47 protein-coding genes (2 of these 47 cut by a window edge) are annotated in these 57,671 nt (G+C 63.7%); 29 read left to right on the forward strand and 18 right to left on the reverse strand.

Annotated elements, in window-relative coordinates; translation table 11 throughout:
- From D618_RS0105460 to D618_RS0105485, 6 genes are all read right to left on the reverse strand, one after another.
- On the reverse strand, positions 1-472 hold the 5' end (the start) of the coding sequence (locus tag D618_RS0105460; RefSeq protein WP_017670488.1) for a glutamate--cysteine ligase. The gene continues 917 nt to the left of window position 1, outside the view; 472 of the gene's 1,389 nt are visible here — the first part of the coding sequence; the start codon lies at positions 470-472; its stop codon lies beyond the left edge, outside the window.
- 100 nt (positions 473-572) lie between these two features.
- Complete coding sequence (locus D618_RS0105465; RefSeq protein WP_017670489.1) at positions 573-1,334, reverse strand: 16S rRNA (uracil(1498)-N(3))-methyltransferase; 762 nt, start codon at positions 1,332-1,334, stop codon at positions 573-575.
- A 33-nt stretch (positions 1,335-1,367) separates the two neighbouring features.
- Positions 1,368-4,598, reverse strand: a complete 3,231-nt coding sequence (locus tag D618_RS0105470) for a CHAT domain-containing tetratricopeptide repeat protein (protein ID WP_017670490.1) — start codon at positions 4,596-4,598, stop codon at positions 1,368-1,370.
- Between the two features lie 443 nt (positions 4,599-5,041).
- A complete protein-coding gene (locus D618_RS0105475; protein ID WP_017670491.1) occupies positions 5,042-5,263 on the reverse strand; it encodes a hypothetical protein in 222 nt (73 codons plus the stop codon).
- A gap of 242 nt (positions 5,264-5,505) precedes the next feature.
- The gene (locus D618_RS0105480) at positions 5,506-7,176 is read right to left on the reverse strand and encodes an amidohydrolase (protein WP_152414562.1); all 1,671 of its coding nucleotides are present in this window, start codon (positions 7,174-7,176) and stop codon (positions 5,506-5,508) included.
- Complete coding sequence (locus D618_RS0105485) at positions 7,176-8,060, reverse strand: NAD(P)-dependent oxidoreductase (protein ID WP_017670493.1); 885 nt, start codon at positions 8,058-8,060, stop codon at positions 7,176-7,178. The genes D618_RS0105480 and D618_RS0105485 overlap by 1 nt, the downstream gene beginning before the upstream one ends.
- 59 nt (positions 8,061-8,119) lie before the next feature.
- Here D618_RS0105485 and D618_RS0105490 point away from each other — a divergent pair, with 59 nt between their 5' ends.
- From D618_RS0105490 to D618_RS0105525, 8 genes are all read left to right on the forward strand, one after another.
- Positions 8,120-9,346, forward strand: a complete 1,227-nt coding sequence (locus D618_RS0105490; RefSeq protein ID WP_017670494.1) for a threonine ammonia-lyase — start codon at positions 8,120-8,122, stop codon at positions 9,344-9,346.
- A 222-nt stretch (positions 9,347-9,568) separates the two neighbouring features.
- Entirely contained in the window at positions 9,569-10,324 is a 756-nt protein-coding gene (locus tag D618_RS0105495; protein WP_017670495.1) for an arginyltransferase, read from the forward strand.
- A 101-nt stretch (positions 10,325-10,425) separates the two neighbouring features.
- Positions 10,426-12,651, forward strand: a complete 2,226-nt coding sequence (locus D618_RS0105500; RefSeq protein ID WP_051041267.1) for a BamA/TamA family outer membrane protein — start codon at positions 10,426-10,428, stop codon at positions 12,649-12,651.
- Between the two features lie 23 nt (positions 12,652-12,674).
- Positions 12,675-16,874 (forward strand): translocation/assembly module TamB domain-containing protein, encoded by a 4,200-nt coding sequence (locus D618_RS0105505; protein WP_026091335.1) that lies wholly within the window; start codon positions 12,675-12,677, stop codon positions 16,872-16,874.
- 71 nt (positions 16,875-16,945) lie between these two features.
- Positions 16,946-17,863: an alpha/beta hydrolase gene (locus tag D618_RS0105510; RefSeq protein ID WP_017670498.1), complete on the forward strand. Its 918-nt coding sequence runs from the start codon at positions 16,946-16,948 to the stop codon at positions 17,861-17,863.
- Positions 17,860-19,098: an aminotransferase class V-fold PLP-dependent enzyme gene (locus D618_RS0105515; protein WP_026091337.1), complete on the forward strand. Its 1,239-nt coding sequence runs from the start codon at positions 17,860-17,862 to the stop codon at positions 19,096-19,098. The genes D618_RS0105510 and D618_RS0105515 overlap by 4 nt, the downstream gene beginning before the upstream one ends.
- A 110-nt stretch (positions 19,099-19,208) precedes the next feature.
- Positions 19,209-20,060 carry a universal stress protein gene (locus tag D618_RS0105520; RefSeq protein WP_017670500.1) on the forward strand — a complete coding sequence of 284 codons (852 nt, stop codon included), beginning with the start codon at positions 19,209-19,211 and terminating at the stop codon, positions 20,058-20,060.
- A gap of 161 nt (positions 20,061-20,221) precedes the next feature.
- Positions 20,222-20,734: a DUF2239 family protein gene (locus D618_RS0105525; RefSeq protein ID WP_026091338.1), complete on the forward strand. Its 513-nt coding sequence runs from the start codon at positions 20,222-20,224 to the stop codon at positions 20,732-20,734.
- Positions 20,735-20,796: 62 nt separating this feature from the next.
- On the opposite strand, the gene D618_RS0105530 is transcribed toward D618_RS0105525, so the two are convergent.
- The 3 genes from D618_RS0105530 to D618_RS0105540 form a co-directional block, all read right to left on the reverse strand.
- Positions 20,797-21,843, reverse strand: a complete 1,047-nt coding sequence (locus D618_RS0105530; protein WP_152414537.1) for a tyrosine-protein phosphatase — start codon at positions 21,841-21,843, stop codon at positions 20,797-20,799.
- Between the two features lie 13 nt (positions 21,844-21,856).
- Complete coding sequence (locus D618_RS0105535; protein WP_017670503.1) at positions 21,857-24,526, reverse strand: TonB-dependent receptor; 2,670 nt, start codon at positions 24,524-24,526, stop codon at positions 21,857-21,859.
- A gap of 144 nt (positions 24,527-24,670) precedes the next feature.
- Entirely contained in the window at positions 24,671-25,339 is a 669-nt protein-coding gene (locus D618_RS0105540) for an arylesterase (protein ID WP_017670504.1), read from the reverse strand.
- Positions 25,340-25,392: 53 nt separating this feature from the next.
- Between D618_RS0105540 and D618_RS0105545 the strand changes: the two genes are divergently transcribed.
- Positions 25,393-26,103, forward strand: coding sequence for an ATP-binding cassette domain-containing protein (locus D618_RS0105545; RefSeq protein ID WP_017670505.1), 711 nt, complete (start codon positions 25,393-25,395; stop codon positions 26,101-26,103).
- A complete protein-coding gene (locus tag D618_RS0105550) occupies positions 26,100-28,631 on the forward strand; it encodes an FtsX-like permease family protein (protein ID WP_017670506.1) in 2,532 nt (843 codons plus the stop codon). Before D618_RS0105545 ends, D618_RS0105550 begins: the two co-directional genes overlap by 4 nt.
- A gap of 105 nt (positions 28,632-28,736) precedes the next feature.
- On the opposite strand, the gene D618_RS18935 is transcribed toward D618_RS0105550, so the two are convergent.
- Positions 28,737-29,606 carry a sterol desaturase family protein gene (locus D618_RS18935; RefSeq protein ID WP_152414538.1) on the reverse strand — a complete coding sequence of 290 codons (870 nt, stop codon included), beginning with the start codon at positions 29,604-29,606 and terminating at the stop codon, positions 28,737-28,739.
- Between the two features lie 147 nt (positions 29,607-29,753).
- A complete protein-coding gene (locus D618_RS19840) occupies positions 29,754-29,921 on the reverse strand; it encodes a hypothetical protein (protein ID WP_017670508.1) in 168 nt (55 codons plus the stop codon).
- 1 nt (position 29,922) lies between these two features.
- Between D618_RS19840 and D618_RS0105565 the strand changes: the two genes are divergently transcribed.
- The 3 genes from D618_RS0105565 (at position 29,923) to D618_RS19650 (ending at position 32,341) form a co-directional block, all read left to right on the forward strand.
- Complete coding sequence (locus D618_RS0105565; RefSeq protein ID WP_193746678.1) at positions 29,923-30,234, forward strand: hypothetical protein; 312 nt, start codon at positions 29,923-29,925, stop codon at positions 30,232-30,234.
- A 293-nt stretch (positions 30,235-30,527) separates the two neighbouring features.
- Positions 30,528-31,721, forward strand: a complete 1,194-nt coding sequence (locus D618_RS19285) for a DUF262 domain-containing protein (RefSeq protein ID WP_040370308.1) — start codon at positions 30,528-30,530, stop codon at positions 31,719-31,721.
- On the forward strand, positions 31,718-32,341 hold the full coding sequence (locus D618_RS19650) for a HEPN domain-containing protein (protein ID WP_152414539.1): 624 nt from the start codon (positions 31,718-31,720) through the stop codon (positions 32,339-32,341). Before D618_RS19285 ends, D618_RS19650 begins: the two co-directional genes overlap by 4 nt.
- Before the next feature lie 86 nt (positions 32,342-32,427).
- Here the strand turns inward: D618_RS19650 and D618_RS0105575 are convergent, their stop codons facing one another.
- Positions 32,428-33,297: a phasin family protein gene (locus tag D618_RS0105575; RefSeq protein WP_017670511.1), complete on the reverse strand. Its 870-nt coding sequence runs from the start codon at positions 33,295-33,297 to the stop codon at positions 32,428-32,430.
- Positions 33,298-33,472: 175 nt separating this feature from the next.
- Positions 33,473-35,290 (reverse strand): class I poly(R)-hydroxyalkanoic acid synthase, encoded by a 1,818-nt coding sequence (phaC, locus tag D618_RS0105580; RefSeq protein WP_017670512.1) that lies wholly within the window; start codon positions 35,288-35,290, stop codon positions 33,473-33,475.
- A 172-nt stretch (positions 35,291-35,462) separates the two neighbouring features.
- Between phaC and D618_RS0105585 the strand changes: the two genes are divergently transcribed.
- The 5 genes from D618_RS0105585 (at position 35,463) to D618_RS0105605 (ending at position 39,836) form a co-directional block, all read left to right on the forward strand.
- The gene (locus D618_RS0105585; protein WP_026091340.1) at positions 35,463-36,674 is read left to right on the forward strand and encodes an LL-diaminopimelate aminotransferase; all 1,212 of its coding nucleotides are present in this window, start codon (positions 35,463-35,465) and stop codon (positions 36,672-36,674) included.
- Positions 36,675-36,781: 107 nt separating this feature from the next.
- The gene (locus D618_RS17740) at positions 36,782-37,495 is read left to right on the forward strand and encodes a response regulator transcription factor (protein ID WP_017670514.1); all 714 of its coding nucleotides are present in this window, start codon (positions 36,782-36,784) and stop codon (positions 37,493-37,495) included.
- Between the two features lie 85 nt (positions 37,496-37,580).
- Complete coding sequence (locus D618_RS0105595; RefSeq protein ID WP_017670515.1) at positions 37,581-38,273, forward strand: glutathione S-transferase N-terminal domain-containing protein; 693 nt, start codon at positions 37,581-37,583, stop codon at positions 38,271-38,273.
- A gap of 139 nt (positions 38,274-38,412) precedes the next feature.
- Entirely contained in the window at positions 38,413-39,042 is a 630-nt protein-coding gene (locus D618_RS0105600; RefSeq protein WP_017670516.1) for a 2-hydroxychromene-2-carboxylate isomerase, read from the forward strand.
- Complete coding sequence (locus D618_RS0105605) at positions 39,039-39,836, forward strand: crotonase/enoyl-CoA hydratase family protein (RefSeq protein WP_017670517.1); 798 nt, start codon at positions 39,039-39,041, stop codon at positions 39,834-39,836. The genes D618_RS0105600 and D618_RS0105605 overlap by 4 nt, the downstream gene beginning before the upstream one ends.
- A gap of 197 nt (positions 39,837-40,033) precedes the next feature.
- On the opposite strand, the gene D618_RS0105610 is transcribed toward D618_RS0105605, so the two are convergent.
- From D618_RS0105610 to D618_RS0105625, 4 genes are all read right to left on the reverse strand, one after another.
- On the reverse strand, positions 40,034-40,306 hold the full coding sequence (locus tag D618_RS0105610) for a hypothetical protein (RefSeq protein WP_017670518.1): 273 nt from the start codon (positions 40,304-40,306) through the stop codon (positions 40,034-40,036).
- 332 nt (positions 40,307-40,638) lie between these two features.
- Positions 40,639-42,075 carry an amidohydrolase gene (locus tag D618_RS0105615; protein WP_017670519.1) on the reverse strand — a complete coding sequence of 479 codons (1,437 nt, stop codon included), beginning with the start codon at positions 42,073-42,075 and terminating at the stop codon, positions 40,639-40,641.
- A gap of 135 nt (positions 42,076-42,210) precedes the next feature.
- The gene (locus D618_RS18945) at positions 42,211-43,227 is read right to left on the reverse strand and encodes an SDR family oxidoreductase (protein WP_017670520.1); all 1,017 of its coding nucleotides are present in this window, start codon (positions 43,225-43,227) and stop codon (positions 42,211-42,213) included.
- A 254-nt stretch (positions 43,228-43,481) separates the two neighbouring features.
- Positions 43,482-44,534, reverse strand: a complete 1,053-nt coding sequence (locus D618_RS0105625) for a methyltransferase domain-containing protein (protein ID WP_017670521.1) — start codon at positions 44,532-44,534, stop codon at positions 43,482-43,484.
- A gap of 85 nt (positions 44,535-44,619) precedes the next feature.
- Between D618_RS0105625 and D618_RS0105630 the strand changes: the two genes are divergently transcribed.
- Entirely contained in the window at positions 44,620-46,032 is a 1,413-nt protein-coding gene (locus D618_RS0105630; RefSeq protein ID WP_017670522.1) for an FAD-dependent oxidoreductase, read from the forward strand.
- 7 nt (positions 46,033-46,039) lie between these two features.
- Positions 46,040-46,417 carry a DUF6678 family protein gene (locus D618_RS0105635; RefSeq protein WP_238550590.1) on the forward strand — a complete coding sequence of 126 codons (378 nt, stop codon included), beginning with the start codon at positions 46,040-46,042 and terminating at the stop codon, positions 46,415-46,417.
- A gap of 99 nt (positions 46,418-46,516) precedes the next feature.
- On the opposite strand, the gene D618_RS17750 is transcribed toward D618_RS0105635, so the two are convergent.
- A complete protein-coding gene (locus D618_RS17750) occupies positions 46,517-46,792 on the reverse strand; it encodes a hypothetical protein (protein WP_017670524.1) in 276 nt (91 codons plus the stop codon).
- A gap of 503 nt (positions 46,793-47,295) precedes the next feature.
- Here D618_RS17750 and D618_RS0105645 point away from each other — a divergent pair.
- The 9 genes in view from D618_RS0105645 to xrtA are tightly spaced (at most 49 nt apart) and all read left to right on the forward strand, a layout consistent with a single transcriptional unit that may run on beyond the window.
- Complete coding sequence (locus D618_RS0105645; RefSeq protein ID WP_051041237.1) at positions 47,296-47,940, forward strand: XrtA/PEP-CTERM system exopolysaccharide export protein; 645 nt, start codon at positions 47,296-47,298, stop codon at positions 47,938-47,940.
- 49 nt (positions 47,941-47,989) lie between these two features.
- A complete protein-coding gene (locus D618_RS0105650) occupies positions 47,990-49,504 on the forward strand; it encodes an XrtA system polysaccharide chain length determinant (RefSeq protein WP_017670526.1) in 1,515 nt (504 codons plus the stop codon).
- Positions 49,505-49,518: 14 nt separating this feature from the next.
- A complete protein-coding gene (locus D618_RS0105655) occupies positions 49,519-50,529 on the forward strand; it encodes an AAA family ATPase (protein WP_017670527.1) in 1,011 nt (336 codons plus the stop codon).
- Positions 50,526-52,244, forward strand: a complete 1,719-nt coding sequence (locus D618_RS0105660) for a hypothetical protein (RefSeq protein ID WP_017670528.1) — start codon at positions 50,526-50,528, stop codon at positions 52,242-52,244. Before D618_RS0105655 ends, D618_RS0105660 begins: the two co-directional genes overlap by 4 nt.
- A 29-nt stretch (positions 52,245-52,273) precedes the next feature.
- The gene (locus tag D618_RS0105665) at positions 52,274-53,515 is read left to right on the forward strand and encodes an XrtA/PEP-CTERM system-associated ATPase (RefSeq protein ID WP_017670529.1); all 1,242 of its coding nucleotides are present in this window, start codon (positions 52,274-52,276) and stop codon (positions 53,513-53,515) included.
- 44 nt (positions 53,516-53,559) lie between these two features.
- Complete coding sequence (locus tag D618_RS0105670) at positions 53,560-54,450, forward strand: XrtA system polysaccharide deacetylase (protein WP_017670530.1); 891 nt, start codon at positions 53,560-53,562, stop codon at positions 54,448-54,450.
- Positions 54,450-55,544, forward strand: a complete 1,095-nt coding sequence (locus D618_RS0105675) for a FemAB family XrtA/PEP-CTERM system-associated protein (protein ID WP_051041269.1) — start codon at positions 54,450-54,452, stop codon at positions 55,542-55,544. Before D618_RS0105670 ends, D618_RS0105675 begins: the two co-directional genes overlap by 1 nt.
- Complete coding sequence (locus D618_RS0105680) at positions 55,520-56,767, forward strand: TIGR03087 family PEP-CTERM/XrtA system glycosyltransferase (protein ID WP_017670532.1); 1,248 nt, start codon at positions 55,520-55,522, stop codon at positions 56,765-56,767. The genes D618_RS0105675 and D618_RS0105680 overlap by 25 nt, the downstream gene beginning before the upstream one ends.
- On the forward strand, positions 56,767-57,671 hold the 5' portion of the coding sequence (xrtA, locus tag D618_RS17755) for an exosortase A (protein WP_017670533.1). Its footprint extends 643 nt past the window's final position; only the first 905 of its 1,548 coding nucleotides appear in the window; the start codon lies at positions 56,767-56,769; its stop codon lies off the right edge, out of view. The genes D618_RS0105680 and xrtA overlap by 1 nt, the downstream gene beginning before the upstream one ends.

The raw sequence follows: 57,671 nt of genomic DNA on the forward strand, positions 1-57,671 counted from the left end.
GCATGATCGGCAGTTCGGCGCGGGTCTTGTCGGGCCACATGCCCAGCCCCAGAAAGCCGGTGTTGGTCTTGTCGCCCACGGCCTTGACCTGCGCGAGATGGCGGCCGGTTTCGGCGCAGGTCTGGTGCAGGTTCTCGAGCGGCGCACCCGACAGTTCGAGCTGGCCGGCTGGCTCGAGGCTGACGGTACCGTCGGGACCACGCATCGCGATGACGTTGCTGCCGCCCGCAGGCGTCAGCTCCTCGACCGGCTCCCAGCCGAATTCGCGCAGCGACATCAGTAGATCGTAGATGCCACCGGGTTCCTGATAGCTGGGCGCATGGTGATCGGCGCGGCTGAACACGAACTTTTCGTGCTCGGTGCCGATCCGCCAGTCCGCCTTGGGCTTTTCGCCTTCGCGCATCGGCGCGGCCAGTTCGGCGATGGACGTGATGACAGGTTCGTCCTGGCCGGTGGAAGTACGTGTGCTCATGATGCGCCCTGAACCCTGATATGTCTGTTGTCGCTGCCTTTAGTTGCGGCATGCAACCCAAGCCAGCGCTAAATGAGTAATGGGGAGGATAGCCGTGCTTTCAAGCGGCCCAGTCTCCCTGCGCGGCCATCCACACAGCCGTTGCGGCAATCGCGGCGGTCTCGGCGCGCAGGATGCGCGGGCCGAGCGAGACAGGCACGGCGGCGGGATGGGCGCGGATGGCGGCGTTCTCGGCATCGGTGAAACCGCCCTCGGGGCCGATCAGCACCGCGGCCGGGCCGCCATGCGTTGCCAGCGCCTGCGCGAGCGATAGGCCTCCGCTGTCGTGCAGCCGTTCATCGGCAAAGAACAGGTGGCGGCCGGGCTCCCACCCCTTGAGGAGCGAGTCCAGCTTCGTCAGCGGCGCGATTTCGGGAAGCGCGGTGCGTTCGCATTGCTCGGCTGCCTCGATCATCGTGCCGCGCAGCCGATCGTCCTTGACCTTGTCGACCACCGCGCGATCGGTCAGCACCGGGACGAAACGCGCCACGCCCAGTTCGCAGGCCTTTTCGGCGAGGAAATCGAACCGCGCCTTCTTGATCGGGGCGGCGCACAGCCAGAAATCGGGCACGGCCTCGCGCGGGCGCAGCAGGCTTTCGACGGTCAGTGTGAGGTCGCGCTTGCCGCGCGCGGTGACCCTGGCGAGATATTCGCCGCTGACATCGTCGAACAGCTTCACTGCGGCCCCCTCGGCCAACCGCATGACGTTGACCAGATAATGCGCCTGATTGCCTTCGATGCGCAGCGACGCCCCCTCAGCCAGCGGCGTTTCGACGAACAGGCGCGGGGCGGAGCGCGGGGGCCAGGCAGGGGTAGCGGTCATTCTGCGGGGATTAGCTCGCCGCGCCCCCGGCGTCTAGCGCGCGCCGTCGCCGATCAGCGTGAACGGTGCCCAGGCATTGGGGTGGGCAAGGGTATCCCTATCGCTGTCCTGGGCTACATCGTTGCGGATTTCGCGCATCGCCTGCGCAAAGGCTTCGGCGCGCGAGAGCGCAGGATTGTCGCGGGCGATCTCGATGGTGCGCACGGTCATTTTTGCCGCGACATCATCGCGCACCGGCCAGTGCGAGGCGAGCAGGTTGCGCGCGCCTGCATAGAAGAACGCGCGGGCCAACCCGGACAATCCCGGCGCGCCCTGCGATCCATCGCCTGCTGCGGTGTTGCAGGCCGAGAGGATCACCCAGTCCGCATCCAGCTTCAGCGCCGCCACCTCGGACGCGGTGAGCAGGCCATCGTCTGTCTCGCTGGCCTTGGCAGGCGGGGTGAATACCAGGCCGGGCTCTGCCGCGCCCTCGATCTCGCCCGCCATCAGCCCATGCGTCGCCAACGCGATGATCCGCGCGTCAGAGAGCTTCGCCTTGCGGACGTTCGTTTCGGTCGCCTGCGCGCCGGTCATCACGCTCGCCGGGCTCGCCCCCAGGGCGGTGCGCATCGCGGCGAGCTCGACCGCCGTTCCGGGCAGCCGCGCCATCTGCTTCAGCGCACCGACATTGACCACGCCGCCGCCCGAGCGGGTGGTGCCCGCCGCGAACACGTCCGCCGCTGCCAGCCCCTGCGGACGCGCGCGCCGCGGATCGCGACCCTTGCCCTTGACGAACGCACCGCGTCCGCCGCCGCCACGGACCGCAATCTCGCCCTCCAGCACCGGGTCGCCAAATCCCATGAACGGTTGGCGGCTCTGGCTGCCAGCCGCGCCAGGTGCGCTCGCCAGCTTGTCGCGCAGGAACTTGAGCGACTGGAGCGAGGGAATCTGGATCAACGCGTGCGCGTCTGCGAACCAGGGGGTGCTGCGCAAGGCCGCAGGGTCGCCATCTGCGCCTTCGGGCTTCTCGGTCACCAGCATGCCGAAGGGCAGCGAGGAGAGCGATCCTGCCGCCGCGATGAACACATGGCGTTTGCCCTTGATCACATCGGCCACCGGCGCGATCAGCTGGTCGTACAGCACGAACGCGCTGCGCCGGTCGAACGGATACGCACCTTCGCCCTCGTTCGACCATTCGGCGTCCTCGACGGCATCCACCGTGACATTCGCGCCGACATCCCACAGCAGGCGGCGGACGAGCAGGTCCACCTCGCGTTTTTTCAGTGGCGAGCGGTTCCAGTTCACGCCGCTGTCCGAGATCGCGATGACATGCGTGCCGAAGGTCGCCGGCAGAACGAGCAGCAAGGCCTCGTCCGGACCCATCAGGTCGATCACCTGCTTGCCATCGAGCGGGCGCGGCTGGACCAGGTCGTAATATTGCGGAAAGCCGGCCTTGAGCTTGCTGTCGATCGCGGCAACCTGGCTTTCGATCGCGGTGCGTTGCTTGTCGATCGCCGCCAGCTTTGGCATGCTGTCGGCAGCGCCCGATGCGAGCAGCAGATTGCGGTCGCTTCCCAGGCTTGCCCAAAGATCTGCCAGTTCGCGGCGCTGGCGGACGCTGTCGCCCAGTCCGCCTGCCGCATTGGCCGCCGCGCGCGCAGCGGATTCGGCCACGGCTTGGCCTGCCGGGCCATCCATGGCCTCCTGCGCCGCGACGATCGCATGAACGAACATCTCGGCGCGCCGCGCAGGGAATTTTTCGCCCAGCTGCCACGCGGCGTCCATCAGGGTGGTGAAATAGAACGCCTCGCTTTCGGTCGGGGCCTGACCATCGCTGGCCAGCCCGCGTGTCTTGCCGACGATGCTGCGCTGCTCTCGCAGCGAGGCGACGGTCTTTTGTGCCATTGCGAACGCGTCCACCTCGCTGCCTGCCTGTCCCAGCAAGGCGATGTTCGAATTGCTCATCGCGGACAGCGTATAGGGATGGTTGCGGCCCAGCTGTTTCTGGAACGCCGGCACGATCTCGTCATACAGCGGCTTGGCTTCGGCATAGCGGCCCTGGAAGAACAGGCACAGCGCCAGATCGTTGAGGCTGTAGAGCCGCTGTGGGTGATCCTTGCCCAGCAGCTTCGTGCGGGCTGCCAATGTCCGGCGAATCAGCGGTTCGGCTTCGGCAAAGCGCTGCTGGTAGAGCAGGGACGCACCCAGATTGCCCTCGTAGATCAGCGTCTGCTGGTCGTCGGGCCCGCGCACCATACGCCCCAGTTCCAGCGCCTCGCGATAGAGCGGTTCGGCCTTGGCGAACATCTCTTGCGCCTCATAGGTCCGGCCCAGGTCGTTCAGCATGCCGATGCGGATGCGCGAACGTTCACCAAAGCGTTCGGTCGAAACATCGATCACGCGGCGCTGCAGCTTTTCTGCCTCGTCAAAGCGCTGCTGATCCTTCAGCACGATCGCCAGCCGTCCCATGGCATTCAGCGCATCGGAGTCGGCTTCGCCCTGGGTGCGCAGGAAATCGGCCACGGCTTCGGATAGCCAGGGTTCGGCAGCGGCGTTCAGTCCCTGATCGGCGAACAGGCTGCCGAGGGTGACCTTGGCATAGATCGTGTCGGCATCGTCGGGCCCGTCCAGTTCACGGCGCAGCGCCAGAACTTCGCGCAGCAGCGTTTCAGCCTCGGCAAAACGGCCCTGGGTCTTGAGGTTGGCGGCAAGGCCGTTGATCGGCGCAAGGATATACGGAGTCTTGCGTCCGAACAGCTTCTCCCAGCCCGCCACCGCCTGGCGGAACAGCGGCTCGGCCTCGCGCGTGCGGCCCATCGCGTCAAGGTTGACGGCCAGGTTGGTGGTCATCGAGACGCTGTTGCCATTGTCCGGGCCGAACAGTCGGATCATCCCGTCGCGCGCTTCGCGGATGAGTGGGTCGGCATCGGCAAAACGTCCCTGCTGGCGCAGCAGATCTGCCGCCAGATTGATGGCAGCGAAGGTTTCCGGAGCGTCTGGTCCTGACAGCAGGCGGCGCTCCGATACCAAGGTCTGCGTGAGCTTCTGAGCGGCGGCAAGATCGCCCGACCGGCGCAGCGCCATGATCTCGTCCATCATCTGCGATAGTCGGATGTCGTCGCTATTCGCGCCTGAACGGGGAGAGGACGAAGGCGGTTCCGAAACTTGCGCGCGCGCTGGGGTCGATGGCGCGGTGGTCGCCAGCATCAGCGCGGTGATCAGCACAAACGCGGATGGGCGGTGAGGAAGCTTGAATTGAGGTGCAATGACCAGACCGGATCGCATCGATAGCCCCCATGCTATTGGCCCATTGCTCACAGCATGGCCGAAGTTTGGCGCGACCCGAACAGCGACCTTGTGCGCAGTTGCAGATCACGATGCAAGCGCCTTGCATGCGTGACACATCGAGGTGGCTGCGGGGGAGGGGGCAAAACATAAGCCCGGGCGCGATGAGAAGGGGGGAGGATCGCGCGCCCGGGCCCATGTTGATTAGGACGACATTGGAGGGGGGCTTGGTCTGTCGTCCTGAAATGAAAACTTTCACACGTGATTTTGGTTCCGCAAAAAATGCTGCACCGATTTATTTTTTGAAATGACCGCTGTGCAGTCTTCGAACCCGTCCAGACCTTGCATCTGGCAGCGCCGCGACAGGCACAAAAAAACGGGGCCCGAAGACCCCGTTTCCTTGATTCAGTTGGACCGAAACGGTCCGACCTGCCTGATCGAAATCAGGGGCTGGTCGGGGTGTCGCTGTCCTGGTCAGCAGCGATCACGATGCCGCCGATGATTGCTGCAGCAGCGACCACACCGATGATGATTCCGGTGCCGCCAGCAGCTTCGCTGTCTTCTTCAGTGGTCGCCGAAACGCGCTGGTTAACAGCCTGGGCCATTACCGGCGTCGCTACGACGGTGAGTGCGGCCAGAGCGGCCACTGCAAAACGATTCTTCATATTAACCTCCGTCACGTCTTTAGTTCGAAGCCTTAAATCATTGAAATTCAAGACGTTGCAACCCATTGCGAAAAGAGTGTTTTACGAGCTCTTCCCGACGCTCAATGCCCAACTAGGCGGAAAGTTCCCTAGGTGCAAGCCAGATTTACGGGTCAAACCTTCGCAAAAAGGCTTTTGTCGCAAGCTGTTGCATGCGAGCAACGAATGGTTTCCACCTGGTTACTTTGCGGCACGGAACGCCCTCAGCGATCCCCGTTTTGCTGGTACCGGCGGATGCCCCCGACCCAGGTTTCAACCACCTTGGCATTGCGCAATTCACCAGGCGTGCTGAGCAGGGGATCGACATCCAGCAGGATGAAATCGGCGCGCATTCCAGGGGACAGTGTCCCGAAACGCTCTTCGGCGAAACCGGCATAGGCAGCGCCGCGGGTAAACGCATCGATCGCTTCGACCCGGCCCAGCCGCTCCTGCGGCTGCCAACCGCCAAAAGGCTGGCCATCGGCGCCTTCGCGCGTGATCGCGGCAGCCAGTCCGGCAAAAGGATCGGGCGATTCGACCGGCGTGTCGGATCCGAAGGCCAGCGGCACGCCGGCTTGGCTCAGTGTCTTCCAGGCATAGGCTCCGCCGAGCCGCGCGGGACCCAACCGGGCTTCGGCCATCAGCCGGTCGGAGATCTGGTGCACAGGCTGCATCGATGCGATGATACCGCTCTTGGCAAAGCGGGGAATGTCGATCGGATCGATGATCTGCGCATGCTCTATCCGCCAACGGCGGTCGCCCTTGTAGTCCTTGGCCAGTTCCTCGATCGCCGACAGTGCCTGCACGTTGGCACCATCGCCGATGGCATGCGCGGCAACCTGGAAGTCATCCATGGCCGCGCGGCTCATCATGTTGAGCAACTGGGTGTCGTTGACAAAGCCCAGGCCACGCTCGCCCGGCTTGTCGGCATAATCGGCCTTGAGCAACGCACCGCGCGATCCCAGCGCGCCATCGAGGTACAATTTCACCCCGTTCAGCCGCAACCGATCCTCATACAGCCATGGCGTCGGGCGCGGTCCTGCAATCGCGACCATGGCATCGATGCCGCCGGCATAGGCCATGATGCGGACATACAGCCGCTGTTCGTCGCCCGCGCGGCGATAGGCCTGCCAGTCATCGATCGATGTGCCCATGTCGGCAATGCCGGTGATGCCCAGCGCCAGCAGATGCTTCTGCGCCGCGATCAGCGCCGCGTCGCGGTCTACTGCGCGGGGCGGGGGAACGGACTTGCCGACCAGCGCTTCGGCGGCATCGACGAACACGCCCGCAGGCTTGCCGCCGATCCGCTCGATGCGGCCGCCCGGCGGATCCTTGGCGTCGGGTTTCACGCCTGCAACCTGCATCGCGGCGCTGTTGGCCCAGCCAGCATGCCCATCGACCCGTTCCAGCCAAACGGGACGGTCCGGCACGACGGCATCGAGATCAGCTGCGGTCGGGAAGCGGCCGAGGCCCCATTTCTCCTGGTTCCAGCCGCGTCCGATGATCCAGGGGCGCGACGGGTTCTCGTCGGCATACGCCTTGATCAGGCCCAGCGCCTCTTCGAGCGAGCGGGTGCCCGACAGGTCGAGCGTCAGCAGCGAAAAGCCCAGCCCCATCACGTGCCCATGCGCGTCGATGATGCCCGGCATCAGGGTGCGGCCTTCGCCGTCGAGCTTGTAGTCGAGCTTTTCGGGGCGCTTGTCGCGGCGCTCAAGCAGTTCTTTCACCTTGCCATCGTTGTCGATGACCAGCCCGGTGAAGTTGACGACCTTGCCCTTGGCGTCGAGCGTCACGCCGTTGACATTGTCGATCAGGCCATCGGCCAGCGCCGGGACAGAAGCGCTGGCGAGCAGGGCGGCGGTGAGCGCGATGGCGCGCGAAAACTGTGCGGCGATCACTTTCGTGGCAACCTGCGGATCAGGGCGCTGGTATCCTGGCGGCCTGCACCCAGATGCTGGGCTTCGGCAAAGAACTGGTCGAGCAGCGCCGCGACCGGCAGCGATGCGCCGTTGTTGCGCGCCTCGTCGAGCGCCAGGCCCAGATCCTTGCGCATCCAGTCGATCGCAAAGCCGAAGTCGAAGCTGTCTTCGGACATCGTCTTCCAGCGGTTGTCCATCTGCCAGCTTTGCGCCGCACCGCCCGATATCGCGGAAAACACCTTGTCGAGATCAAGACGGCTGGTCTGGGCAAAGCGCATCGCTTCGCTCAGCCCGCCCAAGACGCCGGCGATGCAGATCTGGTTGACCATCTTGGTGGTCTGGCCGTCGCCGGGGCCGCCGACATGCACGATCCGCGAGGAATAGCTCTTGATGATCGGCCGGGCAGCATCGACAGCATCGGTCTTGCCGCCGCACATGATGGCCAGCGTGCCGTTTTCCGCGCCAGCCTGACCGCCGGTGACCGGGGCATCGACGCACAAGATGCCCTTGGCTCGGCCTTCGACCGAAATCTGCCGGGCGATGGTGGCCGAAACCGTGGTGTGATCGATGAATACCGCGCCGCGCGGCAATGTCGTGAACGCGCCCTGACGGCCCATGATGACCTGCGCCAGATCATCATCGTTGCCGACGCAGGTGATCACCGCGTCCATGCCTTCTGCCGCCTCGGCAGGGGTGGCGGCGATCCGCGCCTGATCGGCCAGATTCGGGTTTGCTTCCAGCCAGGTCTGCACCTTGCCGGGGCTGCGGTTGTACAGCGCCAGCGAATGTCCGTTGTTGCCCAGATGGCGTGCCATGGGGCCGCCCATCACGCCGATGCCGATAAATGCTATATTTGCCATGCGCGTGCCTTAACGGATGTTTTCAACGCGCGCCATATCGGTTAGGGGCCGCAGCCAATATGACCAGCCCCACAGACCGCCTCACCCTTGACGACATCCGCGCCGCGCATGCCCGCATCGCTGGCTCGATCGTTCGCACCCCCACGCTTGTCAGCAAGACCCTGTCGGCGATTACCGGGGCGACGGTGTATCTGAAGTTCGAGAATCTGCAGTTCACCGCGGCCTACAAGGAACGTGGTGCGCTCAACTTCCTGTCGCAGATGAGCGAGGAGGCGAGGAACAAGGGCGTCATCGCAGCATCGGCAGGCAATCACGCGCAAGGCCTCGCCTGGCACGGTACCCGGCTGGGTGTTCCTGTCACCATCGTGATGCCCAAGACGACGCCCACCATCAAGGTCCAGCAGACCGAGGCCAATGGCGGCAAGGTCATCCTGTTCGGCGAGAAATATGACGATGCCTATGCCCATGCGCGCGAGCTCGAGGTCACCGAAGGGCTGACCTTCGTGCATCCGTTCGACGATCCGGTGATTGCAGCGGGGCAGGGGACGGTCGCGATCGAGATGCTCGAGGACGCGCCCGACATCGACCATTTCGTCATTCCCATCGGCGGTGGCGGCCTGTTTTCCGGAATGGGCACTGCAGCGCGCGCGCTGAAGCCCGGCATCAAGCTGACCGGCGTGCAGGCACAGCTCTACCCCAGCATGTACAACACGTTGAAGGGTACGGATCACCCCTGCGAGGGCGACACGCTGGCCGAAGGCATCGCGGTCAAGCAGCCCGGCGATTTCACGCGCGAGATCGTCCGCGCGCTCGCCGATGACATCGTGCTGGTGAGTGAATCGCAGCTGGAAACTGCGGTCAGCCTGCTGCTCCAGATCGAAAAGACCGTGGCCGAAGGCGCAGGTGCGGCCGGGCTGGCCGCGCTGCTGGCCGAACCCGCCCGCTTTGCAGGACAAACGGTGGGCGTGGTGCTGTGCGGCGGCAATATCGACACGCGGCTGCTCGCCAATGTGCTGCTGCGCGATCTGGCGCGTTCGGGCCGGCTTGCGCGCCTGCGGATCGCGCTGCAGGATCGTCCCGGTGCGCTGTTCAAGGTCATGCGGCAGTTCGACGCGCACCAGGTCAACATCATCGAGATCTATCACCAGCGCGTGTTCACCAACCTGCCCGCCAAGGGCTTGATCACCGACATCGAATGCGAAGCGCGCGACCGGGGGCAGCTCGAAGCGCTGATCACCTCGCTCAAGGCGAGCGGCTATGATGTCGGCCTCGTCGAGGTGGCCTGATCGAAGGCGCTTGGCGGTCAAGAGGGACGGATCGCGAAGATTCAGCATGAATCCTTCGTTTATCCACAAGCCCTCGCGCTTTACCGCCGAATTGACTCGCCTTGGCGTGGCTTAACCACGAAAAGTGGTTAACCGGCTTGGCGGTGGCGGGGTTTGTCGATCATACCGGCGACAGGGCAACCACCCGCACTTCAAGTCATTTGAGCAAGGATTGTTCCGCACGTGAGCGCACCGGCACGCTTCCCTCGGTTTTTTGTCACCAACCCTGGCCCGTGTCCGTACCTTCCGGGCAAGAGCGAGCGCAAGGTGTTCACGGAGCTGAACGGCCCGCATGCCGATGAGCTCAACGACGCGCTGAGCCGTATCGGATTTCGCCGCAGCCAGAACGTGGCGTACCGGCCCAGCTGCCTCGATTGCCGCGCCTGCATTTCTGTGCGTGTGGTGGCAGACCAGTTCGTGCCCTCGGTCAACCAGCGCAAGCTGCTCAAGCGCAACAGGGATCTGATCGTCTCGGCCTGCCGCCCGTGGTCGACGCAGGAGCAATACGACCTGTTGCGCCGCTACCTCAAGACGCGCCACCCCGGCGGCGGCATGTCTGACATGGACGACATGGATTATGCCGACATGGTCGAGCACACCCCTGTGCGCAGCTATGTCATCGAATATCGCGAGCCAAACCCGGATGGCAGCGCGGGCAAGCTTGTGGGCGCCTGCCTGACCGACCAGCAGGGCGACGGGCTTTCGATGATCTACAGCTTTTACGAGCCAGACCATCCCACGCGCCGGGGCCTGGGCAACTACATCATCATGGACCACATCCAGCGCGCGGCCCGCGCCCGGTTGCCCTATGTCTACCTTGGCTATTGGGTAAAATCTTCGCCGCGCATGCAGTACAAGGTAAAATACCAGCCGCTTGAACTGCTTGGCCCCGATGGCTGGTACCCTTTCGACCTTGAACGCGATGGTAGCCCAGCCTAGAGATTTGTGATCTTTGCGCGGGAACCCGCCTGCGCGACAAGCATATGGGTTTGATGAGGCTGGCATATCGCGCGCGCCTGGCAACAGCGGGGACAGTGGCCATGCTGGTTGCAGGGTCGGCTGCGCCGTGCCACGCGTCCGCCCAGCAGGTACCCGTTGCAGAGCCGCTGGCGCCGTCAACCGCCACCCAGGATCCCGCCGCCACGCCGGACGCGCCGCTGGACGATCCGTTGGGTATCGATCCGCTCGAGCCGCTCGATCCGTTGCCCGGCATGGAGGTGGCATGGCCTGAGGGCGGTGATATCCCCGAATGGCCAGGCGAATTCGCGGGCGAGGACAGGTTGCCGGCAGAGACCCGGGCCGCCGATATGTCGGACAGCACTGCGTCCAACGGACTTGCCGGGACTGCGGATGACGTGCGCGATGGCGTTGTCAACGCGATGGCTGACACGGCAAGCGAGACTCAGGACGCGGACGCCGCAAGCGGGGATCGTCCAGGCAGGGCCGAACGCCAGGCCGACCGCGCGGAGCGCCGCGCCGAACGGCAGGCGCTGCGCGAGCTGGACGATGGCGATGTCGATTATCGGGTGACCGTCAATTTCCTGCCGTCGCAGGACCTGGCAGAACTGAACCAGAGCGATTTTCGTACCCGTTTCGACGCGCTGTCGACGCTCGAACGACTGTCGAGCGAAGACGCCAATCTGGCGCAGGTCAATCGCCGTGCCCGCGACGACAACGAACTGCTGGGCACGATGCTGCGCGTGTACGGATTTTACGACGGCGAGGTGCAGAACTCGGTGGCGCGGATCGAGGGGCAGCAGCGCGTCGGGCTCAACTTCGATGTCAACACCGGGCCGGTCTACCGCATCAGCGCGATCGATCTGGTCGGGCTTGAAGCACAAGGGGTGAACGTGGCTGCGGCCCGCGACGCTTTCGCGATGAAGGTCGGCGACCCGGCCAATTCCGACAGAATTGTTGCTGGCAGGTTGGGCATCCTGACCGAGCTTCTCGAAACCGGGTTTCCCTTCGCTCAGACCGGCGAGCCTGATCTGCTGATCGACCACGATCTGCGCAGCGGCGCGCTGACGGTTCCGGTCACGCCGGGTGGGCAATACCGGTTTGGCGGGATCGTCGCCAATGACGACGGCCTGTTCGGACCACGGCACCTGCAGCGCATAGCCCGGTTCCAGCCCGGCGAAATCTATCAGGCCTCCGACGTCGACGACCTGCGCCGCGCGATTCTGGCCACCGGTCTGGTGTCGACTGTCACGCTGACCCCGGTCGCGGCCACCGACCCGCAAGGCACTGAGCCGGGCACGGTGGATGTGACTGTCGAAACAACCGCTGCGCCGTTGCGCACGATCGCGGGCGCAGTCGGCTATGGCACCGGTGAAGGCTATCGCGCCGAGGTCAGCTGGGAGCATCGCAACCTGTTGCCGCCGGAAGGCCTGGTGCGCGCCCGCGCGGTGGGCGGAACGCAGGAACAGCTGATCAATCTGGTCTATCGTCGCAACAATTTCATCAAGCGCGACCGCGTGCTCACCGCGCAGATCCTGGCCAGCAACATCAACCGCGATGCTTTCGAGGCACGCACCTTTCTGGTGGCGGGGTCGCTGGAGCGACAGACGAACCTGATTTTCCAGAAGAAATGGACATGGTCGGTCGGCGGAGAGCTGGTGCTGTCCGACGAGCTCGACGGCACCTCGCGCATCGTGGGCGAGGGGCGTCGCACGTATTTCATTGCGGCACTGCCCACGTCGCTGACCTATGACGGCAGTGATGATCTGCTCAACCCGTCGAGCGGGTTTCGGCTGGGCGGGCGGGTTTCGCCCGAATACTCGCTGCAGTCGGGCAGCCGTGGCTATGCCCGCATCCAGATCGACGGCAGCTATTATCAGCCGATGTCCGACACGATCGTGCTGGCGGGGCGGCTTCGGCTGGGCAGCACGATCGGCGCGAACCGTCTGTCGATCGCCCCTTCGCGCAGATTCTATGCCGGTGGTGGCGGATCGGTGCGCGGCTATGGCTTTCAGCGGATCGGCCCGCGCGATGCCAATGACGATCCCATCGGCGGCAATGGTCTGGCGGAGTTCTCGCTGGAGGCGCGCGTGCGCTTCGGCGATTTCGGCGTGGTGCCGTTCTTCGATGCCGGAAACGTCTATTCCGGAAGCACGCCCAACCTCAGCAGCCTGCGCTATGGCGCGGGCATCGGGGTTCGCTATTACAGCAATTTCGGGCCGTTGCGGCTTGATGTCGGCACGCCGCTGAACCCGCAGACGGGCGACAGCCGTATCGGCATCTATATCTCGCTGGGGCAGGCTTTCTGATGGCCGAGGAGCCGATTTCATCCATGGATGATTCCGCGCCATCGCCGGACATTCGCGCAGATGCGCCGCGCACCAGGACGTCGGGCCGCTGGTTGCGCGGGATTGGCGTGGCTGTGCTCGCGTTGGCGGCGCTGATCGCAGCGGTGCTGTTCGGGCTGGACACCGGCCCAGGCCGCCGTTTCGTGGCCGATCAGATCGCCGGCTACCCGCTCAAATCCGGCCTCACCCTGCGGGTCGCCAGAATCGAGGGGTCGATTTACGGCAAGGCCGTGCTGCGCGGCGTGGAGCTGCGCGATACCAAACGGGTGTTCTTCACGGCATCGGCCGTCGACCTGGACTGGCGACCTTTTCGCTTCCTCAGCAACCAGCTGGATATTCGCGATCTGGTGATCCGGCGCGGTGAACTGCGCAGCCTTCCTGAACTGAACCCCGGCGATCCCGACGATCCGTTGCTGCCTGCGTTCGACATCCGCATCGACCGGCTGCGCGCCGCCGGGCTGGTGATCCGGGAAGGCGTGGCCGGCGCACGCCGCGTTGCGGATATCGCTGGCAAGGTGAATATCCGATCGGGCCGGGTGCTGGTCGATGCGCGCGCGGTGCTGCCGGACGGCAGCGACCGTCTGGCGGTGAAGATCGACGCCATGCCCGATCAGAACCGGCTGACGATCGATGGCGATGTCGTGGCTCGGGCTGGTGGAGCGATCGCAGCGCTATCCGGCTTGCGCCAGGATTTCGCCGCATCGATCAAGGGCCGAGGCGACTGGGATTTCTGGCAGGGCAGGCTGAGCGCGCGGCTGGGGCAGGCGGAGCTGACTTCGCTCGGCATCGATCAGCGCGAGGGGCAGGTCCGCATCCGGGGCTATGTTCGTCCGCAGCCGTTGATCGGCAACAGCCTTGGGCGGGCGCTCGGCCCCGCGATCGGCGTGGTCGCGCGCGGAACGCTCGATGCGCGGGTCTTGTCGGGCGTCGCGGCGCTGGGCGGCCAGGCTGGCACGGTGAGCGCGCAAGGCGCAGTCGATCTGGGCGCAAACCGGTTTGATGATGTGCAGATCCTCACAGCGCTCACCCGGCCAGAGCTGCTGGCACCCGGGCTGGAGGCACGAAACCTGCGCGGCTCGGTGGCACTCGACGGAACCTTCGCGGACCTGACCGCCCCCTATCGCCTGTCTGCAGACAGGCTGGCCATGGCCGGGGTCAGCGCCGATGCGCTTCTGGCCGAGGGAACAGTCACCCGCTCGGGCAAGGATTTCGCAATCCCGGTCAAGGTCAGCGCGGCGCGCATCGTCACCGGCAACGCCTATGGCGACCGTCTGGCCAGCGGCCTGCGCGGCGAAGGCCTGGTGCGCATGCGCGATGGCGTATTGAGCAGCGAACCCATCCGGCTGGTGAGCAACAGCCTGGTCGCGCTGGTGCAATTGTCGGGCAGTGCCGCGCGCGGCCGCTATCTGGCGGTGGCGGATGTGCGGCTGCCTGCCTTTGGGGTCGACAATGTCGGTGAGGCGGATGTCGACGCCAATGTTCGGTTGGCATTCGGCGGCGGCACAGGCTGGGACTTGCTGGGCGATGTGCGGGTGCTGATGCGGCGCGTGGTCAATCAGACCGTGGTCACGCTGATCGGACCATCCCCCCGGTTTTCCAGCCAGTTCAGCTTTGGCGCGGGGCAGCCGCTCGTATTGCGCGATGCCAGCCTGGCGGCGCAGAAGCTGGCGCTGATCGGTGGCGGCCGGGTCGAGCCTGATGGGCGCATCGTGCTGCGCGCCAGCGGGCGGCATCGCGATTACGGCCCGCTTGACGTCAGCGCGGACTCGATCCGCGGCGATACGCGCGCGGTGCTGACGCTCGATGACCCACTGCCCGCACTGGGCGTTCGCGATCTGCAGCTGGCATTGGGCACCGTGCCCGATGGCTTTTCGGTCGATGTCAGCGGTCAGTCAGCACTGGGGCCGATCGAAGGCGCAACGCAGATCTTCGCGCGTGAGGCCGGGCGGACGCTGATCCAGATCGAACGGTTCACGGTGTCACGCGCTCTGTTTGCAGGCGACATCTATGCGACCAGCGGCGGAATAGAGGGCGCGCTCAACGTCTCGGGCGGTGGCATCACCGGCGATGTCACGCTGGACCCGCGCCCAGGCGGGCAGGGCGTCAAGGCGCTGCTCAACCTTGCCAATGCGCGCTTCGATGGCCAGGTGCCGATCAGCATCAACCGGGGTTCGGCAGAGATTGATGCGCTGATGGCCGAGGGGCGCAACACGATTACCGGCAGCGTTCGGGCGCAGGGCATCGGGCGCGGGCCGCTGTTCATCGGTCAGCTTGCCGCCAATGCCAGTCTGGTCAACGGCGAGGGACGGGTGACCGCATCGATTGCCGGACGACGCGGCAGCAATTTCGACCTGCAGACCAGTGCGCAGATCAGCAGTTCAGCAGTAACGCTTGCGGGCAATGGCCAATATGGCAACCGGCGGCTGCGGCTCGTCCGCCCGGCCAAGCTGACGAAGCTGGACGATGGCGGCTGGCGGCTGGCCCCCGCCGTGCTGCGCGTCGGGCGCGGGCGCATCGGCGCGCAGGGGCGGATGGGCGGCGGGCTGACCGACATCAGCGCGCAGTTCAACACCGTGCCGCTGGCCTTGTTCGATATCGCGGTGCGCGAACTGGGCTTTGGCGGCAATGCCTCTGGCACGCTCAGCTATCGTCAGGCCGATGGTGGGGTGCCGACGGGCAAGGCCAGCGTGAAGCTCGACAACCTGACCCGGACCGGCCTTATCGTCAGCTCGCGGCCCGTGGATATTGCGGCCAATCTCGCGCTGACCAGCGATGCGCTGGCGGTACGCGCGGTGATTGCGGAGGCGGACAAGACCGTCGGCCGCGCGCAGGCACGCATCAGCGGATTACCGCAAGGGTTCAATCTGTTCGGACGGTTGCAGCGCGGCGCGCTGGCAGGGCAGCTGCGCTTCAATGGCCCGGCAGATTCGCTTTGGCGCCTGCTGGGTGTCGAGGCGTTCGACGTGACCGGACAGGTCGGTCTGGCAGCGAACCTGACCGGCAGCCTGCTCGACCCGCAAATCAACGGCCAGCTCGCCACGCGGACGGCGCGGCTGGAGAGCACGCTTTCCGGCACCATCATCACCGATATTGCCGCGCGCGGTCAGTTCAACGGTTCGCGGCTGACGCTCACCAGCTTTACCGGCAAGGCAGGGTCCAACGGGTCGCTCACCGGATCGGGCTATGTCGATTATGGTGGCCTGTTCGCCTCACCCTCGCGGGGCGTGGCGGTGGAGATCCGGGCTGCTGCGAAGAACGCGCAGCTGGTCAACCGCGATGACTTTGGCGCGACGATCACCGGGCCGCTGACTATCTCTTCCAATGGAACCTCAGGAACGCTGGGCGGCGATGTCGTGCTCAACCGGGGTCGCTTCCGCCTGGGCCAGTTCAACGCGGCAGAGGCCTTGCCGGTGATCAACGTGCGCGAGATCAACCGCCGCGCCGATGAAGCCCCCCGCCGCGAGCGCCCTGCGATCTGGCAGTATAATGTGAAGGCGCGCGCCCCCAACCAGTTCACCGTCACGGGTCTGGGCATCAACAGCGAATGGGGCGCGAACATCACGCTGACCGGAACCGTCGATGCGCCGCGCATCACCGGGCAGGCAGATCTGATCCGGGGCGAATATGAGTTTGCCGGCCGCGATTTTGATCTGGAGCGCGGACGCATCAATTTCCGGGGTGAAACCCCGCCCAATCCGTCGCTCGATATCGCCGCCTCTGCCAATCTCACCGACCTCAATGCCACCATCAACGTGCGCGGAACCGGGCTTGCGCCGGAGATCAGTTTCACCAGCACGCCTGCGCTGCCCGAAGACGAGCTGCTGGCGCGATTGCTGTTCGGATCCTCGATCACCGATATTTCCGCGCCCGAGGCGGTGCAGCTGGCAGCCGCGCTGGCATCGCTGCGCGGTGGCAGCGGGCTCGATCCGATCAACGTCTTGCGTGGCGCAATCGGGCTTGATCGTCTGCGGATCGTCGAGGGCAACCAGACGCTGGGGCAGGGGACGAGCATCGCTGCGGGCAAATACATCACGCGCAGCACCTATGTCGAAATCGTCACCGACGGGCGCGGCTATTCGGCTACCCAGATCGAGTTCCAGATCACGCGCTGGCTTTCGCTGCTCTCGTCGATCTCGACCATTGGTCGCCAGAGCGCCAACGTGCGGGTGTCGAAGGATTATTGAGGCGGGGGCGCAAAGCCCCTAACACCTGCGTCGGGGTGGTTCCGAACAGACTTTTGCGGAGAGGACACAGTGTGCAGACGATCAAATGGGGCGCACTTGCGGTCGCGCTGCTGCTGCTGGGCATCCGGCTGGCGGATGGTTCGTCGGTGACGGCGATGGTCAACACAGACGACACGCCGATCATGCAATGGCCCGACCTGCTGGACCAACCGCGCCCGGCGGTAGATCGGACGCTGGCCTATGGCGATGATCCGCTGCAGGTCATTGATCTGTGGCTTCCCAAGGGCAAGGGGCCGCATCCTGTGGTGGTGATGATCCACGGCGGCTGCTGGCAGACCGACATCGCGACGCGCGACATCATGAACTATATCGCCGCCGATCTGCGCAACGACGGTATCGCGGTGTGGAACGTCGAATATCGCGGTGTCGATCGTGCGGGCGGCGGCTATCCCGGCACCTATCAGGATATCGGTGCAGCCGCCGACCTGCTGGCAAACCAGGCAAAGCCGCTGAACCTCGACCTTGCGACGACGATCGCCATCGGCCATTCGGCAGGCGGGCATCTGGCGCTATGGCTGGCGGCTCGACCGGCGCTTGCCGAAGGCGAACCATTGCGCGGCAACCATCCGCTCCGCATTGACGCTGCCATCAGCCAGGCAGGCATTGCCGATCTGCGCGCTGCGATGGCGCGCGACGGCCATGCCTGCGGGACCGATGCGCCCAAGGCGATGGCGGGCGATGCGTTCGCGCTCACCTCGCCCCCTGAAATGCCGGTCAGCACCGCGCAGCAGATCCAGTTTCACACCGACAGGGACAAGATCGCGCCGGTCGAATATGCGCGCGCCTATGCCGCTGCCATGGAGCGGCGCGGGGTGACGGTGGAAACCAACGTCCACGGCCCAGAAGGCCATGTCGAGCTGATCGCGCCTGCCAGCCGCAGCTGGGCGGCGCAGAAGGCGCGGATCAAGCAGCTGTTGGGACGGACATGACCATGCAATACCCTTCATTGGCCGAGGCTGAAGCTCGCGATGCCGCCGATCCTCTGCACAGCTGGCGCGATCGGTTCGTGCTGCCCGACGGCCTGGTCTACCTCGACGGCAATTCGCTGGGTGCCTTGCCTCGGCACACGGCCGAGACGATGCGCGATGCGACCGAGCGGCAATGGGGCGAAGGGTTGATCCGCAGCTGGAACGATGCCGACTGGATCGGTGCGCCCCGGCGGGTTGGCGACAAGATTGCGCAGCTGATCCGCGCTGCGTCTGGTGAAGTCATTGTGTGCGATTCGGTGACGGTGAATCTCTACAAGCTGATGATGGCGATCCTCGCGGCGCGGCCGGGGCAGGGCCGCACGATCCTCACCGAAAGCGGCAACTTTCCGACCGACCTGCATGTCGCCGCGGGCGTGGCGGCGCAGCACGGTCTGGTGCTGGATGCAGCACCGCGCGAGGCGATCATGGAGCGGATCGGGCCGGAAACGGCGCTGATCGTGCTCACGCATGTGCATTACAAAACCGGAGAGCGGTTCGACATGGCGTCGATCCAAGCGCTGGCCGATGCGCAGGGCGTGCCGCTGATCTGGGATCTGTCGCACAGCATCGGCGCGGTACCGCTCGACATGGGCGCGGATGCCGCGCGCTTTGCCGTGGGCTGCGGGTACAAGTACCTCAATGGCGGGCCGGGCGCGCCAGGTTTCCTGTATGTGGCGGCAGAGGCGCTGGAGTTCCTGGGCTCGCCGATCCAGGGCTGGATGGGCCACGCTGCCCCCTTCGCCATGACCGACGCTTATGCGCCTGCGCCTGGTATCGAACGGTTTCTGGCCGGAACGCCGCCGATGCTGTCGCTGCTGGCACTGGAGGCCGGGGTGGACCTGATGCTGGAGGCGGACGGCGACCTGCTTTGGGCCAAGTCGCAGGCCCTGTTCGATTTCCTCGCGCAACAGATGGCGGCGCGCTGTCCGCAACTGGTGCCGATCACGCCTGTGCGGGCCGATCTGCGCGGCAGCCATGCCAGCTTTGCGCATCCGTCCGCCTGGCCAATCAACCGCGCGCTCATCGATGCGGGCGTCATCGGAGATTTCCGCTCGCCCGATGTGCTGCGACTGGGATTGACGCCGCTGTACCTCGGCTTTGCCGACCTGTGGCACGCGGTGGACCGGCTGGCTGCGATCCTCGAAGATGGCCGTTGGCAACGCAGCGAATATAGTGCCCCCACCCGTGTCACCTGAGTGGTCTGGCAACATCTGCCGAACCTGAACGTTGGATAACTGGCAGGCCATGATAGGGTCACGCATCCGGTGTCATGCTGCCCGAACAATAAAACGAACAGGAGAGAGACATGAAGCGCCTGCTGGCTTGCCTCGACGTATCGCATTATTCGCAAACCGTGTGTGAACACGCCGCCTGGGCCGCTGAGCGGCTGGATTCAACGGTGGAGCTGCTGCACGTGATCCAGCGCAACGACGCCGATGAGGCGCGGCAGGAGCTGGGCGATACCATGGATCTGGCCAGCAAGCCCGGGCTGCTCGACGAGATTTTGTCATTGAAACAGGCCGAAGGGCGGCTGGCGGACCGTCAGGGGCAGTTGCTGCTGCAGGTTGCCACCGATCAGCTGCGCAAGCTGGGGATCACGCGCGTAGAGACCACGCAGCGCGAGGGCGGGATCGTCGAGACGATCATGGAGCGCGAGACGTTCAGTGACATCGTGATCATCGGCAAGCGCGGCGCGCAGGCCAATTTCGCCAAGGGCCATCTGGGCAGCAAGGTCGAGCGCGTGGTGCGCCAGAGCCGCAAGCCAGTGCTTGTAGCGACGAGGGTCTTCAAGCGACCCCAGCGCATCGCGATTGCGTTCGACGGCGGCCCCTCCAGCCGCAAGGCGCTCGAATATGTCTCCACCTCGCCGCTGTTCGGCGGGCTCGACATCGACGTGGTGTTGGTGGGCGGCTATACCGAGAAGAACGCCGCGCACATCGACTGGGCCCAGACCCAGTTCACCGGACGCGCGGGCGTCAAGGCGATCCAGCGCGAGGGCTCGCCCGATGGCGTGCTGCAGCAATTGGCCAGCGAGCGCGCGATCGATCTGTTTGTCATGGGTGCCTATGGCCACAGCCCGTTGCGCAACATGCTGGTCGGCAGCACCACGACGCAGATGATCCGCTCAGGGCAGATATCGGTGTTGCTGTTCAGATAGCGCAACCAACGGGCGGCTTGAGCCGCAAGGGCTCCGGCTTGGCTCCGGTGAACCGGCTTGCCCCCTTTAGACTTGGGGGCGATGCCATTTTACCCGGATAGTATTGACAAGAATTTTATCCGGGTATAATGCCATGTCCATCACGATGGGGTTTTGGGGACATGGAAATTTTAACGGCATTCTTGGGTTCGCGGCAGATTGCCTCAGGCAGCAGGGACGAGGTTGTCAGGACGATCCGTGACAGCCTGATCGCGCATGATGGCGCGGTGCTGGTGTTTGATGATCAGACCGGTCGCGTCACAGATCTGGATTACCAGGCGGTTGCAGCGCAAGCGGCCGGTCGCCCGCGACTGGGTGTGAAGGCACGCGAGGTGACGCTTCTGCCACGCCATTGGGAATGGCTGTCGGACCAGCCAGGCGGTGCCTCCGCCGCGCTTCGGCGACTGGTTGATGCAGCGCGCAGCGGGGGGCAGACCGAACGCCAGCGCCGCGACGCCGTCTATCGGTTCATGCAGGCTGCCTGTGGCGACATGCCGGGTTATGAGGACGCGTTGCGTGCGCTCTATGCGGCCCAGGACAGTGATTTCCTTGCACGGGTAGAGCCCTGGCCAGCGGACATAGTGCGCTATATCCGCAAGCTGCTGATTGGCGCTGTGCAGCCGCCAGGCGGCTGAGCCGAGCGTCCAGCGGCCTTCCGCTGCAGCAATCCGCAAAGAGGTCCTGAACCGTTGGGCCTCTATTCCAGATACAGCGATCGCAGCCGTGCGACATCCACCGGGGTAATCCCCAGCGTCGCCAGATAGCCTTCGACACCGCCGTAATCACGGTCGATCACCTCGAAGAACTGCGCGAGGTGCGATGCGCCCGAGGCGGAATAAAGCGGCTCGGCCTTGATCCCGCCCGGTCTCTTCGCGGCAGCGGCATAATATTGCACGATCGGGTTGGTCGGATACAGCGCCGGGTCGAGCGGCGGCAGTTCGTTCTGCGGGCGGCGCAACTGGGTGGAGAGGTGATAGTCCGCCAGGATCGTCGCACGATCGACACCCAGCGCGCTGAGGATCAGCGCCGAGGCGATCCCGGTGCGGTCCTGCCCCGCCGAGCAGTGGTACATCACCGCGCCGTCATCGGCGAGCAGCCGCTTGAACAGCGAGCGATATTGCGGCGCGAGCAGCTTCTCCATGCCGGTATAGACATATTCGCCCTTCATGCTGCCCATATTGGCCATCAGGGGTTTCAATGAATAGTCGTTCGAGATGAACAGCGCGCCGGTGCGGTCGTCGAGTTGCGTTGCGGCCACCTCGCGCTCTTCCAGCGAGCGCAGATCGACGATAGTGCCGATATTGAGCCCGCCGAGCAGCGTGTAATCTTCTTCCGTCAGCAGCGGCAGCGCGCCCGAGCGGAACACCTTGCCCCAGCGCACCGTCTTGCCGCCCGCACCCTTGTAGCCGCCCAGATCGCGGAAATTCGACCCCTTGGCGAGCGGCAGTTCGCGTTCTGCGGCCAATATCAGCGAGGCATCGCCGCCATCGCGCAGGACCACGAACTGGCGCGTTGTGGCGGGCAGGGCGATGATCGCCTCGCCCTTGCGACTGGCCTTGACCACCGGCACCGCTGCCCCTGCGGCTACCGGCGTATCGGTGACGATGATGTCGACTGGGTCGCTATCTTGCCAGCTGACCTTGACCGTTTGGGCATCGATGCGCGCCACGGTGACATTGTCCACCGCAAGGGCAGGGGCGGTGCTTGCCAGCAGCATCAGGGCCAAGGCGGCTTTCATGCGCATGTGTTCTCTCCTGTCAGAAGCCGAAGCGGATGCCGGCGAGGTAGCGACGACCGATCTGCTCGACTTCGGTCGGGCGAGCTGGCGTCCCCTGGAATGCGGTGTATTTGGCGTCGGTCAAGTTGTTGAGATCGGCAAACAGGCTGATGTTGGGCGTGATGTCATAGCGGATCGCGACATCGACATTGGTATAGCCGCCGCGGAACTCGTCGCCGGTCGCTACGCCGCCACCGGTACCGATCGAAAGTGATTCCAGATAGTCCGAGCGCCACTGATAGCTGGCACGCACCGAAAGCCCGTATTTCTCGTAATAGAGCGAGGCATTGACGATGGTGTCCGACGTGCCGGGGAAGCCTATGTCCTGGCGCTGGTTGGTATCAAAGCTGCCTTCCAGCAGCGTGAGATTGCCCTGGAAGCCGAAACCGTCGAGCGGCGAGGGCAGGAAGGTGAATTGCTGCTGATAGTTGAATTCGACCCCGTAAAGCTCGCCGCTGTTGCCGTTGAAGCTGGATGTGAGCTGATACTGTGAGCGGTCCCTGCCATTGCTGTCGAACGCGTTCGACCCGACATCTTGAGTGTTTGAGTAAAGTACGTTGTCTACCCAGCGATGAAAGCCTGCGACCGAAAGGATACCCTGGCCGGGGATATAATATTCGAGGCTGGCGTCCACACCCCAAGTGTATTCAGGCCGCAGCTGCGGGTTGCCGCCGCTGATCGTGCCGGGGTTGGTCGTATCATTGATTGTGGAGCTGACCCTGATTTCGCCGAAGCTGGGGCGCGCGATACCGCGCTGGCCGGCGACGCGGAACACCAGGTTGTCCATGACATCGAAACGGGCATTCACGCTGGGAAATATGTCGGTATATTCCTGTGGTGATGACAGCGGGACAACAATGCCATTGGCGACCGCCTGGCCCTGGTTGGTCAGCTTGAAATTCTCGACGCGTGCGCCCGCGATGACCTGGCCACCTTCGAATACGAACTTGGCCATTCCATAGCCGGTCAGCGTTTTTTCGGTCAGCGCAAAGCGATTCTGTGGTGGCACGTTGTTCGCAGGATTGTAGCGCCCCTGGCGCTGCAGCGTGGTCAGAATATTGTCGAGATCGGCGCGCATCCGGGTGTTGTCGACATAGTTGAAATTGAGGCCCGACGGAAAGCCGGTGTCCCAAGGCGTGTCGGTGATATAGCTTGCCGGATTGAAGCTGAGCCCCGTACCGGCGAGAGCGCCGGGCGTAAGAAATACGATATTGCTGGTGGAGAAGACGAAACCGCCGATGTCACGATCAGCATAGAGCAGGCCGCCAGTCAGGGTCAGGTCGCCCAGCTCCTTGGCCACGTCCAGCTTTACCGTATAGCTGTCGGTGAACACGTCCTGCACGATCGGGATAAGGATCGCGGACGCCGCAGTGATCGTCGTCTGATCGAAATTCGCCAGCGCTGGGCCGCGCACAAAGCTGCCCGCAGTTGCGCCGGGCACAGTCTGGAACAACTTGACGATCGGGAAATTGGGGCGGCTGAAATCATAATTGACCGAAGGTGAAGTCGCCGTCGGCGTGCTTGCCTGCACCAGCGGCAGAAATGTCGTATTTTCGGTGCGGGTATAGTTCGCGGCGAAGTTCACCTTCCAGCCGTCTTCCTCGTAATCCCCGCCAATGGTGTTGATGTAGTTACGAGTACGGTAATTACCCAGATTGAATGACGCGGTGATGGGAACGCGGACCAGATCGCCACCGGAGAGGTTGCGGGTGCCGGAGAGCGCACGGTCGAGCCGTACCTCATACTGGTCGCGCTGCTCGTCATCCTTGAACTCGGTGTAGATGGTCTTGAAATAGAGCTTCTGGCCTTCGGCGGGCGAGTATTCCAGCCCCGCGAACAGGCCGTTGTTTTCACGGACGAGGCGATAGTTGCGGATATCGATCTCGGTCGGACCAAACTGGGTATCGGCTGCATTTGACGGTTCGTCGTAGCGGCCCACCTCGCGGTTGTCCGTCACCTGCTCGCGGCGATAGTGCGATGCGCCCGCCACGACACCGAACGTGCCATCGCTGTACGACACGCGGATCGATCCCTGGCGCTGTTCGCCGTTGCCCAGCTCCATCAGCCCATAGCCGACATCGCCCTGGACGTGAAAGCCGGCCTTGCCTGCCAGCGGCGAGAAGGTGCGCAGGTCGATATTGGCGACGATCGCCTCGGCCTGGATATTGGGGGTGAGCGACTTGTTGATCGCCAGCGCGCTGAGGATCACCGCGGGCACCGCATCGAAGCGATAGGCGCGCGTGAGGCCGCCTTCGTCCGCGCCGATCATCGGAATTCCATCGATGCTGACCGAGGTCCAGCGGTTGGGCGCGCCGCGCACCTGGATATAGCGCTCCTGGCCCTGATCGCGCTGCACTGCGACGGCGGGCAGGCGCGAAAGCGCGGCGGCGCTGTTCTGGTCGGGGAAGCGGCCGACCGAGTCTGCGGCCGAGATGTCGATCAGGTTGTCGGCGTTGCGCTTCTGCGCGATCGATTCCCCCTGCGCGGTGATGATCGCGCCCTGCACGATGATCTCGCCTTCCGTGCCGGCATTCGCCTCATCGGCGCTCTGCGCGGTCTGCGCCATGGCAGGCAGGCTGGCCATGCCAGCGAAAGCCAGAACGGAAATGGACGAGCGCAGCCGCGCAAAGATATGTGGATTGAAGATCATGATGCAGCCCCCTGGTGAACAGGGGCGCTGCTAGGCGTTGGGCATGACTCTGCAATGGCTTCAATATGACGGTATTTGCCAACGCCATCGCAGGACCGTCTTGAAACTGTCAGTATGTCGTCACACCAGTGACGTCATGGCGGCTCAGCCGCGCAATTCCCTCGCCACCATGTCGCTGATGCCGCTCACCACGCGCGCGATACCCTTTGGGTTGGGGTGGACGCCATCGGGCAGCATCAGCTTGGGATCGGTGATCACGCCGTCGAGAAAGAACGGGTACAGTTCGGCATCATATTGCCTGGCAAGGTCGGTGAAGATCGGGTTGAACTGCCCGGCATAATCCTGGCCCAGGTTGGGCGCGGCGATCATGCCGGTCAGCACGACGTCGATATCGCGCTTCTGCAACTCGGCCAGCATCGCCTGCATATTGTCCCGGGTCTGTTCAGGGCTGATGCCACGCAGCATGTCGTTGCCGCCGAGGCCCAGGATGACAAGGTCGGGCTTGCGCGGCAGGCCGTCGAGCGCAAACGTCAGTCGCTGCAAGCCTGCTGCAGTGGTGTCACCCGATACGCCGGCGTTATGAACCGACACCTTCAAGCCCTTGGCAGATAACGCCTTTTCCAGCTGCGCAGGAAAGCTTTCGTCCTGCTTGACGCCGTACCCTGCATAAAGGCTGTCGCCGAAGGCCATCACCAGCTTGGTATCTGCGGTGAGCGCAGCGGGGGCGGCAGGTGCCTCTGTGCGTTCGACCGACGGCACTGCGGCTTCGTCCGACGACGGCGAACATGCCGCAGTGCAATAGACAAGCGCCAATGCCGCCCCATATACAATGCTGTTCCGTCCCAAAGCGAAAGCCCTTTCATTTCATGCACGATACCCAGACGCGGTCTCATATTGCGATTGCCGCCCGCAATGTCACCCTCTCGCTGGGCGAAAGCGGCAACCAGACGCAGATATTGAAGGGCATCGACCTCGAAATTCCCCTGGGCCAGTCGGTGGCGCTGCTGGGGCCATCGGGCTCGGGCAAGTCCTCGCTGATGGCGATCCTCTCTGGCCTCGAGCGTGCGAGCAGCGGCGACGTCATGGTCGCCGGCCTCGATTTCGGGCCGATGGACGAGGATGGCCTGGCCAGGGCGCGGCGCGGGCGCATCGGCATCGTGCTGCAGGCGTTTCACCTGCTGCCGACGATGACGGCGCTGGAGAATGTCGCGGTGCCGCTCGAGCTGGCAGGCCGTGACGATCCGTTCGGCACCGCAAAGCGCGAGCTCGAGGCGGTCGGTCTTGGCCACCGCGTCACGCATTATCCCAGCCAGCTTTCGGGCGGCGAGCAGCAGCGCGTGGCGATTGCCCGCGCGATGGCGCCGGGGCCGGAGATCATCTTTGCCGATGAACCCACCGGCAACCTCGATGGCACCACCGGCGAGGCGATCATCGACCTGCTGTTCAGCCGCCAGCGCGCGAGCGGCGCGACGCTGCTGATCATCACCCATGACCCGGCACTCGCCACGCACTGCAACCGCGTCATCGAGATGCGCGACGGCCTGATCATCGCGGATCGTGCCGGCGGCGCGGCATGACCTGGGCGCAGATCTGGCGCATCGCGCGGCGCGACTTGTCCGGGCGATTCCGGGGGCTTCGCTTGCTGATCGTCTGCCTGTTCCTCGGCGTTGCGACGCTGGCGACCATCGGCAGCCTCACCGCATCGATCACCGGCGAGCTCTCGCAGCGCGGCCAGGTGATCCTGGGCGGCGATTTCGAGGTCACGATGTCGCAGCGCATGGCGAGCGAGGCCGAAGCAGCCGCGTTCGAGCAAGAGGGTACAGTCTCCGAAACCGTAAGGATGCAGGCGATGGGGCAGCGGATCGCGCCGCGCGCTGAAGGCGCTGGCCCCGATGCCATCCTCGCCGAGCTGAAGGGCGTGGATTATGACTATCCGCTCTATGGCACCGTGACGCTGCGATCAGGCCAATACGCGCCGCTCGATCCGGGCAGCGCGGTGATCGGCGCGGGGCTGGCCGACCGGCTCGACCTCAAGCCCGGCGACAAGATCCGCTTCGGCGAGGCGCAGTTCACCATCCGCGGCATCATCGCCGACGAGCCCGACCGGCTGGGCGAGGGCTTCACGCTCGGCCCCGTCGCGCTCGTCTCCGATCTCGGCATCCAGCGCACCGGGCTGATCCAGCCGGGCAGCATGTACGAGGCGAAATATCGCGTGAAGGTGGGCGCGCTCGCCGACCCTGTCGCCTCGATCGACCGGTTGAAGGCGAAATTCCCCGAAGCCGGGCTGGAGCTGCGCGACCGCGATCGCGGCGCGCCAGGCACCTCGCGCTTCATCGAACGCATGGGCCAGTTCCTCTCGCTGGTCGGGCTCGCCGCTCTGGTGATCGCCGGCATCGGCGTCGGCAATGGCGTCGCGTCGTACCTCGCCACCAAGCGGCAGGGGATTGCGACGCTCAAGATCCTGGGCGCAGGCTCGGGCGACATCCTGCGCATCTATCTGGTGCAGATCCTCGCGGTATCGGCGCTGGCGATCCTCGGCGGGCTGGTGGCGGGCGCTCTGATTCCGCCTGCGATCATCGCGGCGGCGGGTGACATATTGCCGGTGAAGCCGGGCTTTGCGATCCATCCGCTGCCGTTGCTGGTGAGCGCAGCTTATGGCCTGCTGATCGCGTTCATCTTCGCGCTGCCGCCGCTGGCGCGCGCGCGGCACATTCCCGCCGCCGGGCTGTTCCGATCGCTGATCGAGGGCAACCGCTGGCCCGACCGCGCGACATCGATCGCGGTGGGGGCAGGGATCGCCGCCGTCGTCATTCTGGCTTTGGTCACCGCGCGCGAGGCGGTGTTCTCCGCGTGGTTCATGGCGGCGGCGAGCGGCGTGCTGGTGATGCTTGCCGGGATCGGCTGGGGCATCCGCTGGACCGCATCGAAGCTGCCGCGCCCCAAGGCACCGCTGCTGCGGCTGGCGCTCGCCAACCTGCACCGCCCCGGCGCGCAGACCGGGCAGCTGGTGGTGGCTCTGGGGCTGGGGCTGACATTGTTCGTGATCCTCGCAGGCATCCAGACCAGCCTCACCAACGAAATCACCCGCACTGTCCCCAAGGAAGCGCCCAACCTGTTCGTGCTCGACGTGCCCGTGGCGGGCGCAGCGCAGTTCCGGCAGGTGGTGGAAGCCGCCGCCCCCGGCGCAGCGGTGAACACCGTGCCCTCGCTGCGCGGCACGGTCACCGGCTACAAGAACATCCGCGTCGCCGACTTGAAGGACATTCCCGACAACGCCTGGGTGCTGCGCGGTGAGCGCGGGCTCACCTATGCCGACACCTTGCCCGAGGGCAGCGAGCTGATCGAGGGGACATGGTGGCCCAAGGGCTATGACGGCCCGCCGCTCGTCTCGGTCGACCGCGAGATGGCGCAGATCCTCGACCTCAGGGTGGGCGACATGCTGACCGTCAGCCTGCTGGGGCGCGAGTTCACGGCGAAAATCGCCTCGCTGCGCCAGATCAACTGGGACACGATGGGCTTCAACTATGTGATGGTGTTCAGCCCCAACACGCTGCGCGATGCGCCGCACAACCTCGCCGCGACGGTGTCGTTGAAGGGCATGGCCGATGCCGACGTCAAGGAGCGCGCGGTCTCGAAGGCGGTGCTGGCGGCGTTCGCGTCCTCCTCGGTGATCGAGGTGCGCGATGTCATCGGCCAGGTCTCGACGATCCTGACCCAGATCGCCACCGCGATCGCCGCCGCCGGATCGATCGCGATCCTCTCCGGCATCGCGGTGCTGATCGGCGCCATCGCCGCGTCGCGGCAAGCGCGGATCTATGACAGCGTGATCCTCAAGACGCTGGGCGCGACGCGCGGGCAGATCCTGTCGGCACAGGCGCTGGAATACGGGCTGCTCGCGGGATTGCTGGCGCTGGTCGCGCTGGCGCTGGGTCTGACCGCGGCGTGGTACGTGATCACGCAGATCTTCAGCTTCAACTGGCTGCCCGACTGGCCCGTGGTGCTGATGACCCTGGGCGGTGGCGCACTGCTGACTCTGGGCCTGGGGATCGCAGGATCGCTGCCGGTGCTCGCGGCACGGCCTGCGCGGGCTTTGCGGCAGTTGTGAGATTGGGACTGGGGTCTTTTTGAGGGGAACCGAATTTGGGCGCCATGCGGGCGGAGCCGGTCGTTTGAATTCTGGGTCACGAACGTCGGATGCCGCTGACCGTCTTCAAGCCCCTTCCGGAGTACCCGGCGGCTTCGCTTCCGGTCGTACCCGAACGCCCGCCGCATCCGCGATCATCCGCGCCCATTCGCGGAACGGGTACATCCAAAGGGCCACAAAATCGGTGTCGGGCACACCGGCGCTTTTGGCACCCATGGGAGCATCAATGTGGTGCGGGGCGCGATAGGTGCCGAACAGCCAGTCATACAGCGGCAGCGCATTAGCGAGGTTGGTATTGTAGGCGGGCTCGGCGTCGAGATGATGCCAGCGGTGAAAGCGCGGGCTGGCGATGACCATGCGCAGGGGGCCATGGTCCCAATCCAGCGGCGAATGGACATAGGCCGAATGGAGCAGCACCGCCAGCGTACTCGCCGCGGCGGCGGCCGGCGGCAGGCCCATCCAGCCGATCATGACCAGCGCGAACAGGCGCATCACCACCGCCTCCAGCAGGTGGATGCGCCATTGGGTGAGGCCATTCACATGGGTATCGCTGTGGTGGATGGCGTGGATCGGCCAGCCCCAGCGGCTGTGCAGCCAGCGATGCGACCAATAGAGCCAGAATTCCTTGGCGACGAAGGCGATGAGCACCAGCAGCGGGAACGGCACTGCATGCCAGACCGAAGGCGACAGGCCTGGCAGGCCAAGCGCGTCATAGGCCATGAGAAAGCCGGCAGTGGCCAGCGTTAGCCATGGCATGAGCACCAGGTTGCTGAACCAGAAAAGCACGCTGACGCCGCTATTGGCCAGCGCCTTGCGCGACACCAGCACCCGATATCCGCCGACCAGCGCGATCAGCAGTGTGACAGCCGCCGTGCCGACGATCACCTGAAAGGATCGCAGCTCCCATAACCGCATTGGATCGAGCGAGAATTCCAAGCACCATCTCCGCAAGCGTTCGCGGAGTGGCTTAGCCTGGTTGTTGTCAACAAATCATTTACCGGCGCCTCCAGCCAGGCGAGTCAGCAAGCCCGTTTGGGCACTGTTTCTCGAAGATAAGGCTCAGGATTTCGCTCGGCGAGATCGTCATCCGACACCCCCCTCGGTCATCGCGTCGATGAAATGGATGTCGTCAAACCCAGCGCTTGCCGCAGGCGCGGGCTTGGCAGCCGGGGCCAGTGCTTCGGCGATCACCTTGTCGATGGCCTTGGCGCGCTCAGCCTGTTGCGCAGGCTTAGCCTTGGGTGCTTCCACCTTGGCTGCCGGAGCAGCTATGGGCGTGGCGCTGGCAGCAGCGGCATTGGCCGGGACCGCTTTGGGCGCGACGCGCAGCCAGATCCTCTCGGCACAGGCGCTGGAATACGGGCTGCTCGCAGGATTGCTCGCGCTGGGGCTGACGGCGGCGTGGTACGTGATTACGCAGATCTTCAGCTTCAACTGGCTGCCCGACTGGCCCGTGGTGCTGATGACCCTGGGCGGCGGCGCACTGCTGACACTGGGCCTGTGGATCGCGGACTCGCTGCCGGTGCTGGCGGCGAGACCTGCGCGGGCGTTGCGGCAGTTGTGAGGGGCCCCGTGGGTCTCCATGTTCGAAAGATGAATACCTTTAGGTCGGACGCGTTGGCAAAATCGCGTGATTTGCTCCTCCCAAGCCTGAGGCCAAGTCTCCCGAGTCCTTAGCAGACCAGATGCCAACTGCGGTGGGCCAAAGCTGCACAGATAATTGGCGACTAGCACTTGATGCTGCGAGATTGTTGCATCGATACAAATTCAATCCTAACATCGCGGCACACCATTTTGTGACTATGACGCAGCACGGCCAAAATGCTCAAATATTTTATCTAACAAAAGGGAATGTCGATGGTTGCCGACGAAATCGAGCTTGCATGGGACGACCGTGATGATTTTGAAGATGAGTCTGCTGCTGAGAATGCAGATGATATTCAAGTTGCCGCTAGCGATTTCGAGAAATTAGTGATCGCACCCAGCGACTGGACGGTTAGCACCATATACGATCTGATAGGTCGGCAATTGCAGCTCGATCCAGCATATCAAAGGCGGAATGTTTGGCGACAAAAGGCTAAGTCACAATTTATTGAGTCATTGTTACTAGGTATACCAATACCACAAATATTGCTTGCGTCCAAAGCTGGACAGAAAAATGCCTTTTTGGTTTTAGATGGAAAGCAAAGGCTGACAACCATTAAAGAGTTTATTGATGGAAGATCTTATGATGGTCGATTGTTTAGATTAAAGGATTTAAGAATACTAAAGGAATTGGAAGGAAAAAATTGGACTGATTTGCAGACTGTTGATGACTGGGCTGATAGATTAAAAAATGAGCCTTTAAGGACTACAGTCCTGCGAGGATGGGATAGCGAATCTGTTCTTTATGAGATTTTTTACCGTCTCAATTCTGGGAGTGTTAAACTTTCTCCAATGGAGTTAAGAATGTCGCTACTGCCAGGTGATTTCTTAAAATTCATTATTTCATGGACTGAAGAAATTGGACCAATCCATCGCATTCTTAGCAAGCGCCAGCCTGATGCTCGTATGTCTGATGTCGAACTTGCAATTAGGTACTTAGCATTTAGAGATCAGCAAACACAGTATGCAGGTGATCTAAAGAAATTTCTTGATGAATTTTGTAATTTAAAAAATTCCGATTTTTCGGTCGATCCCGATCAAGAGCGTTATTACAGAAACCTGTTGGGTAATATGAATGCCGGAATAGAAGCAGGTGTAGCAGAGTTTGGTATAAAACGTTTTTGTAGAAAATACGTTGATGGTACCTATGAAAGTCGATTTAATCGTGCAGTATTCGACGTTTTGGTCGGTGCTCTTTCCCACGCCGATGTTCGTGGATGGGTTGAGGCTAATCTGGGAGAAATGGAGAAATTGTATCAAGAAATTTGTACTCAGCGTCCTGAGTTTGTCAAAGCCGTGGAGTCCACAACCAAATCACCTGATGCTACCCGCAAGCGTTTTGAAATCTGGTATGATGCGGTCCGTTCGTTAACTGGTATCCATCTGAACATCCCTGATATAAAATGAAATCCCCTACACCTCATTACCGCACTTTGATCAGATCTTTGAATAAAGCAAAGCTGATCACCGGAGGTATAAACATGTTGGGCTGTCAAACCGACTTGCAGCATCTAAAGCTGCAGTCATACATACTGTTATGCCACGCCGCACTTGAGCAGTATGTTGAAGATTTAGGGCTTGATGCTGCTTTAAAGTCACGAGAGATTTTTTCATCTACTGGTATTCTGACGAAAACGTTAGTCGCTTTGATATCGTCTAAATTGGTGAATGAGCTATCGGAAAAAAGTAAGTCAAAAATATCGTCTGAGCTTGTGTCAAATATTGATGAGTTTTCAAAGGAAGCCTTTAATCGCTATCGGTCCGTTGTGCAGTCTAACAATGGAATTACCGATCGCGACCAAGATAAAATTCTAATGCCAATCGGTGTTGATCCACTGAGTGTCGACGTTGTCTTAAGGAGTAATCTCAACTCGTTTGGGCAAAAACGTGGCGACGTGGCGCATAAATTTAAGGTCAAACGGAATGATACTCTGACCTCTGTTCAAACTGATTTGGCGACAATCAAAGAGAGTATTGTTGCTTATGATGAAGCTGTGTGCATGGCATTGCGGATGCGTATGAGATAATTATCTCTATATTGATTTTTATTAAAAAAGCCGCCCCGGTTGCCCGGAGCGGCTTTTTCTAAATCCCAGCGGGAAGGGGCGTTAGGTTACGCGGCCTTCTTGAAGCTGTCGACCGCGACGCTGACGCGGTTCGAGATTGGCTGGAAGACGTCGCCGGCCAGCTTGAGGAACATTTCGCTGTTCTTCGAGGTCTGGGCGACGGCGGTGTCGAAGCTCTTCTTGACCAGCTTGGTCTGCAGTTCGATGAACTCGGTGGGCGACTTGACCGTGGTCATTTCCTTGAGCGCGGCGGTCAGTTCCTCGAAGCCCTTCTTGGTGTCTTCGGCATAGGTCTGGCCCATTTCCTGCGCGCCCTTGGCAGCGATCTTGCCCGATTCGACCAGGGCTTCAACGTTGCCCTTGCTGAATTCGGTGGCCTGCGAGACCATTTCGGTGCCCTTTTCATAGGCACCCTTGGCGCGGGTCGACATGTCGCCCATCAGCGCCTTGACGCGATCGGTCATGGCTTCGGCGGCCTTCTTGGTTTCGGCGGTCATGGTTTCGGTGGTGGTCATGGTGGATTCCTTCTTCTTCACGGGCGTGGCGGCCTTGGCGGCAACCGGAGATGTGGTAACTGCGGACTTCGTTTTCGCGGCCTTGGGCGCTGCCGGTTTCGCGGCGGGCTTGGCCATCTTTGGTGCGGCAGGCTTGGCTGCCTTGGGCTTTGCAACGACGGGCTGGGCCAGCGCTGCGGGGGCGGCCATGCTGGCCTTGGCCGCAGGCGCGGGCTTGGCAGCGGGGGCCAGGGCTTCGGCGATCACGGTATCGATCGCCTTGGCAGGAGCGGCCTGCTTGGCAGGTTCAGCCTTGGGCGCTTCCACCTTCGCTGCCGGAACAGCTGCGGGCGTGACGCTGGCAGCAGCCGCATTGGCCGGTACCGCTTTGGGCGCGGGAGGCGTCTTGCTCTGATCGGACATGGTCGGTTTCACTCATCTGCTGCGTTATGCTGCAGTGCACAATAGTGATCCGAGGGGGCTGCGTCAAGGGAAATGTTGCACTGCACAAAAGTGCAAAGCTGCAAGGATACGCAGACACAAGCTGCCGTTATCCGCCCCGTGATCCTAGCGCAGGGCGGACGCGCTCACAAGCCGCTCAGCGCTGTTTGACGTAACGGCCTGGCGCATCCTCGATGGCCTTGAGCTTGCCCTTGCCGGGAATGCGCGCGCCCTTGGCCTTGACCGTGGCGGGGGCATGCGCCTTGAGCCACTCGATCCAGTCGGGCCACCAGCTGCCGCGCGTTTCCTTCGCGCCCGCGATGAAATGCTCGAGCCCGTTCACCGGCTGCTCGTTGGTCCAGTACTGGTATTTCTGCATCGACGGCGGGTTGACCACGCCTGCGATATGGCCCGATCCTGCCAGCACGAAGCGGGTGGGGCCGGAGAGGTGATCGGTCAGCCGCCAGACGCTTTCCAGCGGGGCGATATGGTCTTCCTTGCCCGCCTGGATGTACGCCGGCGTTTCAATGAGGCGCAGGTCGATCGGCGTGCCATCGACGCTCATCGATCCGGGCTGGACCAGCCGGTTGTCGCGGTACAGGTCCTTGAGGTACGACTTGTGCCACTTGGCGGGCAGGTTGGTGGTGTCGCCGTTCCAGTGCAGCAGGTCGAACGGGGGATAATCCTCGCCGAGCAGATAGTTGTTGATCACATAGTTCCAGATGAGGTCGCGCCCGCGCAGCAGGTTGAACGTCGCGGCCATGTAGCGCCCGTCGAGGAAACCCTTGGCGCCCAGCTGGTCGACCAGCTTCAGCTGCTCGTCATCGACGAACAGCGTGAGGTCGCCTGCTTTCTCGAAATCCACCTGCGCGGTGAAGAAGGTGACCGACTTGACGCGCTCGGCCTCGCCGCGCTTCGCCAGCAGCGCCAGCGTGGCCGCCAGCGTGGTGCCCGCGACGCAATAGCCGATGGTGTGGACATGGGGCACGTCGAGCGCTGCCCGCACCACGTCGATCGCCTCGATCTGCGCCTTGACGTAATCGTCCCAGATCACCTCTGCCATGCTCTCATCGGCGGACTTCCACGAGACCATGAACACGGTGATGCCCTGTTCGGTCGCCCAGCGCACGAAGCTCTTCTGCGGGTTGAGATCGAGGATGTAGAAGCGGTTGATCCATGGCGGGAAGATCACCAGCGGGATCTCGACCACCTCGTCGGTGGCAGGCGCGTACTGGATCAGCTGGAACAGATCGGTCTCGTAAACCACCTTGCCCGGCGTCACCGCGATGTTGCGGCCGAGTTCGAACGCATTGGGGTCGGTATGGGTGAGCTGGCCCTTGCGCATGTCGGAGAGCATGTGCTCGAGCCCCTTGAGCAGGTTCTCGCCCTTGCTCTCGACCATCTTTTCCATGACCAGAGGGTTGGTGAGCGCGAAGTTGGCGGGGCTCGACGCGTCGATCAGCCCCTTCAGGGCAAAGCGCATCTTCTCCTTCTGCTTGGGCTCCAGCCCATCGACGCGGTCGGCGACGCGCAGCATCTGTTCGGAGACCATCAGATAGCTCTGCTGGATCAGCGCGTAGACCGGGTTGTCGTGCCACTGGCGCGCGGCGAAGCGACGGTCGCTGCGCAGCTCGGGGACCTGCGCGGGCGTCGTGGGCGGGCCGCCTTCATGTTCGGCGAGCATTGCAGGCGGAGTCATCGCGCCGATGAAGCCCTGCCACAATGCCATGCCATCGCGCCACATGTCGGCCTGCGCGTCGAGCATCGCCTGCGGCATGCTGCCCATCCAGGCGGGGAGACGCGCCTGGAACGCCTGCGGGTCGGTGAAGGCGCTCATGTCCATCGGGGTCTGCTGCGCGAGGGTTGCGGCGTGTTCCAGCATCATCTGCTGCGCGCGCCCGACCACCCAGGTCCAGTGCTGCATCTCTTCCAGCGTGGGCAGGCCCGGGGCCGTGATGTCGGTTTCGCCTGGCATCGTGTTCTCTCGCTTTTGTTCTTTAACTGCGTCCTAGCAGCGTGGAGCCGTAAAGATAAGTCCCTGATCCGCCCTTCGGCGCAAGAGAAAGCCTCCCGCTTTTGCTCGACACGCGCACGCACATAGGTCAAAGAACGCGCTCCAATCACGGAGAATGAAAAGCGAATTCGATATGTCTGAAGACTTCTACCGCATCAAACGCCTGCCTCCCTATGTCATTGCCGAAGTGAATGCGATGCGGGCCGCGGCGCGAGCGGGCGGAGAGGACATCATCGATCTGGGCATGGGCAATCCTGACCTGCCGCCGCCGCCGCACGTGATCGAAAAGCTGTGCGAAGTGGCGATGAAGCCCGATGCGCACGGCTACAGCCAGTCCAAGGGCATTCCCGGGCTGCGCAAGGCGCAGGCGAACTATTACGCGCGCCGCTTCAATGTCGAGCTCGACCCCGAGACCGAAGTCGTCGTGACGATGGGGTCGAAGGAAGGGCTGTCGAGCCTTGCCACCGCGATCACCGCGCCGGGCGATGTCGTGCTCGCGCCCAACCCCAGCTATCCGATCCACACCTTCGGCTTCATCATTGCAGGCGCGACGATCCGCTCGGTACCGACGACGCCGGACGAGAATTACTGGCGCTCGCTCGACCGCGCGATGGCGTTCACCGTCCCGCGGCCTTCGGTGCTGGTGGTGGGCTATCCCTCCAACCCCACCGCCGAGGTGGTCGATCTGGCGTTCTACGAGCGGCTGGTCGCCTGGGCGAAGGAGAACAAGGTCTGGGTGTTGTCCGACCTTGCGTACAGCGAATTGTATTATGACGGTTGCCCGACGCCTTCGATCCTGCAGGTTCCGGGCGCCAAGGATGTCGCGATCGAGTTCACCTCGATGTCGAAGACCTATTCGATGGCCGGCTGGCGCATGGGCTTTGCGGTGGGCAACCGCCAGCTGATCGCCGCGCTGACGCGGGTGAAGAGCTATCTCGATTATGGAGCGTTCACGCCGATCCAGGCGGCGGCCTGCGCTGCGCTGAACGGTCCGCAGGATATCGTGCAGAAGAACCGCGAGCTGTATCACAAGCGCCGCGACGTGATGATCGATGCGTTTGGACGGGCAGGGTGGGACATCCCGCCGCCGCGCGCCTCGATGTTCGCCTGGGCCCCGCTGCCGCCAGCGCTCAAGCACATGGGCAGCCTCGAGTTTTCCAAGCAGCTGCTGCAGCACGCCAAGGTCGCTGTGGCACCGGGCGTTGGCTATGGCGAGGACGGCGAAGGCTATGTCCGCATCGCCATGGTGGAAAACGAGCAGCGGCTGCGCCAGGCGGCGCGCAACGTGAAGCGGTATCTCACCAGCATGGGCGTGAATGCGCCCGGGCGCGCCGTGGGGAGCTGAATCCGGGCGCATGTCTGCTCCGTTTCGGAGACGACTGCGCACACAATCCGGCAAGGAACGCGCATGACTAGCGTCCGGGGCACGATGGCGTGTCCAGGGAGGCAGTCATGCGGATTGAAACCAATCCATCGCTGGGCGGACCTTCGGGCGCAAATCCCGTCACCTGCAGGTCGTGGCTGTTGTCCGGGCCCGATGTCGCAGCTTCAAGCGAATTGGCGCTGGTGTTGTCGCGCTTCGGCATCGATGCGCAGCCCGGCCTGCAGGCCTGTGAGGCTGCCCGGCACACGCCGGTTCTGTGCGATGCGCGGCGGCGGGCCGCAATGCGGGCATGGCTGGACGATATCCCGTGGCGCACTGCCCCGCTGGTGTTCATCGGTGTCAACGCTCCAGGCGCCCGGGCGCGGTTGATGGACAGCGGCGCAGATGATGCGGTGTCCGCGCGGATCGCTCCGGCGGAACTGGCCGCGCGCATGCACACGGCGCTGCGATCGCATGCTGCCGCGCAGGGGATCGTCCGGCTGGCAGGCTTCGACTTCGATACCGGGTTGCGGCAGGCGCGCTGGGGTGGCAGGCCGGTGCCGCTGATGCCGCGCGAGTTCGACCTGTTGCTGGTGCTCGCCCGCCAGGCCGGGATGCCGGTCAGCCGCGATGCTCTCTTGCGCGCCGTCTGGCGTACGGTCTTCGACCCCGGCACCAACAGCGTCGAGGTGCACATCTGCAAGTTGCGGCGAAGCCTTCGCTTTCTGGAAGAGGGCGTACGAATCGAAACGGTACGCGGCAGGGGATATTGTCTGATCAGCAGGCGAGGCCCCAGGGCGTGATCGCGCGGGGGGTGACAGCGCGGCCTCAATCCTTATGGTCGGTTGCAAAGCGCAATGCGATTCTGTCTGGAGAGGCCGACCTGCAATGATCGATCTGTATTACGCACCCACGCCCAATGGGTGGAAAATCTCCATCATGCTGGAGGAATGCGGCCTCCCTTACACGGTCAAGCCGGTGAACATTGGCGCTGGCGAACAGTTCACGCCCGAATTCCTCGCGATCAGCCCGAACAACCGGATCCCTGCGATCGTCGATCATGATCCGATGGGCGGCGGCGAGCCGATCAGCGTGTTCGAGACCGGTGCGATCCTGCTGTATCTGGCCGAGAAGACAGGCCGCTTCCTGACCGCCGACGTGCGGGGCCGTTACCAAGTGATGCAGTGGCTGATGTGGCAGATGGGCGGGCTGGGGCCAATGCTGGGGCAGAATGGCCATTTCAAGCTCTACGCGCCCGAAAAGCTGCCGTACGCCATCGACCGGTACGAGCGCGAGACGGCGCGGCTGTACGGTGTGCTCGACCGCAGGCTGGCCGAGAGCGAGTATGTCGCGTGCGCGGAATACACCATCGCCGACATGGCCATCTTTCCCTGGATCATGACGCACAAGCGGCAGGAAATCACGCTGGACGATTATCCGAACATCGCCCGCTGGTACGCGCTGTGCCGCACGCGCCCGGCACTGCAGGCGGGGCTGGCGGTGATGAAGGACGCGATCAATCGCAACCCGCAGGACAATGCGAAGGCCCGCGAGACGCTGTTCGGGATCAAGACCGCGTGACCGTTAGCGCAACGTCCCTCGACTTCGCTCGGGAACTCGGCAAGGTTGCCATGGGCCATTCTGGGATACGCTTTCTTTTCCGCCTGTCCCGAGCGAAGTCGAGGGACGTGTGCTCGACCGGCTGCCCCAAGGATAACTGATGACCCACCCAATCGAATTCTGCTTCGACCTGTCCAGCCCCTGGACGTACCTGGCGTTCCACAACATCCGCCCGCTGGCCGCGCGACATGGCGCGACGATCCGCTGGACGCCGATCCTCGTCGGCGGAGTGTTCAACGCGGTCAATCCATCGGTCTATGCGGCGCGTGAGGCGATGGACAGCCCGAAATACCGGCATATGGGCAAGGTGATGCGCGCTTGGGCGCGGCTGGCGGGGGTGGAACTGAAATTTCCCGCGCCCTGGCATCCGCTGAAAAGCATCGCCCCGATGCGCGCGTGTTGCGCGCTGGAGGATGATCAGGCCGCGCTCGAGCGCTTTGCCGAGGCGGCGTTCCACGCCTATTTCGTCGAGCAGCGCAATCTGGACGATCTCGCAGAAGTGGCGGCCGTCGCGGACAGCATCGGGATGGATGGCGCTGCCCTGGTCGAGGCTGCAGCCAGCCAGCCGGTCAAGGACCGCCTGCGCGCCAACACCGAAAAGCTGGTGGCGCGCGGCGGCTATGGTTCGCCCTCGATTTTCGTCCACGGGACCGATATGTATTTTGGCAATGACCAGCTTCCGCTGGTGGAACAGGCGCTTGTGCAGCCTTTGGGAGAGAGAATGTCATGAACGACCGGGTCAGCATCACCATCGAGAACCATGTCGCCGATGTGCGGCTGAACCGCGCAGACAAGATGAACGCGCTCGACCCGGCGATGTTTGACGGGATCATCGCCGCCATCGACCGTCTGGAGAACGAACCCGGCGTGCGCGCGGTGGTGCTGTCAGGCGAGGGACGCTCGTTCTGCGCTGGCCTCGACATGGCGAGCTTCACTGCGCCCGGCGGCGGCTCTGGCGGCGATGCGCCTGCTGCGCTCACCGACCGCACCTATGGCAATGCCAACAAGTTCCAGCAGGTCGCGTTCGGCTGGCGCAAGCTGCCGATGCCGGTGATCGCGGCGGTGCACGGCGTGTGCTTCGGCGGCGGTCTGCAGATCATGTCCGGCGCGTGCATGCGCATCATCGCGCCCGATGCGCGGCTTTCGATCATGGAAATGCGCTGGGGGCTGATCCCCGACATGGGCGGCTATGCGCTATGGCGCGGGACGGTGCGCGACGATGTGCTGCGCGAGCTGACCTACACCAACCGCGAATTTTCCGGCGAGGAAGCCGGCCGCGTCGGCTTTGCGACGCATCTGGATGCTGATCCCTATGCGCGCGCGATGGCGATCGCGACCGACATCGCGACCAAGAACCCCGATGCGGTGCGCGCTGCCAAGGACCTGTTCAACCGTACGCCCGACCTCGATACCGACGCCATCCTGATGGAAGAGAGCGTGCTTCAGGACAAGATCATCCGTACCCCCAATCAGATGGAAGCGGTGTTCGCGTTCATGCAGAAGCGGGCCGCGAACTTCAGCTGAGGGGTTTTCCTGTTCTCCGGCGAAAGCCGGAGTCCAGGGGCGGTCAGGTGTTGCAGCCGCTCTGGATTCCGGCGCTCGCGAGCGTGCTGCAGGAGCGATCCATTCAGAAGGCAAAGTGTTTTTGAGTGGTTGCAACGTCCGCTTTTGGCGTTGATTTTACTCGGCACCAATGACCATTTCTGGGTGGTTAGCTGTCGTCAGGGCTCGTAGAAGGTGCTGCCCCCGTTTGGTGCCGAGCGGAGTTGGTGGATACCGATCCGCCATCCGTCTTCGATGGTCATCTTCGGAGAATCGCTGTTCCAGATCGCGGCAGAAACGCCCGTCGTGAACTCCTTGGTCAGTCGTAACAGGACCTTCTCTGCCGCCTTCTCCTTCGTGGCAGCATACGCATGTCGGGTTGTGAAGAAGCCTCGGACGTCGTCCGGATGGCGGGGGTCACGGCCATGAATCATGAAGCGGTAGAACGGCATAGACGTGTTTTCTGACACTTGCAGAATGACTGCAATGGGGTCGCTTCCTGAACGGCAGGTTTTTTTCAGAACAGTTCCATAGCAGCCACCCACCTCCGCTCAGCCTGAGCTTGTCGAAGGCCCCGCTATTCGGCCAGCGTGGGCGAGGGTCCTTCGACTTCGCGGGCTGGAGTCCGCGGCTCAGAGCCTGTCTTGAACTTGATTCAGGAATGAGCGGGTGTGGGCAGGGGCCATCAAGCCCGGCCGCGACTGTTCGCCCCAGTGCCCAATAAGGTGCTGATGGTCCCGGCAGGCGCAAAGCGACCCCCTCGACGCGAACGAACCGCAGAGCCTCAATCGCGATAATCCAGCGGCGGTTTGCGATCCCCCAGCAGCGATTGATATTTGTAATTCGGACCCAGCGCGGTCTTGAATGCGGCCGTTGCCTCGTCGCGCAGGGCGGGGTTGGTGTAGAGCTCGATCGCCGCGAGCGTCATTGCCTTGGCGGCGACCTGGGCGCCCTTGAAGCCGATGGTCATGCCGCTGGCTGCCGCCGATTGCCAGCTGTGCGATGACGTTCCCGGAACCCAGGTCGCCGCGCGCAGGCCCACCGTCGGCGTCGCATAAGACACATCGCCCACATCGGTCGAGCCATAGCCCAGGGTCACATCATAAGGCTGCACCTCGCTCTGGCTGCCCAGCGGCAGATCGGGCTTTTCGAAGCTCTGCCGGATGCCTTGCGCGAACTTGGTTTCGTCTGCCGTATAGCTGATACCGCCGACCTGGCGCAGCTTCATGTCCATCATCTTGGCGAGCGGCTCGTTGACCAGCAGCGGGTTGTTGCCGTGGATGATTTCCCATTCGACTTTGGTGCCAGTGCCCTGCGCTGCGCCCTGCGCGGCCGCTTCCAGCCGGGTCCAGATGCTGCGCACCTGATCGGCGTCGGGGTGGCGGACGTAATAGAACACCTCGGCGAAGTCGGGCACGACATTGGGCGCGCTGCCGCCTTCGGTGATGACATAATGGATGCGGGTCTGCTGCGGCACATGCTCGCGCATCATGTTGGCCATCATGTTCATCGCCTCGACCCCGTCGAGCGCGGAGCGGGCGCGTTCGGGCGCCCCTGCGGCATGCGCGGAGACGCCGGTGAAGCGGAACTTGGCCGAGCGGTTGGCGAGCGTCGTGCGCGCCGCGGCGGAATTCTCGTCATCGGCATGCCAGTGGATGGTGAAATCGACATCCTTGAACAGCCCGTCGCGCACCAGATAGACCTTGCCGCTGCCGCCTTCCTCCGCCGGCGTGCCATAGAGCCGCACCCGGCCCGGCGTACCGGTGGCCTTCAGCCAGTCGCGCACCGCCAGCGCCGCGCCCAATGATCCGGCGGCGAACAGATTGTGCCCGCAGGCATGCGCCGCGCCCTTGCCGGCGAGCGGCGCGCGGGTGGGGCTGGCGTCCTGATTGATCCCGGGCAGCGCGTCATATTCGGCGAGGATTGCGATCACCGGCCCGCCGCTGCCGAACTCGGCGGTGAACGCGGTGGGAATGCCCGCGACGCCCTCGGTGATCTTGAAGCCTGCGGTCTTGAGCCGGTCGCGCAACAGCGCGCTCGACCGCTCCTCCTTGTAACCGACCTCCGCCCATTCCCAGATCTGCCGTGCGACCTTGGCGGTTTCGTCATAACGGGCATCGATCGCCTTGAGCGTCTGGGTGGTGGCTGCGTCTTCGGCTTCTGAAGCCAGGGCCGGGGTAGCGAGGGTGAAGACGAGCGCGGTGAGCAGGAGGTGTTTCATGTGCGGCGGCCCCTTGGCTGGTTGGATGCGTGCATCATGTTGGAGGGGAGGGGATAGCGCAAGGGGTGTGGGGCGACCGTTGCGCGTACGTCCCTCGACTTCCCGGTCGTGCCGGGAAGTCGAGGGACGTACGCGCTACCGCCAGTCCAGAAACCCAGCGTCGATACAATGATCGATCATCCGCCTGAACGCAGCCTCATCGATCGCTGGAGGCGTTATCCCTGCGATCTGCTGCAAGCTGTCGCCTGCAAAGCGCGGACTGCGCACGAAATAGTCGAAGAACTGCGGGCCGATCCGCCGGTGGACCATCGCGATGCGTCGGTCGCGCTCGGTGGCGTGATACTCTTCCGGCGCGATCATTGTTGCAGGTACCGTGCCGGGGTAATCGCCGACGATCCGCAGCATGTCCGCCATCGCAAACGGCGCGGCTCCGACCAGATGCAGGCGGCGACCATTGAACGCGGCAATATCATGCGCCATCGCCATCAGCCCGGCGGTGACATGGCAGATCGGTACGATGGCAAAGGCGGCGTCGGGCACGGCGGGGACGGCGCCGAGCAGCGGCGATCCGAACAGCCGGAACAGGTGATGGAAACCATCGATCCGCGCAATCGCACCGTCGCTCAGCCGCCCGACGATGATTGCGGGGCGTGCGATGGCGGCGACCAGGCCTTGTGCGCGCGCAGCCTCGACCAGCACCTCGGCGCGCGCCTTGCTGGCCTCGTAGCCGTTGGTGAAATCCGCTGTCGGATCAGCGGGGGTTTCTGGGATGAAACCATCGGCGCGGCCGCAGACATAGGCGGTCGAGACGTGCAGCAGCGGGCAGCCCCACAGCCGGGCCAGCGCAATGGCATGCGCGGTGCCGCCGACATTGACCGCATCATGCACCGCATCGGCGGCGGCAAAGTCCACCGTTGCAGCGCAGTGGACCAGAAGGTCGATGTGCTGGGGGTGGTCGGTGAGGCCAAAGCCGGGTTGAGCGACATCACCTGCCAGCACCGCGATCTCGCCAATCCGGTCGCGCCCGTCCATATCGAGCACATCGCGGCCTTCTCCGCGCACGAGGGCGGTGACGCGGTGCCCGGCATCAAGCAATGCGCCCGCCAGCGCTCCGCCGACCAGCCCGGTCGCTCCGGTCAGGAAGACGTGCATACGCGCCCCGGATGGAGGGGCGCTAACCCCCTCCGCTCAGCCTGAGCCTGTCGAAGGCCCCGCGCATAGGGTGGCCTTCTGGCCCAGCCGTTTTCCGGCGAAAGCCGGAATCCAGAGCGGTTGCAGTGCAATCCCGCCCCTGGGCTCCGGCTTTCGCCGGAGAACGGGTTGCGATCGGACAACGGCATAGCGTGGCCTTCGACAGGCTCAGGCTGAACGGATGTCGGGTGCATTGGAACGAGCGCAAAAAGCGTTCAACAGCAGCCCACCAGATCGCCATCCTCGCCCGCCGCCTGCGCAAACGGCAGCCCGCCGCCGCAGCCGGCGAATACGCCGTAGTGCGTCGAGAAATCACCGATGAACTGGAAATGCTCGGCAAAGCGCGTGTCGCTGAGCATCTTCCAGCTGTTGCCGCAGATCGGGAAGATCCGCCCGCGCTCGATTTCATGGTGCTTGTCGAGCGTGAACACGCGTTCCTCGCCCTCGACGGTGCCGAGGTACACCACCGCCTGGCCATAATCCTCGCACTCGGGCTCCAGATCATCGAGCTTGAACAGACGGTAGGTGGCAGAGAAGAAATCGACGCCGTCGAGCATCTCGGCGATGCGCGCGTCGCCGATGCCTAGCGGGCGATCCTTGACCAGCCGCGGATCGGTGAAACCGGCGGCCTTGGAGAGCTTGAGGAAATCGCCCCAATAGAGCGCGCCCGACAGGCACTCGCCGTGGAGCACCGGATCGGTGAGCAGATGCTGCGGCACCCGCCGGCTCGAATAGACGTCGGAGAAATACATCTCGCCACCGGGCTTCAAGAGCCGGTGCGCGTCGGCGAACACCTTGGCCTTGTCGCCCACCAGATTGATCACGCAATTGGAGACGATGATGTCGAAGCTGCCGGGCTCCAGATCGAGTTCGTCCAGCTTCTCGATATCGCCCTCGACGAAGCGCACGTTCGACTTCGCATAGCCGAAGGTCTCGCGGTGCCATTCGAGATGGGCGTTGGCGATGGCCAGCTGCTCGGGCGTGGTATCGACACCGACGACCTCGCCATGCTCGCCGACCAGCTGCGCGAGGATATAGGCGTCCTGACCCGAACCCGACCCCAGATCGAGAATACGCGCGCCTGCAACCGCCGATGGGGCGATCAGGCCGCAGCCGTAATAGCGTGCTTTGACGTCCGGATGGACGTTGGCCAGCGCCTTGATCACCGCGAGCGGCGGACGTTCGGCAGTGGTGCATGCATCGGTGCGCAGGTCGGCGGATTCGGACAGCACCTTGCCGTAGTATTCGCGCGAATTTTCGATATTCATGCTGGATTCCCTTTGATCTGACGCACATGGTCTAGCGGCAAGAATTCGCGGTAACCAGCCGCATTGTTTCACCGAAACGAGGTCTATGAAATATTCGCATGACGTGATCGTGATCGGGGCAGGGTCTGCCGGGCTGGTCTGCTCGGGCGGGCTGGCGATGTTCGGGCTGAAGCCGCTGCTGATCGAGCGCGCGGCGATGGGGGGCGATTGCCTCAACACCGGCTGCGTGCCCAGCAAGGCGCTGATCTCCGCCGCGCACCGGGCGCACGACATGCGCAATGCCGCCGAATTCGGCATGGCCTCGGTCGAGCCCCAGGTCGATTTCCGCGCGGTGCACGCGGCGGTGCATCAGGCGATCACCACCATCGAGCCGCATGACAGCGTCGAACGGTTCGAGGGCATGGGGGTCGAGGTGGTGCGCGGCGATGCCACGTTTACCGGGCCGAAGAGCGTGGTGGTGGATGGCAAGACCTTCACCGCGCCGCGGATTGTGATCGCGGTTGGCAGCCGCGCCTATGTCCCGCCAATCAAGGGGCTGGATGCGATTGCGTACCTCACCAACCATAACGTCTGGGAGCTGACGGAACTGCCGCAGCGCCTGATCGTGCTGGGCGGCGGGCCGATCGGCATGGAGATGGCGCAGGCGTTCCGGCGGCTGGGCTCGGAGGTCGTGGTCGCCACCAAGGGCCGCCCGTTCCCCAAGGATGACGCGGATGCTGCGAAAATCGTCATCGATAGGCTGACCGGCGAGGGGATCGAGCTGATCCATGATGCCGAGGCCGATGCGGTGGCGAAAACGGACCAAGGCCTGGTGCTGACCCTCAAGGATGGCCGCACCGTCACCGGCACGCACCTGCTGATCGCCACCGGGCGCGAGGTGAATTTCGACGGGTTGGGGCTTGATGTTGCCGGCGTCCGCCACGACAAGAAGGGCATCCTCGTCGATGCCCGGCGGCGGACCAGCGCGAAGCACATCTACGCGATCGGCGATTGCCGCGAGGGTCCACGCTTCACCCACGCCAGCGGCTATGAGGGCGGCAATGTCGCGCTCGAGATCAGCCTGGGCGTGCCGACCAAGGCGAACTATGCCGCGCTCCCCTGGGTCACCTATACCGATCCCGAACTCGCGCAGGTCGGGATGACCGAGGACGAGGCGCGCAAGGCGCATGGCGACAAGATCACCGTGTGGCGCGAGGACTTCGACCACAACGACCGCGCGGTGACCGAGCGCGAGGTCACCGGCTTCGTCAAATTGATCAAGAAGGGCAGCAAGGTCATCGGCGGCACGGTCGTGGGCCGCGGCGCGGGCGACCTGATCCTGCCGATCGCGATGATGATCGCGGGCAAATCCTCCACCTTCGGCGTCGCCAGCCTGATCGTGCCCTATCCCAACCGCTCGGAGCATATCAAGGCGGCGGCGTTTGCGTCCGATGAGGGCAAGGTTTTCAACAAGTGGTCGCGGGGGTGGGCGAGGTTTCTCGCAAAGCGGCGGCGGTGAGGGCGATATGGTCGATCCGGTAGTGAAAGAAGCAAAGTGGCAAAGGTTTGTCGCTCCGGGGGATAGCGTTAGGCTTAATCCCGTAATGAACGACACAAAATGGCATGAACTGGCATTGGCGATGGATGCGCTGACGCCCGGACCGAGTTGGAGCACGCTTTCCACAACCGACTACAATTACGGCCCTGATTGGGATTGGCGCTACCACTTCAGGGAATGTGGTTTCAAGGACATCGCTTATGTCGATATTCACGTCAAAACAGCTGACCAGCGTGACCGCGTGCGATCTTCACTCAAGCAGGTTCATGTGCCGGGTGAGGAGACGCCCGAAGGATTTCGTGTGTTCGGTTATCTGTCGGATGGCAAAAACGCCGACTATATTTGAGATCATTGTGCTATTCGGCTGGCGTCGGCGCGGGTCCTTCGACTTCGCGGTCTAAAGCCCGCGGCTCAGGATGAGCGGGGGTGTTTAGGGCTGTCATCGCTATCGCTGGCGCGTTTCAAGCCACATTCGCGTGAAGAATATCGTACCATAGATTATCAACGCCGAAGCCAGAGGGATGGGCGTAATGAATATATAGTCCAGCACACTGGTGGACCGCAGGTTTTCCGGGTGCTGGGCCTGCCACCAATGAACGTAGAAAATAGCACCGAGCGGCACAAGCAACAGCGAGAGCCAGCCTATGGGGCGGGTGCCGAAAATGAACCCGAAGAGAGTTCCAGCTAGGGCACCGTATATAAACAAAGCTGTGGCGTTCATTTGGGTAATTTAGTCTGGTTTAATTTGGATGCAACAACGCTCATGTTAACACGCCAGACGTTGTATCATTAGGTTTAACCCGCCACTCCCTCCGCTCAGCCTGAGCCTGTCGAAGGCCTCGCGATGTGGGGATCATGTGCAATCACGCCATCCTGAACTTGTTTCAGGACCCATCATGCCCCAACAGCCGAAGCGGCGTGAAGAGAAATGGGCCCTGAAACAAGTTCAGGGTGACGGATCATGATACCGCTTCGGTCAGCGCGGGGCCTTCGACAGGCTCAGGCTGAGCGGGGGTGGTTAGGCGCGGACCATTCGGGGCGGGCTGGGTCGGTCAGATCGCCTGCGCGCTGCCGATCACACCCCAGATGTAAAAACGCCTGCACCATCAAACACTAACGCTATGTTCACCCTTTTTCGTCATAGCTGACGCCAATCTGCGTGAACCCGGCCTTTCGTCCATGCGACGAAAAGGGGATTCGCGGGGCGACGAAAAAGGTGCTGACATGGGATTGTTCCGTCTGTTGAAAATGGGAATCGCGGCTCTGGCGGCCTCTGCTCTGGTGGCAGGTTGCGCTTCCACCGCGAGCGGGCCGCAGCTGCCTCCGGCATCGTTCGTCTCGCTGTCCGATGGTCCGGGCGAGGAATATATCATCGGCCCGCTCGATGAACTCACCGTGTTCGTCTGGCGCAATCCCGAGCTCGGCGCCAAGGTGCAGGTGCGCCCCGATGGCCGCATCACCACGCCGCTGATCACCGATATGCCCGCCGTCGGCAAGACGCCGACGATGCTGGCCGAGGACATCAAGCTGCAGCTGTCGCAGTTCATCCAGGAGCCGATCGTCTCGGTAATTGTCAACAGCTTTGCGGGCACCTTCTCGCAGCAGGTGCGGATCGTCGGCGCGACCGAAAAGCCCGCGTCGATCCCGTACCGCGCCAACATGACGCTGCTCGATGCGATGATCGCGGTCGGTGGCCTGTCTGAATTCGCAGCGGGCAATCGCGCCAAGCTGGTCCGCTTCGACAAGGTGTCGGGCCGTCAGCAGGAATATCCGATCAAGCTCGGCGACCTCATCAAGAAGGGGGACAGCCGCGCCAACGTGCTGCTGCAGCCGGGTGATGTGATCATCATCCCGGAAAGCATGTTCTAACCGTGCCGCAGCCGACACGACCCGTTTAAGCGAAAGAAAAGCCTGACCGATGACTGGCCTGTACGAAGAATTCCGGATTGCGGTTCACAGCGTGTGGCAACGCCGCTGGCTGGCGATGGCCATTGCCTGGGCGATTTGCATCATCGGTTGGCTGGCGGTGGCGCTGATCCCCAATACCTATGAATCGCAGGCCAAGCTCTTCGTTCAGACCAAGGCGATCCTACCCGACAACACCGGCATCAGCACGGTCGAGCGGCAGAAGCAGATCGATACCGTCGAACAGACGCTGACTTCGGCGGCCAACCTCGAAAAGGTCGTGCGCGGTACGGATCTGGGCAAGAACCTGGCGACCCCGCGCGAGATCGAAGGCGCGGTGAACGGCCTGCGCACTGCGATCAAGATCAAGTCCGAGCAGGACAATCTGTTCGAGATTTCGGCGACGATGTCCGCAGGTGGCCGTTCCGACGGCGAAGCCGCGACGCTGGCGCGTGATGTTGTGCAGAAACTGATCGACATCTTTGTCGAGGAAAACTTGGCCGGCGGGCGCGGCGAGACCAGCGATACTTTGCGCTTCCTCGATGAACAGCTCGCCAAGCGGCAGAAAGAGCTGGAAATTGCCGAGCAGAAGCGGGTCAAGTTCGAGACCGAGAACCTGGGCATGCTGCCGGGTATTGGTTCGGTCAGCCAGCGGCTGGAGCAGGGCCGGATCGAGATCAATCAGATCGATTCGCAGCTGATCGCTGCGCAAAGCGCGCTCGCCGCGATCAATGGCCAGGTTGCCGGCACGCCGCAGACCATTGCCGGCGGTGCGACTGGCGGCGTCAACCCGCTCGCGCAGGCACAGGGCGAGCTCGCCGGGATGAAGGCGCGCGGCCTGACCGATCAGCACCCGGATGTGCAGGCGCTCAAGAACCAGGTCGCGGCATTGAAGGCCGCAGGGGCTGGCGCCAGCACCTCGTATGGCGTGCCCAACCCCGCCTACAGCTCGCTCGTCAGCATGAAGGCCGAGCGCCAGGCGGCAGTGACCGCGCTGCAATCGCGCAAGGCGGCGCTGCAGGGCGAGATGAACGCCATGGTCGCCAAGCAGATTCAGGAGCCCGGAGTCGCTGCCGAGCAGGCGCGGATCGCGCGTGACTATGAAGTGCTCAAGACCCAGTACGACAAGCTGCTCGCCGATCGTGAGCAGGTGCGGCTGCGCGGACAGGTGGAGACGCAGACCGATGCGGTGCGCTTCGACCTGATCACGCCGCCGTCGAGCCCGCGCACGCCGATCGCGCCCAAGCGGCCGTTGCTGCTGGCAGCCGTGCTGTTTGCAGGGATCGCTGGCGGAATTGGCGGTGCGTTCGCACTGGGCCAGCTCAGCGCCAGCTATCCGACGGCTGCCAAGCTGGAAGCCGCCAGCGGTCTGCCCGTGATCGGATCGATCTCGCAGATGCTGACACAAGCCCAGCGTGATGAGCGCAAGCGCAAGCTGAAGATGTATCTGGGCTCCGGTGGCGCACTGGTCGGGGTGTTCCTCGTCCTGCTGGTCATCGAGTTCATTCAGCGCGGCTCGGTGGTGTGAGGGACAAAAGAGACATGACCATGCACGATCCCATCAAGTCGCCGGACAAGGCCACCCCCACGCCCTCGTTGATCGAGCGCGCCTCGGAGATGTATGATTTCCGCAAGGTAATGAGCGTGGATGCGTCGAAGCTGCCCGCAGCGCCTGCCGCACCGGCGCCGCTCGCTGCGCCCGAGCCGGTGCAGGCGCCTGAGCCGGTTGCACAGGCCGTTTCCCAGCCCGTGCAACCGTCTGTGACCCCGCCGATTGCAACGCCCGTGGCCGCTCCGGTTCGCCCACGCGCGTCCAGCCTGCCGGTGGCCCGGATCGACCGCGATCGGTTGCGGGAATCCGCATTCATCGTGCCCGATGGCCCGGTGACCAGCATCTCCGAAGAGTTCCGCATCATCAAGCGGCGGCTGCTCGCCAGCATCTTGGCCGAGGCCAATGCCGGGCTGGGCGTGGCGGCGCAGCGGATCCTGATCTGCTCGGCCCAGCCGAACGAGGGCAAGACCTACAGCGCGATCAATCTGGCGCTGTCGATCGCGACCGAGAAGGACCATGACGTCCTGCTGGTCGATGCCGATTTCGCCAAGCCCAGCATCCTGTCGTCGCTTGGCATCACCGGGCAGCTGGGACTGATGGATGCGTTGGCGGACCCGGCCGTGGCGGTGGAGGACTGCATCATCCCGACCGATATCGACGGGCTCTCGGTGCTTCCAGCCGGGCGGCAGACCAATACAGACAGCGAATATCTCGCCTCGGCGCGCACGCTCGAAGTGCTGGCGCGGCTGACCGAGGGCCACCCGCGCAGAATCGTGATCTTCGATTCGCCGCCATTGCTGGCCGCTTCGCCCGCCGCAGCGCTCGCCCAGCATGTCGGCCATGCGCTGATGGTGGTGCGGGCAGATGTCACCAGCGAACGTGCGCTGCGCGATGCGCTCGGGCTGATTTCGGGATGCAACCAGATTCAGCTGCTGCTCAACGGGGTGAAGTTCTCCCCCTCGGGCCGCAGCTTCGGGTCCTATTATGGATATGGAGAATGACCATGATCAAATGGTCTGATGTCAAGCATGGTACATGCAGCCTTGCGCTGGCCGTGGCGCTGGTGGCTCTGCCCCAGGCCGCGCACGCCCAGCAGGGCGGCAATGGTGCGCAGGGCGGCGGCCAGTCGGGTGGACAGGGTGGCGGCAGTGCCAGCGTGCCTGCCAATCGCCGGTCGGTCGTGGTGCCCTATCTGGAAGTGGGGCAGGTGCTCAGCGCCGACCTGAAGAACGGTGGCGACCTGCTGACCTACAGCCTGGCGGCCGTGGGCGTGGATGCGGCGGTGCAGACCTCGCGCGTCGAGGCGCAGGTCAGCGTCCGCTATGAACGGCGTTTTTCGTGGAACGACGATATCGGTGATCAGGATGCGATCAGCGGCATCGCGCGCGCCAATGTCCAGATCATCCCCAATGCGCTCTCGATCGAGGCAGGCGCGCTGGGCATACGCTCGCGCATCGACAACCGGGGCGCAGCGCCCAGCAACCTGATCGGCGGATCGGACAACGTCACGCAGATCTATTCGGTCTATGCCGGGCCCACGCTGGCCACCAATGTCGGCGGGGTCGAGGTCAACGGCCTGTATCGCATCGGCTATACCAAGGTGGAGGCCGACGCGGTGGCACTGCCCGCAGGCGCGCGTCCGCTCGACCTGTTCGATGACAGCGTCAACCATGCCGCCAGCCTTGCCATCGGGCAGCAGCCGGGCGGCTTCCTGCCCGTCGGATGGTCGATCAGCGGCGGCTATTATCGCGAAGACGCCAGCCAGCTCGACCAGAGGTTCGAGGACAAGATCGTCCGCGCCGATGTCACGGTTCCGGTGAGTGCCACGCTCGCGGTCGTGGGCGGCGTTGGCTACGAGGATATCGAGATTTCAGAGCGCGATGCGGTGCGCGACGCAGCCGGCAATCCGGTTGTCGGCAACGATGGACGTCTGGTGACGGACCGGAACTCGCCCCGCCTGCTGTCCTATGATCAGGATGGCCTGATCTGGGATGTCGGCGTGCTGTGGCGGCCCAGCCGTCGCACCTCGCTGGAAGCGCGGGTCGGTCGTCGCTATGACAGCACCACCTATTATGGATCGTTCACCTACACGCCCAACCAGCGGCTGGCGGCGAACCTGGCAGTCTATGACCTAGTGTCGGGCTTCGGTTCGCGGCTCAACGACAATGTGGCGGGCCTGCCGACCCAGTTCGATGCGACGCGCAACCCATTGAGCGGCGATCTCAACTCGTGCTTCTTCAGCGGTGGCGGCGGCAATTGCCTCAACGACACGCTACAGTCGGTGGCGTCTTCGGCATTCCGCACCCGCGGCGTGACCGGCCAGATCAGCCTGACCAGCGGCAGCTGGCAGCACGGCTTTGGCGCAGGTTACAGCCGTCGCAGGTTCTTCGCCGCCGAAAACGGCGCATTGGCAGGCTTCGATCAGACGATCGACGAAATCTGGTTCGCCAGCTTCAACACCTCCAAGCAGCTCGATGCCCGATCCAGCCTGACCGGTACGGTCTATGGCACGTATCTGGAAAACGGCCCGGGCCAGGCGTTGAATGGCGGCGGCAGCGACGTGCTGGGCATTGGTGCCAATGCAGCTTACGGGCGCAATTTCACCAACCGGTTCACCGGCACCCTGGCGCTGGGGCTCGATTATTTCGATCCGCAAGGCTTTGAAAGCAGCCTGGTCGCATCGGCGCTGCTGGCGCTGCGTTACTCGTTCCAGTAAACATCACAGAATAACCAGGGGGTAAGCCCATGTTTGAAACCCATTACGGACTGACCGGACGGCCATTCCAGCTGACGCCTGACCCGCGCTTCTATTTCGAGAGCGCGACGCACCGCAAGGCGATGTCGTACCTGGGCTATGGTCTGGCACAGGGCGAGGGCTTCATCATCATCACCGGCGAGATCGGTGCAGGCAAGTCGACTCTGGTCGCGCACCTGATGCAGACGGTGGACAAGGCCCGGCTGACCGCAGCGCAGATCGTCACGACCCAGCTCAAGGGCGATGACCTGCTGCACATGGTCGCCAGCAGCTTCGGCATTGCCACGGCGGGTCTGGACAAGACCGGAACGCTGGGTGCGATCGAGCAGTTCCTGCATGGCGAAGCGCGCGCCGGGCGCCGCTGCCTGCTGGTGGTGGATGAATCGCAGAACCTGCCGTTTGCTGCTCTGGAAGAGCTGCGGATGCTCTCGAACTTCCAGCTGGGCAGCCACCCGCTACTGCAGATATTCCTGCTCGGCCAGCCCGAGTTCCGCGCAACTGTGCACGGCGCGCCCGGGCTGGAGCAGCTGCGCCAGCGGATCATCGCCACCCATCATCTGGGTGCGATGGAGCAGCACGAAGTTCAGCCCTATGTCGAACACCGGATGACACTGGTCGGTTGGCATGGCCACCCGGCCTTTGCCGACGATGTCTGGCCACGCATGTTCGCAGAAACAGGCGGTATCCCGCGCAAGGTCAACATGCTGATCAACCGCGTGCTGTTGATGGCGGCGGTGGACAATCGCGACAGCATTGATGCCGCGCTGATCGATGCGGTGCTGGCCGATCTTTCCGTCGACAGCATGTCCGATGAGGATTGGCAGAACGAGGCGATGCTGGCGAGCGCTGCGCGCCATGCGGAACATGCTAGCAATGCAGCACCTGCTCCCGCACCGGTTGCCGAGGTTGCCACGCCGGTGGCCGCAGCGATACCCGAAGTCAGTCGCACCGATTTCAACCACTTCGTGCGCGAAGTGCGCGCGTTCGCGGGCGAGCAACAGGAAGCCCGCACGCTTCTGGTGCAGGAACTGCAAACCGCGCTCGATCGCATCCAGACGCTCGAGGCGCGCCCCGCCGACACCACCGACTTGCAGCCACTGCTCAACCGGATCGATGCGCTGGAGCAGCTTCAGGCTGAACAGCAAAAGGCATTGCACAGGGTACTGGCTTTGCTGGTAGGCTGGGTCGAAGATGATTCCGCCGGCATGTGGCCACAGGGCCGCGCCGCCTGATCGCTTTGCTATCAATACAGCCCGCCGGGCAGGAGTGAGTCATCGTGCGCGAAGCATCGCTGGGCCAGAACCGCATTGCCGAGCGGTACATCGTCAACGGGCTGTCGGTCGATGTGGAAGAGTATTTCCAGGTCGGCGCATTCGAAAACACCATCGACAAGGGTGAATGGGACGGCATTGCCAGCCGGGTAGAGCTCAACACCGGCGCAGTGCTGGACCTGTTCGCGCGCTGCGGCGTGAAGGCCACCTTCTTCACCCTGGGATGGGTGGCGCACCGCTACCCTGCGCTGATCCGCCGGATCATCGCCGAAGGCCACGAGATCGCCAGCCATGGCTGGGATCATACCCGCGTGTTCACGATGACGCCGCAGCAATTCGGCGAGGATATCGACCGTGCCCGCAACGCGCTGGAAGATGCCGGCGGCGTGGCGATCAAGGGCTATCGCGCACCCAGCTTCTCGATCGACCAGCGCACGCCCTGGGCACACCCGATGCTGGCCGAGCGGGGCTATGCCTATTCGTCGAGCGTCGCGCCGATCGCGCACGATCATTACGGATGGCGCGCGGCACCCCGCTTTGCCTTCCACCCCGTCGAAGGATCGAGCCTGATTGAACTGCCGGTGACCACCGTGCAACTGGGCGAGCGCCGCTTTGGTGCAGGCGGGGGCGGGTTCTTCCGTATCCTGCCCTATGCGCTGTCGCGCTGGGCGCTGCGCCGGGTCAACCAGACCGATGGCCAGGCTGCGATCTTCTATTTTCATCCGTGGGAGGTCGATCCTGACCAGCCCCGCGTCGCAGGTGCGCCGCTCAAGTCTCAGGTGCGCCATTACACGCAGCTGGGTGCGATGGCGGGCAAGCTGACGCGGCTCACGCAGGATTTCAGCTGGTGCCGAATTGACGAGATCGCGCTGCCGCTGGCGGCGGGGCGGCTGTGATGCTGCATTTCGTTCCGCCCGTTTCGGCGGCACCCGCCATCCGCATTGTTCAATTGGCCGACCCGCAGGAGCGCGCGCGGCTGGAGAGCTGGCTGGCCGCACATCCGCGCGCCACCGCGTTCCATCGACCCGCATGGGGCGAAGCGATCGCCTCGGCCACCGGGCATGACTATCTGGCGCTGATTGCCAAGGATGCGCCCGGCGCGATCACCGGTTTTCTGCCGCTGCATGCGGTGCATTCGCCCTTGTTCGGGCGGGCGATGGTTTCTGCGGGCTTTGCCGTCGATGGCGGCATATTGGCCGATGACGATGCCAGCGCAGCGGCGCTGGCGGATGCCGGTTGGCAGCTTGCCGAACGCTACAGCGCGCCGACGCTGGAACTGCGCGGCGGCTGGCTGCCCGATGATCCGCGCTGGACGATCAAGTCGAACGCGCACGCCGGTTTTGCCGCCGATCTGGTTGCCGACGGCCCCGATGCCGATCGGAAGCAGCTCGAATGGGTGCCCCGCAAGCAGCGCGCGGAGGTCCGCAAGGGCCTCGCCAACGATCTGGTTGTGCGCACCGGCGCCGGCGCGCTCGACCGCGCGCAGCATTACGCGGTGTATGCCGAAAGCGTGCGCAACCTTGGCACGCCGGTGTTCCCGCGCACGCTGTTCGATGCGGTGCTCGACGCGTTTGGCGACGATGCCGATATCCTGACCGTGCTGCATAATGATGTGCCGGTGGCCAGCGTTCTCAGCCTCTATCATCGCGGCACCGTGATGCCCTTCTGGGGCGGTGGCGTGTGGGCTGCGCGCGGGCTGCGCGCCAATGACATCATGTATTATGCGCTGATGAACCATGCGCGCCGGCGCGGGTGTATACGCTTTGATTTCGGCCGGTCGAAGGTTGGCAGCGGCCCGTTTGCGTTCAAGAAGAACTGGGGCTTCGAGCCTGCGCCGCTCAGCTATGCGGTGCGCAACGCCGATGGCCAGCCGCCGCGCGACGTCAACCCGCTGAGCCCCAAATACCGGCTGCAGATCGCGCTGTGGCAGCGGCTGCCGCTGGGCATCGCCAACCGGCTGGGGCCGTGGATCGCGAACGGGCTGGGCTGATGGGCGAACTGCTGTTCTTGGCGCACCGCATTCCCTTTCCGCCGGACAGGGGAGACAAGATCCGCTCCTGCGCCATGCTCAAGGCGCTGGCTGCGCGCGGCCCGGTGCATGTCGCGACCTTCGGCGAGACCGATGCGGATATGGCCGCGGAAGCCGAACTGGCGAACGTGGCCGCAAGCCATCTGCTCGTCCGCCGCACCATATCCAATCTGCGCGCCGGGCTGAATGCGCTGCCCAGCGGCAAGCCGGTATCGCTGACGGCTTTTGACAGCCGGGACATCCACCATTTTATCAGCCGGCTGCTGGCGACGCGGCCGATCGATACGATCTTCGTGTTCTCCGGCCAGATGGCGCAGTTCATTCCGCCAAGCTTTGCCGGACGGGTGGTGATCGACTTCGTCGACATGGATTCAGCCAAGTTTGCCGCCTATGCCAAAGCAACCAGCGGGCCGATGAAGCTGGTTCACGCGCGCGAGGCGCGTCTGCTGGGGGCGTTCGAGCGCGAAATGGCTCAGCGGGCGCAGCTCAGCCTGTTCTGCAGCCCCGCCGAGGTGGCCGAGTTCCAGCTGGGGCTGGGCGATCGCCACGTCCGGGTGGACTCGGTGGTCAACGGCATCGATACCGTGTTTTATGATCCTCGGGGCGTGGCAGCCGCGCCTTATGCGGGGCAGGGTGGGCCGCACATGGTGTTCACCGGCCAGATGGATTACGCGCCAAACATTGATGCGGTCGTGCATTTCGCGCGCCATGTGCTGCCACTGATCCGCGCACATCACCCCGATGCACGTTTCCATATCGTCGGGCGCAATCCTTCGGCAGCGGTCAGCGCGCTGGCCGATCAGCCAGGCGTTGCCGTGGCAGGCGCTGTCGATGACATCCGCCCCTGGATCGCGTCTGCCGATATCGTGGTTGCGCCGCTGCGGATTGCGCGCGGTATCCAGAACAAGGTGCTCGAAGCGATGGCGATGGCGCGCCCTGTGGTGGCTTCGTCTGCCGCAGCCGAAGGCATCGAGGCAACGCACGGCGAGCATTTCTGCGTCGCGCGCGATGACGCTGCGATGGCTGAGGCGGTGTGCGGGCTGGCCGCTGATCCCGCCCGCGCCAAGGCGATGGGGCAGGCGGCGCGCGAGCATATGCAGCGCCACTATCAATGGGAGGCGCAGCTTGCGCCGCTGCTGGACTGGCTCGACCAGCCGCCCGCGCTGATGCCGAGCGCAGCCTGATGGCAACGCTTGCTGCTGACCATCCCGATGCCGCCAATCCCTTGCCGGTGAGCCCTGCGTGGCGCACCGCGCTGATCCGGCTGGGCATCGCCTGGGCCATCATCCTGGGACTGTTCGCGCGCGACGCAGGCGACATGGTGATGATCTGGTGGGACAGTTCCACCTTCAACCACATCCTGCTGATCCCGTTCATCCTGGGCTGGCTGGTGATGCAGCGCGCGGACGAGCTGAAGCACATCACGCCTTCGTTCTGGGCGCCCGGCCTTGCCGTGATGGCAGCGGCCGCAGGCGGCTGGGTGCTGGGTGAGGCCGCTGGCGTTGCCGTCGCGCGGCATCTGGCGCTGGTCATGTTCCTTCAGGGCAGCACGCTCGCACTGCTGGGGCCGCATGTCGCGCGCGCGCTGCTGTTTCCCCTGGTCTATGCGCTGTTTCTGGTGCCGGTGGGCGAGGAACTGGTACCGCCGCTGCAGGTCATCACCGCCGATATCTCGATGGTGTTGTTGAGTCTCGCGGGCATTCCAGCGCATATCGAAGGCGTGTTCATCTCCACCCCCACTGCGCTGTTCCGGGTGGCTGAAGCCTGTTCGGGGGTGAAGTTCCTGGTTGCCATGGTCGCCTATGGCGTACTGGTGGCCAATGTCTGCTTCAAAAGCTGGCCGCGCCGCTTTGCCATCATCGCCGTGGCCATCGTGGTGCCGGTGCTGGCCAATGGCCTGCGCGCCTTTGGAACCATCTATATCGCCCACCATCACGGGCTCGATTTCGCGGCCGGGTTCGATCACATCTTCTACGGCTGGATATTTTTCGCCATCGTGCTGCTGCTGGTGATGGGAATCGGCTGGCGGTTCTTTGACCGTCAGGTGGCTGATCCCTTCATCGAGCCAGAACTCGCTGATCGGCTGGC

The sequence above is a fragment of the Blastomonas sp. AAP53 genome, assembly GCF_000331245.1.
In the GTDB taxonomy this organism is placed as follows: domain Bacteria; phylum Pseudomonadota; class Alphaproteobacteria; order Sphingomonadales; family Sphingomonadaceae; genus Blastomonas.

Bases quoted from the DNA above. Each gene is read 5' to 3' on its own strand.
- D618_RS0105465 (WP_017670489.1), bottom strand. From the start codon at position 1,334: ATGACCGCTACCCCTGCCTGGCCCCCGCGCTCCGCCCCGCGCCTGTTC.
- D618_RS0105470 (WP_017670490.1), bottom strand. From the start codon at position 4,598: ATGCGATCCGGTCTGGTCATTGCACCTCAATTCAAGCTTCCTCACCGC.
- D618_RS0105475 (WP_017670491.1), bottom strand. From the start codon at position 5,263: ATGAAGAATCGTTTTGCAGTGGCCGCTCTGGCCGCACTCACCGTCGTA.
- D618_RS0105485 (WP_017670493.1), bottom strand. From the start codon at position 8,060: ATGGCAAATATAGCATTTATCGGCATCGGCGTGATGGGCGGCCCCATG.
- D618_RS0105490 (WP_017670494.1), top strand. From the start codon at position 8,120: ATGACCAGCCCCACAGACCGCCTCACCCTTGACGACATCCGCGCCGCG.
- D618_RS0105500 (WP_051041267.1), top strand. From the start codon at position 10,426: ATGCTGGTTGCAGGGTCGGCTGCGCCGTGCCACGCGTCCGCCCAGCAG.
- D618_RS0105505 (WP_026091335.1), top strand. From the start codon at position 12,675: ATGGATGATTCCGCGCCATCGCCGGACATTCGCGCAGATGCGCCGCGC.
- D618_RS0105515 (WP_026091337.1), top strand. From the start codon at position 17,860: ATGACCATGCAATACCCTTCATTGGCCGAGGCTGAAGCTCGCGATGCC.
- D618_RS0105520 (WP_017670500.1), top strand. From the start codon at position 19,209: ATGAAGCGCCTGCTGGCTTGCCTCGACGTATCGCATTATTCGCAAACC.
- D618_RS0105525 (WP_026091338.1), top strand. From the start codon at position 20,222: ATGGAAATTTTAACGGCATTCTTGGGTTCGCGGCAGATTGCCTCAGGC.
- D618_RS0105530 (WP_152414537.1), bottom strand. From the start codon at position 21,843: ATGCGCATGAAAGCCGCCTTGGCCCTGATGCTGCTGGCAAGCACCGCC.
- D618_RS0105535 (WP_017670503.1), bottom strand. From the start codon at position 24,526: ATGATCTTCAATCCACATATCTTTGCGCGGCTGCGCTCGTCCATTTCC.
- D618_RS0105545 (WP_017670505.1), top strand. From the start codon at position 25,393: ATGCACGATACCCAGACGCGGTCTCATATTGCGATTGCCGCCCGCAAT.
- D618_RS0105550 (WP_017670506.1), top strand. From the start codon at position 26,100: ATGACCTGGGCGCAGATCTGGCGCATCGCGCGGCGCGACTTGTCCGGG.
- D618_RS19285 (WP_040370308.1), top strand. From the start codon at position 30,528: ATGGTTGCCGACGAAATCGAGCTTGCATGGGACGACCGTGATGATTTT.
- D618_RS19650 (WP_152414539.1), top strand. From the start codon at position 31,718: ATGAAATCCCCTACACCTCATTACCGCACTTTGATCAGATCTTTGAAT.
- D618_RS0105575 (WP_017670511.1), bottom strand. From the start codon at position 33,297: ATGTCCGATCAGAGCAAGACGCCTCCCGCGCCCAAAGCGGTACCGGCC.
- phaC (WP_017670512.1), bottom strand. From the start codon at position 35,290: ATGCCAGGCGAAACCGACATCACGGCCCCGGGCCTGCCCACGCTGGAA.
- D618_RS0105585 (WP_026091340.1), top strand. From the start codon at position 35,463: ATGTCTGAAGACTTCTACCGCATCAAACGCCTGCCTCCCTATGTCATT.
- D618_RS17740 (WP_017670514.1), top strand. From the start codon at position 36,782: ATGCGGATTGAAACCAATCCATCGCTGGGCGGACCTTCGGGCGCAAAT.
- D618_RS0105595 (WP_017670515.1), top strand. From the start codon at position 37,581: ATGATCGATCTGTATTACGCACCCACGCCCAATGGGTGGAAAATCTCC.
- D618_RS0105600 (WP_017670516.1), top strand. From the start codon at position 38,413: ATGACCCACCCAATCGAATTCTGCTTCGACCTGTCCAGCCCCTGGACG.
- D618_RS0105605 (WP_017670517.1), top strand. From the start codon at position 39,039: ATGAACGACCGGGTCAGCATCACCATCGAGAACCATGTCGCCGATGTG.
- D618_RS0105610 (WP_017670518.1), bottom strand. From the start codon at position 40,306: ATGCCGTTCTACCGCTTCATGATTCATGGCCGTGACCCCCGCCATCCG.
- D618_RS0105615 (WP_017670519.1), bottom strand. From the start codon at position 42,075: ATGAAACACCTCCTGCTCACCGCGCTCGTCTTCACCCTCGCTACCCCG.
- D618_RS18945 (WP_017670520.1), bottom strand. From the start codon at position 43,227: ATGCACGTCTTCCTGACCGGAGCGACCGGGCTGGTCGGCGGAGCGCTG.
- D618_RS0105625 (WP_017670521.1), bottom strand. From the start codon at position 44,534: ATGAATATCGAAAATTCGCGCGAATACTACGGCAAGGTGCTGTCCGAA.
- D618_RS0105630 (WP_017670522.1), top strand. From the start codon at position 44,620: ATGAAATATTCGCATGACGTGATCGTGATCGGGGCAGGGTCTGCCGGG.
- D618_RS0105635 (WP_238550590.1), top strand. From the start codon at position 46,040: ATGGTCGATCCGGTAGTGAAAGAAGCAAAGTGGCAAAGGTTTGTCGCT.
- D618_RS17750 (WP_017670524.1), bottom strand. From the start codon at position 46,792: ATGAACGCCACAGCTTTGTTTATATACGGTGCCCTAGCTGGAACTCTC.
- D618_RS0105645 (WP_051041237.1), top strand. From the start codon at position 47,296: ATGGGATTGTTCCGTCTGTTGAAAATGGGAATCGCGGCTCTGGCGGCC.
- D618_RS0105650 (WP_017670526.1), top strand. From the start codon at position 47,990: ATGACTGGCCTGTACGAAGAATTCCGGATTGCGGTTCACAGCGTGTGG.
- D618_RS0105655 (WP_017670527.1), top strand. From the start codon at position 49,519: ATGACCATGCACGATCCCATCAAGTCGCCGGACAAGGCCACCCCCACG.
- D618_RS0105660 (WP_017670528.1), top strand. From the start codon at position 50,526: ATGACCATGATCAAATGGTCTGATGTCAAGCATGGTACATGCAGCCTT.
- D618_RS0105665 (WP_017670529.1), top strand. From the start codon at position 52,274: ATGTTTGAAACCCATTACGGACTGACCGGACGGCCATTCCAGCTGACG.
- D618_RS0105675 (WP_051041269.1), top strand. From the start codon at position 54,450: ATGCTGCATTTCGTTCCGCCCGTTTCGGCGGCACCCGCCATCCGCATT.